Source organism: Gemmatimonadota bacterium (genome assembly GCA_041390125.1).
Classification (GTDB): domain Bacteria; phylum Gemmatimonadota; class Gemmatimonadetes; order Longimicrobiales; family Gaopeijiaceae; genus JAGQIF01.
In genome coordinates this window covers 1-57,671 of record JAWKQN010000018.1, presented here as the reverse complement: position 1 = coordinate 57,671, position 57,671 = coordinate 1, and the positions used below count along the sequence as shown (strand labels likewise).

Genomic DNA, 57,671 nt, shown 5'->3' with positions numbered 1-57,671 from the left:
CAGGGAGTCGGAGAGGGCGAGCGCTTCGCGCTCCCGCGCGATCGCCCCCTCCAGGTCTCCGTTGGCCGCCAGGATCACCCCCAGGTTGGCCGTGACGCCCGCGATGTCCTGGAGCGCCGACAGCTCGTCTCCGCGGGTCGTGGTGGACAGGTAGGCGCGCTCGGCCTCCAGCGCGCGTTCCATGTACACCGCTGCCGAATCGAGCTGGCGGGCGTTGAAGTACCAGCTGCCGATGCGCTGCAGGATGGCAGCGAGACCGTCGATCGCAGCCAGATCGTCCGGCACCTGCTCCACGCGCGCAGTGAGCAGCTCCGCCGACTCGCGGAAGTATACCAGGGCCGAATCGGCGCGGCCGGCACCCATGTGGAAGTCGCCCAGGATGCCCACCTGCTGGCCGAGCGCGGCCGGCGCGTTCTCGTGCTGCGGGTATTCCTCCGTGATGCGACGGACCAGGGCCTCCGCCTGGCGCATGCTGGCGAAGCCCTCCTCCAGACGCCCGAGGTTCTCGATGTAGGGGTACCCCTGTACCATCGCGACCTCGCGATACGCGGCCGACAACCGGTACAGGAGGTCCGCGCCGGGCTCTCCGGGCATCTGGTCCACGAGCTGTTGCAGGGAGCCGAGCGCCGCACGGACGGCGGCTTCGCGGGCCTGCGTGTCTCCCGTCGCCTGCCGCTCGGCCAGGTTGACGCTGTTGACCACCGACTCGACCAGCGCCACCAGCTCCTGGCTGCGCGCCGACGCATTTGCCCGCTCCACCCACGCCTGGCGCGCCTGCCATCCCGCAACACCGAGCGCGATGAGCACCGTTGTCGCCACGGCGAGTGCCGTCCTGCGGCGCTGCGCGAACTTGCGAGCGCGGTACACGAGGCTGGGCGGACGCGCCCGGATGGGGCGTCCCTCCAGGTAGCGTTGGACGTCGTCGTTGAGGGCGCCGGCCGTCGCGTAGCGCTCCGCAGGCTCCTTGCCGAGCGCTTTGAGCACGATCGTGTCGAGATCGCCCTTCAGCATGCGTTGGAGGCGGTCCAGGGTGGAGGCCCGATTCCGCGCGAGGATCTCCGGGCTGGTCTCCGCCAGCTCCGTTCCGGATGGGACCAGGGCGAGCGGCTTGGTCACGGCACTGCTCGGGAGCGTGGGCGCCTGCTCGCAGATGATGCGTTCCGCCGCCTGCGGCGTCGTGGTGCTCAGGTCGTAGGGCGCCCGGCCCGTCAACAACCGGTACAGCACCACCCCGAGGGAGTAGACGTCCGTGCGGGCGTCCACCGGATCTCCCCGGAACTGCTCCGGACTCGCGTACTCGGGCGTGAGCATCCGCCCGAGCGTGCGGGTCAAGGCAACCGTGGGCTCGAGGGCCTCCTGACCGCCGAGCAGCTTGGCGATCCCGAAGTCGACGAGCTTGGGCTGCCCCTCCTGCGTGACGAGGATGTTGGAGGGCTTCAGGTCGCGGTGGATGACGCCGCGCGCGTGGGCGTAGTCGACGCCGTCCAGGGCCTTCTGGAACAGACGCAGCCGGTCAGGGACCCCCAGACGTCGGTCGTCCGCCCAGGCGTCGATCCGGGGCCCGTCGACATACTCCATGATGAGATAGGAGAGCCCCTCCTCCGTCTCGCCCGCGTCGTAGATGCGCGCCACGTTCGGGTGGGACAGCTCCGCCAGGATACGCGCCTCGGCCTGGAAGCGCCGCGACAGGCCTTCGGCGATCCATGGGGTCTGCAGCACCTTGATGGCGACATCGCCGCGGTACCGGCCGTCGGCACGCTCCCCCAGGAGCACCACCGCGGTCCCGCCCCGCCCGAGCTCGCTGCGCGCGCGATAGGGGCCGAAGCGGATGCGGGACCAGTCGCGCTCCGCGCGCAGGGCGCCCGAGAGCTCGCGGGGCCCGTCCTCCATGAAGGCGGTGGGAACGTGCGCGTCCGCCTCCAGGAGCGCATGCACCTCGCGGCGCAGCGCCGGGTCCGTCGCCGTCTCCCGCAGCACGAATGCGTCGCGCTCCTCGGGCGGAAGCTCGACGGCTTGATCGAACAGCGCTCTGGCGCGGCTCCAGCGTTCGCGATCCAAGGATGCCTCGCGAGATGGGGGGAGCGGTAGGGTAGCGAGCAGGGCGGCACGCGGCCACCGCCACGGCGGGATCGGGGCCGGTGACCGGATCCAGGCTCCGCCACGGCGCGCCACCGCGCTCCCGGACCCCTGCTGCGCGCCGTCCCGGCCCGCCTCCGCCTTGACCAGGATCCGCACGCACCGCAGCGTGGAACCCAACGCGCCCCCGACGGCTTGAGGATCGGTATGAGCACCTCCTGGGACGCAGGCTTCCCGTTCCGGACCTCGCTGAGCCTCGAGGGCCCCATCCGGTTCTGGGCGGATGCGGCACGCCGCGCGGAGTCACCGTGGGCGCCGCTGGCCGCGCAGATCCTGCGGCGCCTCGACGACGCGCCCGAGCTGCGGGGACCCGCCGTGGACCCCGCGGCCGCCCTTCGTCACCCCGATCTGCTGCGCCAGCTGCTGCTCGCGGCCTTCCCGGCGCAGGAACACGGTACCCTCGGTGCCGCGGCCGAGCCGTTCCGCTTCGAGCCCATCTTCGTGACGCCCGAGGCGCAGCGGCTGGGCGTGTTCAGTCAGGACGTGCTCTTCAACCGCTCCTACTACGAGCCCGACCTCATCCGCCGCGGTCAGCTCATGACGGCCTACGAGTTCGTCCTGGGTCAGGTGTATGGCCTCGATCCCCGCTTCAAGCCGGCCCTGGTCGTAACCGTCCAGGATCCCGACACCCGGTTGGAGCGCCACTTCCAGATGGCCTGGGACAACTGCTTCCTGGAGGTGGTCCCGGACGGGCCCCCACCGCCACTCACGCCCGAGGCGCTGGAGGCGCTGCTGGGCGACCCTCTCGACCTCGACGGGTGGACCCGATGGTTGCCCCCCGAACGGTTCCAGTTCCGCGGCCTCGGCGTCAGCCAGGCGCTGGACGTGACCTGGCCGGAGGCCAGCTCGCGACTCAAGGAGGCGCTGCTGGCGCGGTACGCGCTCACGCCAGGGGCGGGTCTCGAGGAGCCGCAGACCCACATCCGGACGCTCCTGCGGGAGCCGGACCTGGAGATCGGCCTGATCGGGCTCGATCGCGGGGTGGGCATGGACCGGATGGACACGGCCATTCCGGTCGGTCGGAGCCTGCTGCTGGCGGACGGACGGGCGCCCGACTGCCCGCATCGGGACGCATCGACCTACGCGGCCACGCTGGGCTCACGCGAAGTGCGTGTCTTCCGCGATCTGGGTTCGTGCGGGCATCGCACCCGCTACGAGGCCGGGCTGCTGGAGCGCGGGATCCGGAGCCTCGCCCTGCTTCCCCTCTTCGTCGACGACCGGATGGTCGGGCTCCTGGAGCTGGGGTCCCCGCAGGCCGGGGCGGTGGATGCCTACCGGGCGTTGCAGCTCAAGTCGGTCCTGCCGGCTTTCGCCATCGCGCTCCAGCGCGCCCTCGACGAACGCGAGGATCGGCTGCAAGCCATCATCAAGCGACGCTACACCGCCATCCACCCGGCGGTGGAGTGGCGCTTCCGCAGCGCCGCGCTCAAGCTGCTGGATGCGGGCTCCGAAGAGGACCCCGAGCTCGACGCGATCGTCTTCCCCGACGTGTATCCGCTGTACGGGCTGACGGACATCCGCAACTCGTCGGATGCTCGTCAGGTGTGCGCGCGCACCGATCTGACGACGCAGATCCGACTGGCCCGCGCCGTGGTGGACGGAGCCGGCCGCGACCGACCCCTCCCCGTGCTACGGGAGCTCGCGCACCGCCTCGATCGCCTGGAGGAACGGGTCGGCGAGGGAACCCTCGTGGAGGATGAGGACGAGGTGGTCCGCTTCCTCGGAGCCGAGGTCGAGCCGCTGATGGATCGGCTGAGCGCCGCGAACGGCGCCCTGGCGTCCTCCGTGGCGGCCTATCGCGAGGCCCTCGATCCCCAACTCGGGATCGTCTACGGCGCCCGCCGCGAGTTCGAGGCGAGCGTGGCCCGTTTCAACGAGGCGATCTGCGCCGTCATCGATCGTGAGCAGCTCAGCGCCCAGGAAGCGTTCCCGCACTACTTCGAGCGGTTCAAGACGGATGGGGTGGACTACAACGTGTACGTGGGCGACTCGCTGTCGCCCGACGGCGGCTTCACGCGGCTCTACCTGCAGAACCTGCGTCTGTGGCAGCTCCAGCTCGCCTGCAGGATCGAATGGGAGCTGCAGCGCCTGCGTCCACAGCTTCCCATGGATCTTCCCGCCACCCACCTCATCCTCGCGCAGGATCAACCGCTGACCATCCGCTTCCGCGTGGATGAGAAGCGCTTCGATGTAGATGGCGCCTACAACACCCACGAGCTGGTGAAGAAGCGGATCGACAAGGTCCGCACGCGCTCGGGTGAGCGGCTGACACAGCCCGGGACGGTGGCCATCGTCTACTCCCACGCGCACGAAGGCCAGCTCTACCGGCGACACCTCGAGTACCTCACCGCCGACGGGTTCTTCCAGGGCGACGTCGAGCAGCTGGCCCTGGAGGACGTGCAGGGCGTTCCGGGCCTGAAGGGGATGCGGGTCGCCATCGCCCCCGAGCCCGCGGGTGTGCGCGTCCAGGACGCCCTCACGCCAGGCACTCCGGATCGTGGAGCGTAGCGCCGCGATCCGCCGGCTCGCGCGCGTCTAGTAGCCCCGCGGCTCGCCGTTGTGACGCGGATCGGCCACGGCCACCCAACGGTCCCCGCGGCGCACGATCATGTAGATGCGCGCGTAGCCCGGGGAAAGCGCCGTGGGCTCCCACCCCATCGCGCGTGCCTCTTCCAGGGCCGTGGCGGTGAATCCCGTCTCCATCTGCACCTCGGCAGAGCCAGGATCCGCGAACAGACGCGGCATGCGCACCGCCTCCAGCGGGTCCATGCCGTAGTCCAGCACGTAGACCATGGTCTGGGCGACGGTGGGCTGGATCAACCCGCCCCCCGGTGCGCCCACCACCATCTCCACACGCCCGTCCTTCAGCACCACGGTGGGGGAGATCGTCGTCGAGCGGGTGCGCCAGCGCGAAAGCGACGGCGCGCCCACCGTCTCCGGCGTGAACTGGAACCCGGAGTCGTTGAGGAAGAAGCCCAGCACGCTGGCGCCGGAGCCGAACACCGTGCTGTTGGTCTGGGTCAGCGCGACAGCGTTCCCGGCGTCGTCCACCACGGAGATGTGTGTGGTCTCGCCGTGCGCGGCGTCCTCGGACGCCCCCCCGGAGGACGTGACGCCGGGAATCCGCGGCGTGGGCCCGTAGGGCGCGAATGCAGCACACGCTGCGGGCGCCGCGTCCGACTCGTAGCGCAGCGCATCTCCCGCCGGCACGGGCGAGACCACGCGGCCGCTGCCCACCAACGCCGATCGCTCGCGGATGTACGCTTCGGACACGCGGCCGGCCGCTGCCATGGGTTCCCAGTTGGGGTCACCGTTTCCGCGATTGTCCGCCGTCCCCACGCGCAGCGCGGACGCCAGCACGTCGAGCGCCCGCGCCGAATGCGTCGGCAGCCCCAGGGCCGGCAGATCGTGCGGCTCGACCAGCTTGAGCACCTCGAGCACGTTGGCACCGCTCTGGGGCGGAGGCGCGGACAGGAGGACGCGGCCGCGATAGGTGGCACACACGGGGCGCTCCCATTGGACCTCGTAGCCCGCGAGGTCCGCCAGCGTGGCCGGATTGCCGTGGGCGTTGAGGACCTCGACGATCCGGCGCGCCGTCTCGCCGCGGTAGAATCCGTCCGCGCCCGACTCCGCGATGCGACGCAGGACCCCGCCGAGCTCCGGGTTGCGGAAGCGGTCCCCCGGCGCCAACGCCTCACCGCCCGGCCACAGCAGCGCCCTCGAATCGGGGAAGCGCGAGACCTTCTGCTCCGAGCCCAGGATGAACTCGGCCAGGACCTGGTTGACCGGGAAGCCCTGCTCGGCCAACCGGATCGCCGGGGCCAGCACCTGTTCGCGGGGAAGGCGGCCGAAGCGCTCGTGCGCGGCCAGGAGCCCGGCGACGCCACCGGGAATGCCCACGATCCGCAGATCGGTCGGACCGGTGCGCTCGGCGGGCACGTCTCCGGATGCGAACGCATCTGCCCAGGTGTCCGCGTTCTGGGCCGCGTAGAAGTCGAGGTATTCGGCGCGCCCCTCGCCCTGGAGCCACACGGTCATGGCGCCGCTTCCGCCGACGCCGGACATCTGCGGTTCGACCACTCCGATGGCGAAGGCCGTGGCCACCGCGGCGTCGATGGCATTGCCGCCCGCGCGCAGGATCTCCACGCCGGCCTCGCTGGCGAACGGACTCGCGGACGACACGGCACCGTGCTCGGCGACGACGCGTCGGCCCATGTCGGGCGGCGGGGTGGAGGGAAGCGAGGCCGGAGAGCCGCAACCGGACAGCAGCAACCCGCCCACGAGGATGGATCCGGCCATGCGTCCCATGCGAGTCGCTCCGCGTATCGAAGTCCGAGGGTCCGGACGCACTCCGTGGCGGAGGGACCGGCCTTCCCCCAAGGTCCGGAGCGGTAGCGCGCGCGGCAAGGGCGATCCCAGCGTGGTCGCTACCCCCCGGAGCGACCCTCACCGCTGCCGACCCTCGGAGGCGGCGCGTCCACGCGCACCTCGTCCAGGTTGTCGTCGTCCTCGTTCTCCACCCAATCGAGCACGTGGTGGGGGTCGACGCCCGCCAGGACGGGGCGGGATGCCACCGTGACCGTGAGGGTCTGCTCCCCGGACCGGATGCGGTGTCGCGCCTCGTACAGCGGACGGCTCAGCTCCCGCTCCCCCCGCTCGCGCGGGCCGTACACGCCCACCTCCACCCATTGGTCGAGCTCGATCTCGGTCTCCTCGCCCGTCGGATCCACCACGGTCTTCAGCGCCTGCACCGGGATGGTGACCCGCCACGTCCCGTCTCCGACGGGCTCGGCCGTCGGTCGCTCCGTCTTGAACTCCCAGAAGGTGTTGACCTCGAAGAGATCGTGGAGCAGGCCCCTGAGCGAGTCGGGCGTGACCGCTTCCAGTTCCCGGTACAGGTCGAGCATGGTCGCGGGTGGGGCTCCCGCCTCCCGATGCCGCTCCAGCACCCGACGCAGGGCCGTGTTGACGGCCTCTCCACCGGCGTGCTGCTCCAGCGCGTGGAGCGCGAACGGGCCACGGCGATACGCCATGTAGGGATCCACCCCGCGCAGGAGCGGTTCGCCACGCCGGATCGGCTTGTGCGGGTAGGGCAGCCGCATGAAGCGGAGCAGGCTCCGCACCTGGTCGCCGTACGCATGCTCTGCGGTGCGCAGCGCGTAGTACCAGGCGACGCCTTCGGTCAGGACCGGCACGCCCTCCACCGGGGCGACCGGCGGGTGCCACTGGTGACCCATCTCGTGCGCCACCACCGCGAACGGCAGGTCCAGCCGTTCCGGATCGTAGTCGCGGCCGAGGAGGGCTGCGCCCTCGAGATACGTGATCAGGCTCGGATCGGAGTGCATGCCCACCCCGTTGCCGGGGCGCTCCAGGAACGTGAGGTGGCCGTACGGATAGGGACCGTACTCGCCGCTCATGTAGTCGAGCGATGCACGCACACCGTGGAGGATCCGCTCCACGCCCGCCGCATGGGCCGGATGATGGTAGAGACGGATATCGACACTTCGGCCTGAGCCCGCGGGGTCCTCCCAGCGCACGTCCCGGACGTCGTACGGGGCAGAGGCGATGGCCCACTCGGTTCCGATGGGGCCGTCCGTCTCGAAGCGGGCGTAGCTGCGATCCCCTTCCGTCCAGCGTTGCTGGAGCGCACCGGGTGCCACTGCGGTCTGACCGGCCGAGGTCCCCACGACCGCCGAGAAGCGCACACCGTCGCCGGAGCCCCAGGTGGCATCGGCGTCCTCGAGCGACGGGATGAGGGGACGGGGCGGCAGCCCGTGGGCGCGACGATCGGCGGCGCTGGTGAGCTCGCGTTCCGGTCGATAGCCGATCGCGGGCAGCCAGGAGCGGATCTCGAAGAAGCTGGCGCGCTCCGTCACCGCGTCCTCGGCGCCACTCTCGCGGAACCCGTGCCGAGCGATCCGGGCCGTGAACTCCAGCCGCAGCGCCTCACCAGGCTGCAGCGGATCGGAGAGCGCGTAGAGGCGGTGCAGGAGCTCTTCGCCGCCGGACGCCACGTGTAGCGCCGCGCGGTCGAAGGACAGTCGCTGCTCCTCCTGACCGGCCACCAGCGCGACGTGGATCGTGTCGATCGGATGCCCGGTGCGATTCTCGAGGCGGTAGGCGCCCTCGATGTCCGCAGCGCCCTGCTCCGGATGGATCTCGATGCGCAGATCCGCGGCCACCAGGTCGGGATGAGGCGTGCCCGCGTAGCGGCGGTAGCGCCGTTCGTAGTCGGCGCGCAGGGACGTCAGGGCGTCCGAGCTCCGGTAGTCGTGGAGGATGTTGGTGTTGTAGAAGACGAAGCCACCCAGCCCGAGGACGACGGCCCCCGCCAGCCCCGCCACCCCGGCCGTGGAGGCCGTGACACGGTGCCGCGCAGCCCGCCACCGCTCTGCGAACCCGTCCGTGAGGCCGCGCGCCCAGAAGAGGCGGGCCACGACCAGTAGGAGCAGCGCCCAGCCCAGCCAGTACAGCTTGAAGGACAGCCACGGCAGGAGGGACGGCCCGAAGCCGCGCATGGCCGTATACGACCAGGCCGGCGACGCCCCATAGATCAGCAGACCGTGCTCCAGGCCCAGCAGGGGCGCCAGGACGATGACGGTGTAGCCGAGCACGCCCAGGAGGTGGCCTACGTACTTCTGGTTGGCCACCACGTGCGCGGTGAAGGCGAGCGGCACGAACAGCAGGTACTCGGGGAGCTGGAGTCCGTAGAGGACGCCGAACAGGAGGCCGGGGTCGAGATCGCGGTACCCCAGGAGCAGTTGGGCGACGAGACCCGCAACACCGATCGATCCCGTGAATACCACGAGCAGCAACCCCAGACCCGACACCTTGCCGAGCAGCGGGATCCACTCCGAACCCGGTAGTACGTCGGTGATCTCCCCCAACCCTGCGTCGCGCTCCCGCCAGATCAGCTCGCCCGCGAAGAACACGATGAGGAACGGCACGAAGACCCATCGACTCAGCTGGTCCGACAGGGGACCGGTCAGCTCACGCAGGATGAGCGCCGTCGTGGGCACGAGCTGCGCGTCGAAGCGGGTCATCTGATCCACGACCACGAGCACGGTCAGGAGGGGCACCACACCCAGGAAGATCCGACCGGGCCAGGTGCCGGCGAGCCAGCGGAAGGACTGCCACGCGATGGCCACCGCCTGACGTGCCTGCAGGGCGGGACCGAACGTGCGCGCAACGACCGGCACGGCCGCGGCGGGAGCTGCTGCCGCCCACCGAGGCTCCTGCTCGAGCCCGCCCGCTCCGCGCGAGCGCCGCCACCACCGGACACGCCGACCACCCGGGTGGGCGAAGTCGAAGCGCAGCCAGGTCAGGAGCAGCGTGAGCGCACCGACGCCCGTCCACACGAGGCGGTTGGCGAGCACCGTTCCCTCCAGGGCCACCACCCGCCAGCTCTTCTCGTAGGACGTCCAGTCGTGCGACATCTCGTCCAGCACGAAGCGGATGCCGACCGGGTCCAGCAGCACGCCCCACCCGCGATTGAAGAGCAGCAGTGCCGCCACGAAGAACCCCATGAAGACCAGCAGGAAGCTGCCGACGTAGGCGGAGGTGGGGCGCCGGCTGGCCACCGCCAGACCGAACTGGATCGCGGTGGCGAAGAACGCGCTCGGCAGCGACAAGAAGGCGTAGTTGGTCAGGAACGCCGCGGCGCGGAACGGCCCGAGCGCTTGCGGATCCATCCCGGGCCCGTAGAGCGCGAGCAACGCTCCCACCTGCACGGCCGCCAGCAGGAGCGCGTTGAGCAGGAAGGCCGCGAGGAAGCGTCCGCCGAGATACTCCCACTTCCGTACCGGTGTCGTGTAGACCAGGGGGTGCAGACCCGTGGCGGCGTCGCGCGCCCCCGCCTCACCCGCGACCGCGGCGGCCGCGACCAGCCAGAGCAGGCCGGCGACCACCGTGACCTTGGCGATCGCGAACGGGGAGTTGGCGAAGAAGTCCTCGCGCAGCGCCTCGGACAGCGAGGCGTCGCGCGTGAGCAGGAACGCCACGACCAGCAGCACCGTCAGGATGCCCCAGTACCAGGCGCGGCGGAGCTGATGGGACAGCTCGAACGTGAGGACGCCGGCGGTCTTCATGCGCCCCCGATGCCTCCGGCCGGGCTCCCGGTCGAGCGCCCGTCAGGGTCGGCGTGTCGAGAGGGGCTGGTCCCGCCAGGCGAACCGTCCTGGGCCCGCGCCCCGATGTACCCTGCCAGCGTGGTGAAGTAGACGTCCTCCAGGGTGGGGTCCGCGGCGTCGAAGTCCGGTGCCGGGCGGGAGTCCCCGAAGACCCGCACGATCGTCCGCCCCGCCAGCAGCTTGGTGGACACCAGCGCGTGCGCTTCGGCGATCCGCGGCAGATCCTCACGTGCGGTCACGCGCCGCCAGATGCGACCCTCCAGTCCGGTGACCGCGCGCTGCGGCACCTCCTCCAGCAGGATCCGACCCCGATCGATGATGGCCATCCTCGTGCACAGCTCACTCACGTCCTCCACGATGTGGGTGGACAGGAGCACCACGCTGTTCTCTCCCAGTTCGGACAACAGGTTGAGGAAGCGCACCCGCTCGGCAGGATCCAACCCGGCGGTCGGTTCGTCGACGATCAGGAGGCTCGGGTTCCCCAGCAGCGCCACCGCCACGCCGAAACGCTGCTTCATCCCACCGGAGAACCCGCCGAGCTTCTGCCTGCGCACGTCGTGCAGGTTGACCTGCCGCAGGAGCGCGTCCACCACGGACCGGCGCATCCGCCGGTCGCCGATGCCCTCCAACAGCGCGAAATGGTCGAGCAGATCCTCCGCGCTCACCTTCGGGTGCACGCCGAACTCCTGCGGGAGGTATCCGAGCGTCCGTCGGACCTCCTCCTTCTGCGCGAGCACGTCGAGACCGCCGAGCCGGATGGTTCCGCGGTCGGCGTCCTGCAGCGTGGCCAGGATGCGCATGAGCGTCGACTTGCCGGCGCCGTTGGGGCCGAGCAGCCCATACATCCCCGGCGGGATATGCAGTGTCACGTCGCGCAGCGCTTCGACGCCGTTCGGATAGGTCTTGGAGATCCCGCGGATATCGAGATGCATGATTGTCTCAAACCACTTTGCAGGTCAAAGTAGAGTGCCCGCGCCCGCCCCATCGGACGTCTAGAGGTCGGTGCTCAACGGATCAGGCGAAGCGGAAGAACAGGGGGAACAGGAAGGCCACGATCGCCGCCCATCCGCCGATCGCATACAGGTAGGCGGTCTGCCACTGCCACAGCCGGTCGATACGCCCCCCTCCGCGGAGGATCCGCAGATAGAGCACAGCCGAGCCCGCCAGGTTGGCGAGCAGGAGGACGTTCAGCCCCAGGGCGGCGAGTCGGTTGGGGGTGGAGCCGAAGCTGGAGATGCGGGCCCCGATCGCCCACAGCGCGAGGACGTCCACGAGCAGGGCCGTCCCCACCAGTGTGAGCTGGATCCAGTCCAGCAGGCCCGGGCGGGCCGCCGGGTCGCGCGCGGAGATGGAGTAGAGCAGCAAACCGAACACCACCACCAGCAGGAGGTCCACGGCGATCAGGATCTCGCGCTCCACGTCGATGCCCCGGCCGGTCGCCGCCATGGTGCCGACGAACGCCAGCAGGACGAGCGTGAACAGCGGCACGAAGATGCGCGCCAGCACGGGCGCCATGTTCTCGATGACGCTCTGCTTCGCCTCCACCAGCCAGCTCGCCACCACCGTCGCGCCGGCGATCCCACACGGCAGGATCCAGCCCTGCACGGCAGGCTCGACGTCGATGCCGATCGCCTCGAACAGGACGAAGGTCATCCCGATCAGCACACCCCCGCCGAGGCCGATCAAGACGAAGTAGATGAACGTCTCGCCGGTGAAGCGGATGAAGTCCATGCGGCGCTCGTTGCCGCGCCAGTGACCACCGACGTAGGCGAAGCCCACGGCCATCCAGAGCAGGATCGGCAGGTGCAACACCGTCAGGAGCAGCGTATCCGCGGGCTGCCGCGCCGCCTCGGTGACGAACGGGTAGGCGTTGACCAGCAGCGCCGCCACCAGGAACGCACCCACGAGGCCCGCGCGGGCGCGGGCGCCGAGCGGCCGCTCCCACGCGAAGTACGCGACGATGAACGGCAGGGTGAAGAAGCTGAAGTGGAGCGGGTAGAAGAGATCGGCGTCCGGATCGAGGGGGACGCCGAACAACGAAGGCAGCTTCATGGCCACCGCCGCCGCCACGGCCAGGCCCAGCGCCACCCACATGCGGCGGGGGCCCATCCGTCCCTCGGTGTCGGAGGCACCACCTTCGCCGGACAGGACGAGCTGCTTCCACAACCGATCCGAGTGCTCCTGGGCGAACTCGCGCGTCAGCGCGTCGATGGCCCCGATGCGCTTGACGGCCACGAGGAAGGCTTCGTCCTCGGCGAGACCCCGTTCGGCGAGCGAGTCGATCTGTTCGCGGAGGTGGTCCTCGAGCTCGGTCGCGTCCTGGGCGCTGATGGCACGACTGCGCCGCAGGTGGGCGCGCCAGGCCTCGATCTGGAGCTCGAGGCCGCGGTCCGCGGAGGGCGGGGACGGATCGGAGGGCATGGTCAGGCCGGGAGAAGGAGGGGAGGCGTCGATCGATCGCCGTGCGTCAGGCCGACCATCGCCGACCACACCCGCTGCAGGGCCTCGTCCACCGCACGCCACTGACGACGTTCTTCGTCGAGCTGCTCCAGGCCATCCCGCGTGACCCGGTAGTACTTCCGCTTCCGACCGGTGTCCGCCTTCTCCCACCGGGATTCGATCAACCCCGCCCGCTCCAATCGGTGGAGGACGGGATACAGCATCCCGTCCGTCCATTCCAACGCCCCACCGGACAGCTCCCGCACCCGTTGGAGGATGGCGTAGCCGTAGCTGTCCCCTTCGGCCAGGATGGCCAGCACCAGGGGGGTGGAGGAGGCCGCCACCAGGTCCTTGTTGATGCTCATGGACGGGGGGGGGCGCCCAGGATCGAGGCGTCGAGGAACCGGTCCAGGGTCCGGCCGGCACGGAAAGGGCGATGCATAGAGGTAGTATACATTGCGGTGCAATGTATGTCTACGAGCCCCGGCTACCGACCCCTCGGACGCCCCTCCGGCCCCGACCCCTCGACCAGCTCGATGGAGAGGCCATCCGGGCCGACGACCATGAGCGCCCGGGTCTCCCCGAAGGCGTAGGGCCCTTCGGTCGGGATGCCGGCACCTCGCAGGTGATCGGCGAACCCGTCCAGGTCCGCGACCTCGAACGCGACGTGATCGAGCACCTGGCCCCGCGAAGGGACCAGCGCCGCGTCCGTCCCGCAGCGCGCGCGGTCGCACTGCCGGGCGTAGAACCCGATCGATCCTCCGTCGAAGACGATCGTGGCCCGCGGGCTGCGGATGGTGCCCACGGCCTCCAGCGACGGCCACCCCGGCTCACCGCGATCGGCCGTCGCGCAGTCGGCGGCCGTCCAGTCCGTCGCCTCGGCGGAGGGAGCGCCCTCGCGCGGGGGCGGAAGCGTCATGCCCAGGTGCTCCACGTACCATTCCGCCGCACAGACGGGCTGCTCGTGGAAGAGGTGGACGTGGCTGAACGAGGCGGTGGTGGTCGGCCCTCCGGTCATCTCCACCAGGGCCCCGTCGGGCCCGACCAGGTAGCCGAAGCCTCCGGGACGGGCTTCGGACACGCCTGCCGCCGCGCCCAGGGAATCCAGCTGGGCGGCGGTCCGGGTGCCCTCGTAAGGCGTCTGACCCGATCGCAGCACGCGGGCGTCGCCGTCCGGGCCCACGAACAGGCGCAGCACGTCGACCCCTCGGCTCAGAAGATCCTCGAACAGATCCGTGGTGTTCACGAACGCGCCGATGTGCCAGAAGGCGCTCTGCGGCGCCGCGCGACGCAGGCGATCGTCCCACCCGCCGGGCGGAGGGGCATCGACCTCGGTGAAGAGCACGGGGACGTCGGTCATGAAGGCCGGATGGCCGGCCAGTTCACCCCGCCCGCCACTCGGCCACACGGTCCGGTACCAGGCGATGGCGGCGTCGGCATCGAGCGTGTTCAGGTGGGTGTGGTGCAGACGCGGAGCGGCGGGCATCCAGGAGCGCTCGCCGGCGGGGGCGGCCTCGACCGTCCCCACGGGCGCGTCCCCGTTGGCGGACGCGTCGGGCGCCCCGTTCGAGCAGCCGATCCCGGCCAGCGCCGACCACACGGCCGCGCGCGCCAGGCGCCTCGTGACCGCCGTGCGGGTTCCGCTCACCCCGGCGGCTCTCCCGACGGCGGTCAGACGCGTGCCCACGCAGCCGTCCCCAACGGTCTCGTGTCCCACGCTCCCTCTCCCGCTGCGGTCGTCTTCCGGCGCGGCCCACCCCCGGGCGTCCGGCCCGTGAGCATCGCGCCTCGGGCACCCTCGCGCCATCGCGAACCCGGACGTCGAAGCGCGCGGACGTCGAGGAGCCCGGCCGGTCGCCAGCCCGACCCGTCGCCCGCCCGAGTCGTCGCGGTTCGAGCCGACGCCGCTACAACCGCACCCCCTCCCACATCACGGCCAGCGTCTCCCGCGCGTCCCGGAGCGCCCGCCTTCCCTCCGGCAGCACGCGGAAGTACTTCCGGGCCCGGCCGCCGCGCTCGGGCGTGGGCTCGCCGAGCCGGTGCGCGACGAAGCCCTTCGATTCCAGCCGGTCCAGCGTCGTGTAGACCGCTCCGTACGAGATGTCGCGCCCGGTGCGCAGCTCGATCTGCTCGCGCACCTCCATGCCGTAGGCGTCGTTGTCCAGACGGAGCAGCGCCAACAGGACCAGCTGCTCGAACTCACCCATGCGTCGCCGTTCCTTCACGGGCCGCGCACCGCCTTCCCGATCCCACGTGCTCTCCGATCATTCGCTCCGCAACGCCTCCGTAGGCGGCACCCGCACCGCGCGCGCCGCGGGGATCGCCGACGCGGAGACCGCCACCAGGGCGAGCACCAGCCCGCCCGCGATCAGTGTGAGCGGGTCCAGCGTCCGGATCTCGTAGACCAGGCCCTCGAGCACACGCGTGCTGGCCCAGACCCCGAGCAGTCCCAAGGCCACGCCCACCGCGGCCAGCCGCACGCCCCGGCGCACCACCAGACCCACGATGCCCGTCCGTCCCGCACCCAGCGCCATGCGGATCCCGAGCTCGCGCGTCCGGCGCGCCACAAAATAGGAGATCGTGCCGTAGACGCCGGCGGCGGCGAGGAACAAGGCGGCGACCGCGAAGAGGCCGACCAGGGTCGTGTAGAAGCGCCGCTGTGCGAAGGTGCGGTCCACCCGTTCGCCCATCATGCGGACGTCCGACGGCGGCACGGACGGATCGACGGCGAGGATCGCCTGCCGGACCTGCGCGACCAGCGGTGCGGGGTCGCCCGCGGTGCGCACGGTCAGGTAGGCCGACGACGACCACCCGTGCACGTAGGGAGCGTACAGCTGCGCCTGCGGAGGCTGCTCCGGCCCCCACTGCTTCACGTCCCCCACCACGCCGACCACGCTCAGCCACTGCGGCGGATCGTCGCTGAAGCTGAAGCGCTTGCCCAACGCGTCCTCGCCCGGCCAGGCCACGTCCGCGAAGCGCTGGTTGATCACGACCCCGATGGCGCTCTCGGCCGAGTCCTGGGGCTGGAGCACTCGTCCCGCGAGCAGCGGGATGTCCATGGCGGCGAAATAGTCACCGGTGACACCCGCCACCTCGACGAGTGGGCCTTCGCCGTCGTTCTGCCGGGGCGGCGTGCCTTCCACCCAGACGTTGCCGTTGCTGCCGCCGAAGAGGGGGAGACGGGTCGTCGTCCCGACGGAGACCACGCCCGGGATCCCGGCGACCTGCTCCCGGACCCGGTCCAGGAACGCCGCACGCGTGGCGCCCTCCTCGTAGCGAGGGCCCGCCGGGCTCACCGCCATGGTGATGACGCCTTCGGTCTGGAATCCGAAGTCCTGCGTGCGCAGGGCGGCGTAGCTCTGCACCAGGAGCGCGGCACCATTGGCGAGCACGAGCCCCAGCGCGAGCTGGCCGACGATGAAGGCGTTGCGCATGCGCTCCTTGCGGGGGGCGAGCGTGGCATACCCACCTTCCTTGACCACACCCGCCAGATCTGTCCGCGAAGCCAGCAGCGCAGGCAGCATCCCGAAGACCAGCGCCGTGAGCGCCGAGACGCCGAGCGCGAATCCGAGTGCCCACCCGTCGATGGCGATCGCGTCCACGCGCGGGATCGTGGGCGGCAGCAGCGCCTTGAAGGCATCCAGCGCCAGCAGGGAGAACAGCAGCCCGAGCACCCCACCGGAGACGGCCAGCACCAGGGCCTCGGAAAAGAGCAGGCGTACCACGGCCCGGCGGGTGGCGCCCAACGCGGAGCGCACGGCCAGCTCGCCCTCACGCCCGGCCGCCCGCGCCAGGAGGAGCCCGGCGACGTTGCCGCAGGCGATGAGCAGCACGACCGCAGCCGCGCCCAGGATCATTCCGAGCTGGGTCCCGACGGCACCGTAGAGGTACTCGTGCACCGTGAAGATCTTCGTGCTGCGGTCCGCGTTCGTCTGGGGATATTCGACCGCCAGCTCGCGCATGACGCGGTCCATGTCCGCCTGCGCCGTCTCCTTCGAGACGCCCTCCGCGAGGCGACCCACCACCGGGAAGCCGTGGCTTCCCCGGTCGCCCTCCAGCCGCTCGTTCAGGAAGGGGACGTAGACCCGCAGCTGACCGAGCTGTGACCAGGGAGAGGGGATGTCGAACCCCTCCGGCATCACGCCCACGATCTCGTGCGGTCGTCCGTCCAGCTCCAGGGTGCGGCCCAACACGTCCGGCTGGCCGCCGAAGGCGTCGCGCCAGAGGGTGTGGCTCAACACGACCACACCGCCCGCGGTCTGGTCCTCGGGGAGGAGCGGCCGGCCCATGGCGGGGGCCACGCCCACGACGTCGAAGGCGCTCGCGGTCGCGTAGGTGCCGTAGACGCGTTCAGGCTCGCTCTGTCCTGTGAGCGTGAAGGGCCCCGGGTTCAGCGCCGCAAGGGATTCGAAGGTCCGGTTGCGCTGCACCCAGTCGAGGTAGTCGGGACCGGAGGCCGGCCCGCAGCAGCCGAAGCCCGCCTGCTCCATCACCACCACCAGCTCGTCCGAATCGGGGAGCGGCAGAGGCTCGAGGAAGACGGCGCGGAAGACCCCGAACAACGCGGTGGTCACACCCACACCCAGAGCCAGGGTGACCAGCACCGTGACCGCGAATCCCGGTCGCCGGCGGAGCGATCGTAAGGCCAGTTGGATGTCCTGCCCCCATGCCCGCATCCTCTCCCCCTCCCGTTCGGACTGTCCCCAGAGGGCCGCTCCTGTGCGCAGCCTGTGCGCCACGCACGGGATCACCGATCGCAGCACCTGCCTCCGGTACCAGCGGCGGGCAGCGGCCCGGCCTTCCCGCTCCTGCACCTGACGGAACTCCTCTTCCGCGTCTCCCAGCGCCGCGTCGCGCTGATCCACGGGTAGCAGCCGACCCAGCAGCCGTGCCCACCTCCGCGGCGCCCCGTCCCCGCCCCTCCCTGTTCCTGCATCCATTTATTATACACTGTGTGATAAATGGACACGACGTGCACTTCTCGTCCCCTATCGACAGGGGGAACGGGCGAAAGGTTGCGAAAGGCGGCCGCGCCGGGCGCGGGAGAGGCAGCGGACGCCCCCCTCAGAGGCTCAACTCCCAGTTCTGACCCACCAGGTCGTGGCCGAAGCTGTGATGCGGCTCCTCCTCCACGAGCGAATAGCCTTCCGAGACGTAGATGCCCGGTGGTAGGGGCACCCTCCTCCGCTCACTCCCGCCGGATCGCCTGCATCGGATCCACGCGGGCCGCGCGCAGCGCCGGGCCCGCGGTCGCCGCGAGACCCACGGCCGTCATCACCAGGAGCACGGCCGCCAGCGTGCGGGGGTCCCCCGCCTCCGTCCCGTGCAGCAGGCCCTGGAGCAGCCGGGTCACCGCGAACGATCCCAACAGACCCAGCGCGCTGCCCACCGCCAGCAGCGTCGCGCCGTCCAGGAGCACCATGCCCAGGACCTTGCGCGCGTCCGCGCCGAGGCTCATGCGGATCCCGATCTCGGCCGTGCGCTCGCTCACCAGGAACGAGAGGATCCCGGCCAGCCCCACCGCCGCGATGACGAGGGCCAACAGCCCCAGGATCCCCACCAGGAACGTGTTCAGACGCTCGGCCGCGATCCGCTCCTGCCGGATCTCCTCCAGGGACGCGATGCGCAGCACCGGTTGCTCCGGAGCCATCTCGTTGATGATGCGCTGCACCTGCGGGGCCAGGTTCGGGGCCTGCTCCGCGCGGATCACGAAGGCCCCCGGGTAGTAGGCGAGGTCGTTCTGGGTGAGCGGCTGGAAGAGGGTCGGCGGCGGCGGCTGATCCGGGCCGGCGTCGCGGGTGTTCTCCACTACGCCCACGATCGTGCGCCAATCTTCCTGCATGCCGATGGCGGAGAGCACCTGACCGGTCCACGTGACCCGGCGTCCGAGTGGATCGTCCTCGCCGAACAACCGCTCGGCGAGCGCCTGGTTGATGACGGCCACCCGTGCGCTGCCTGCCTCGTCCGTCGCGGCGAACCCGCGCCCGGACAGGATCTCCATGCCTGCCGCAGCGAAGAAGTCCGGCGTCGCGGTGCGGTACTCCGCGAGCGGGATGGGCTCGCCCGGGAGCGGCGGCCGTCCCTCCGCCTTGATCTCCAGCGTGACCAGCGTGCCTCGCAGCGGGACGCTCAGCCCCACGCCCACGTCGTCGACGCCGGGAAGCGCCGCGATCCGACGAACCATCTCCTCCTGCAGGGCCACCACCTCTCCGGGGGCCTGGCCCTCGAGGGTCGAGGGTGCCTCGAGCGTGAGGGTGTTCGCCACCTCGACCCCGGGATCGACGGCGTTGAGCACCAGGAGCGTGCGCCCCAGCAGGCCAGCCGCCGTGAGGACGGTGACGCTGGCCGCCACCTGCGCGACGACCAGCCCGCGTTGCAGGCGGCGACTCCCGCCCGTGGTGCGGGAGCCGGAGCGGGTGAGTGCGGCGCCGGCGGCGTCCCGGTCACGCAGACCCGGCGCGAACGCGAAGGCCACCGCGGCCAGGCACGCGACGAGCGTGGTGAAGGCCAGTACGGCGGGATCCATCTGGATCTCGGTGGCGCGGGTGGTGAAGCGTCCCGCGAAGCTCACCAGCAGGCCCAGCCCCAGATAGGCGAACCCGAGGCCGAGCACCGCACCGACCCCCACCAGGAGCCCGCACTCGAGCAGCAGGATCCGGCGCAGTCCGGCGCGCCCTGCACCCAGCGCCCAGCGGACCGCGAACTCGCGGTCGCGTCGCAGGTTGCGGGTCAGGACCAGGTTGGCCGCGTTGGCACAGGTGACCACCAGCAGGAGCCCGGCGGCGGCCATCAGCAGGTACAGGGTCGTGCGCGCCCGGGACACCAGGGCCTCGCGCAGCGGGGTGACGCTCACCTCGTAGCCCGCGGCTGCGTCGTAGTTCTCCGGATGGTCCTCGTACATGCGCTGCGACACGAGCGCGAGCTGGCCCCGCGCCGCATCGATGTCCGCGCCCGGCGCCAGTCGTGCGAAGACGTCGTCCATGCGGTGGGAACGGCCATGCACCATCTCCGCCGCCATGTGGTGCGGGCTGGTCACGAGGTTCACGAACACGTCGGTCTCGCCCGGGAAGGGCGGGGCCGGCTCCACCACCCCGACGATGGTCGTCGCCCGGCCGTTCATCTCCACCGTGCGACCGAGCACCGCGGCATCGCCGCCGAAGGCGCGGTGCCAGTACTCCCAGGTGAGCACCATGACCGGGTCAGCGGCCGGGCCGGCGTCCCCAGGTCCGGTGACGCGCCCCAGGACGGCACTCAAGCCCATGACCTGGAAGTAGTTGGCGCTGACGACCCCCGCGCGCACCTCGGTGGGTGTGCCCGTACCCAGCATCGTGAAGGGCATCGCCGAGAACTCCGCGACCTCGTCCAGGGCGGCGACACCCTCGCGGAAGTCGATGATCTCCGGGACCGAGAACTTCACGTCGTCCATGCCCGCCTTGGCGGCGGACTGCTGGAGGTACACGATCCGATCTCCACCCTCGTGGGGGAGCGGCCGCAGCAACACGCCACGGAAGACGCAGAAGACCGCCGTGGTCGCACCGATGCCCAGGGACAGGGTGAGGACCACCAGGAAGGAGAAGCCGGGCGACTTCAGGAGCGAGCGGAGCGCGTACCGCATGGCTGGGTTCCCCCTGGTGGAAGTCACGGGCGCGGCCGGAATCCGGCCGCACCGTCCTTCAGGGAGGGCGTCCGCCCTCCTACCCTCACGACGATCGAGCTCGACCGATCTCGACACCGGCGCTCCGCCATCCAGCCGCGGGCGGCCCGGCTGGTCGCGCGCCTATTCGAACTGTTGCCGGAACGCCTGCAGCTCCGCTCGCAGCTCGGCCACCTCCTCCCGCAAGGCCGCGACCTCCTGCTCGAGCTCCCCCATCCGATCGGCACGTGGCGGAGGCCCCGACGTCGCGCGGGGTGCGGACGGATCAAGCTGCTCCTCCGCCGGAGGTCCTGCCAGGAGGTGCGCGTAGCGGACCTCCTTCTGGCCGGGACGTCGCGGCAAGGTGGTGACGAGGGGAGGGTCCAGGGCGGCCAAGGCGTCGAGGGTGATCTCGACGTGGCTGGGATCCACGAACTCGAAGGCTCTCCCGGTCCGGGTCCGGATCTCCCCCGCCGTCTGCGGTCCCCGCAGCATCAGGACCGAGAGCGCCGCCAACTCGGGCCGGTGCAGGTGCAGGCGCTCCCCGATCTCCTGCCGATAGCGCTTGACGCGGGCGTCCCCCCGGTGGATGCCCCGCGCGAACGTGCGTTGGGCGAGCCGCTCGAGGGCGCGACGCACGGTGTCGTCGTCCAGCTCCATGACCGGATCGCGGCTCGACGTCTGATTGCAGGCCGCCGTCAGCGCCTTGAGGGTGAGGGGGTAGTTGTCCGGCGTGGTGAGCTCCTTCTCGATCAAGGAGCCCAGCACCCGCACCGCGATGTCGTCCAGAGGTTCGTGCATCGTCTTTCCCGAGTCGGGCCAAGGGCCAGCGACGGGACGGTCCCGTTGCCATGGCCGCGTGCCGTGCCTTCTCCGATGGCTGCGTCGACGCTCGCTGCGACCGCTGCGGCACCCACCCGCTCAAGGTGCCCTCGTGGACTGACCGCGGACAGGGTGCGCCTCCCCACTCCGGCCGGGTCGCCCTCCCGGCGCACGCCCGTCCGAAGAACCGTCGCCTGGTACTGATGGCGCGGCTCCAGGCGTGGGACCTTGTGCGTCTCCGCGGTGGATCACGGTCGCGATGGTTCGCGGATCCCGGCGCCCCGCCGAGACGTCACCCACGATCATCACGGCTTCGTCTGGAGGCTCTCCATGGGTTCCATTGCCGATCTCGCAAGCTCGCCGCGCTCCGCCCTCGCGGCGGCACTCCTCGTCCTCGCCGGCGCCTCGGGCGCGGATGAGGTGCCGTCCTTCCGGTCTTCCGCCACCCCCGATACTGCCACCTCGATCGAGCTGGCGTTTGCCACGCATCTGGACATGGACCTGCCCGAGCAGGACGTCTACCTGGAACGCGCCCCCGGCTCAGGCGAGGTGTTCCGCGTCACGAAGGGCGACCACGACCTCGCGGCCCCGCTGTACAAGGCCGCCCGCCCCGCGCCCCACGACCCGTTCAATCCGGACGCGGTGGGACCGCTGCCCAAGGGAGCGCCGCTCGGGCTTACGCTCGGTGAATGGCTGCGCCACCAGGGCTCGGGCCGCTACACCTGCCAGGAGGGAGAGGGGACGTTGGACCTGCGCTTCAGCGGCCTGGTCCCGAACGGCGTCTATACCCTCTGGCATGCCTTCATCGCCATCCCGCCGCCCGTGCCCTTCACCGGCACGTTGGATCTCCCGCTCGGCGCGCGCGACGGCTCGGAGAGCGCGTTCCGGGCGGACGCGGACGGGTCGGCGTCGTTCCACCACCGCTTCCGTCCCTGCCTGCAGATGTCCGACGTGTGGACCACCTCCATGATCGCGGTCAACTACCACAGCGACGGCCGCACCTGGGGCGGTCACCCCGGCCAGTTCGGGTACAATGCGCATATTCCGCTCTTCGTGATGTTGCCCAACCGCGATGGGATCGGGTGAGCCTCATGGATCGGTTCGTGATCCTACGCGGCCTGCTGCTCGCCGTGGGAACCCTCGGAGCCGCGGCGTTCGCGGCTCCGGGGGCGCCGCGGACGCCGGGTCTCCAACTCCCGTCCCCCGCCGTGGACGCCGACTACCTGCACGCGGGCGCACCGCCTCCCGACGTCGTGGAGCTCGGGCGGCTGTTGTTCTTCGACAAGCTCCTGAGCGGAAACCGCAACATCTCCTGCGCCACCTGCCATCATCCCTCGCTCGCCAGCGCCGACGGACTGGCGCTGGGGTGGGGAGAGGGTGGCGAGGGTGTCGGGCCCGCGCGCACCGTCGGCGGGGAGGGGGCGGGCTCCGTCCACGGGCGGGTGCCGCGCAACGCGCCGGCGCTGTTCAACCTCGGGGCGCTCGAGTTCGAACGGCTCTTCCACGACGGGCGCGTGGAGAGCGATCCAGAGGGACATTACGAAGGCGGATTCGTCACACCGGCCCGGTGGAAGTTGCCGCGGGGCCTGGAGAGCGTGCTCGCCGCCCAGGCCATGTTCCCCGTGGGTTCGTCCGTGGAGATGGCGGGTCAGCCCGGCGAGAACGAGATCGCCGACGCCGTCTGGGCGGGTCGGATGGGCGGACCGGACGGTGGTTGGGAGCGCCTGGCGCAGCGGCTCCGCGAGGAGCCCGACTACGTCCGCCTGTTCCGCACTGCGTTCCCGGATCGGATCCGGTCCCCCGCGGATATCCGGTTCGTGGACGCCGCCAACGCGATCGCAGCCTTCGAGACCGTGGCGTTTCGTTCGGACCGCAGCCCGTTCGATGCCTTCCTGCGGGGTGACAGCACGGCGCTCGACACGACGCAGCGTAGGGGTATGGATCTGTTCTACGGCAAGGCAGGATGCGCAGGCTGTCACCGCGGCACGTTCCAGACGGATCATGGCTTCCACGCGATCGCCATGCCGCAGATCGGCCCGGGAAAGGGAGACGGCCACGACGGTCGCTATTGGGGAAGGAGCGGCGAGAAGGCCTTCCTGGAGGACTTCGGTCGCGGGCGGGTGACGGGCCGTCCGGCGGACGATTTCCGGTTCCTGACTCCTTCGCTGCGCAACGTGGCGTTGACGGGGCCTTGGGGACACGCCGGCACGTTCACGACTCTCGAAGCCACCGTGCGCCATCACCTCGATGCGGTGGCGAGCGTGGAAGCCTACCGTCTCCCGGAGAGCCTGCTGCCTTCCCTGACGGAGGTGTGGGAGCTGACAGGCAGCGGCTCACGACTGGACCAGCGTCCGCTCTCCTCCGGACGTACGCTCCGGTTCCTCGAGCGGGACGGGTGGGTGCAGCAGGACGATTCGCTCCGGGCCCGAATGGCGCGGGCATCCGAGCTACGGCCGGTCCGGCTGTCGGATGTCGAGGTGGACGCGCTGCTCTCATTCCTGCATGCGCTGACGGACCCGAGCGCCGACGCGCTCGAGCACTGGATCCCCGAAGCGGTTCCCAGCGGACTGCCCGTGGACCGTCTGGAGCGGCACCAGGCGAGGTGAGGTGCGCCTGCGGCGCGGGGCCCGATCCACCGATCCCCCTCGGAGGAGCGGGCCCGCGCCGCACACGGGTACCCTTGTCCGCGCGCCGCCGAACGCCCGCCTACGACCCGCGCCACCCGCGGAGGCTACGCGCGCACCGTTCTTCCCCGATCTGGCGACACGTAGCGCCGAACGCCTATGTTGGCGCGCGAGCCGCGCACGGGCGGCCGACGGTCCGCGTGAAGGGTCGAACCCACCCGTCCTGCTGTACCGGCCCGTCGTCACCCTGACTTCCAGCCCGAGATCGCGGACCCGGGCACAGCGGAAGGAGGGGTATCCCATGGCTGCGCGCGAGCTTCCTGCACGACCGTCCCACGAACACCTGAAGAAGCTGGCCAAGGATCGCCTGCGCGAGCTGCGCCGGACGCACCTGCATGCCACCCACTACGGCACGCGCGAGTTCGCGATCCGGGACCCGCACCGAATCGACCTCACCTTCGCGCAACCGATGGGCTGAGACGCGTCCGCAAGGAGGGTCGGCGCATGGGCAGGATCACATCGCTCTTTTCACGGAAGGTCGCTGGGCAGGTCGGTCCACCGGACGTCGCGCACGAGCTCCTGCGCCTCGTCGGCCTCGATGCGGCCGGGGAGCCCGACCCTTCCCTCATGATCCGCGATGACGACTACTACCGGCTGTTCGAGGAAGCCGCCGCTGTGGATGCCGATCCCACCACCCTCCCGCTCCGCGTGGGCGCCTCGATGCGGGCGGACGACTACGGGCCGTTCGGATTCGCCTGGAAGTCGGCTCCGACCCTGCGGGGTTCCTTCGCGCGGGCGGAACGCTACGCACTCGTGTTGACGAGCGTGTCCTTCTATTCGGTGGAGGAATGCTTCGGAGGCGCGTACATGCATCTGCATCGGCAGGGCGACCGACGCCTCGGGATGCGGCTCTCCAACGAAGCCACGCTCGCGAGCATCCTGGCCATCAGTCGGGAAGTCGCGTCCGAACCCTTCCATCCCGAGGCAGTCTTCCTCAAGCATCGGGCGCCGCGCGACGCGGCCGGTCACGAGGCCCATTTCGGATGTCCGGTGCATTTCGGGTCGGACCGCGATGCGCTTCGGGTGTCGACCCGGGCGCTCGACGCCCCGAATCGCGTGGGGGATGCCAGCATCGCGGGGTTCTTCGACACGCTCCTCGACGCCGAGGTCGGCTCGCTCGACGATACGATTCCGCTGGAGCGGCGCGTGCTCGACCGGGTGGCCACGTCCCTCAGCGGCGGTGTACCGACCCTTTCGGACGTCGCTCGCGAGCTGGGGATGAGCGGACGTACGCTCCAGCGTCGCCTCGGGGCCGAGGAGACCTCCTTCCAGACGCTCGTGGACGAGGCGCGCCGGCGCCTGGCGCTCCGACTGCTCCAGGATCCGGACGCGGCGACGCTGTCGGAGGCCACGTATATGACCGGCTTCTCCGATCAAAGCGCCTTCACGCGAGCCTTCAAGCGCTGGACCGGTCTGACCCCGGGCGCGTATCGCGACGGCGCGGGGCCGGACGCGCCGTCCTCCCCACCGTGACAGGGCCGCCGGATCGTGGCGCGCCGGGTCAAGACATCTGTCGCCTGAGGTCGAGAGCGGGGCGGGGATTCCCGTACAGCTTGGGTCTGTACTCCTCACCCGAACAGGAGCAGATCATGCACACCTCTCCGTCGACGACCCCCACGCCCTCCGGTCCGATCCTCGTGCTCGGAGGCACCGGCAAGACCGGCCGCAGGATCGCCGCGGGCCTGGCCGCCATCGGCCTTCCCGTCCGCATCGGCTCGCGCAGCGCCACTCCGCCGTTCGATTGGGACGACGAGCAGAGCTGGGACGCCTGCCTGCGGGGCGCCGAGGCCGTCTACATCAGCTACGCGCCGGATCTGGCGATGCCGGGCGCGACCGACGCCATCCAGGCGCTCGTGGATCGGGCCCGGTCCCACGAGGTGAAGCGCCTCGTCCTCCTCTCCGGGCGGGGCGAGCCGGAAGCGCAGGCGTGTGAGCGGATCGTCCAGGCGAGCGGCCTGGAGTGGACCGTCGTTCGTGCCAGCTGGTTTCTCCAGAACTTCTCGGAGGGCGCCTTCGCCGGAATGGTGCTCGATGGCCGGATCACGCTTCCGGGAGGGGATGTGCCCGAGCCGTTCGTGGACGCCGACGACATCGCCGAGGTGGCGATCGCCGCCTTGACCCGGCCCGGGCACGCGGGCGAGATCTACGAGGTGACCGGTCCACGGGCATTGACGTTCGCGCAGCTCGCCAGGGAGCTCTCGGAGGCGCTCGAACGGGACATCGCGTACGTCGAAGTGCCTCACGACGCGTTCCTGGCGGAGGTTCGCCGGTCCGGCGCGCCGAAGGAGGTTACGTGGATGCTCGACTATCTCTTCTCCACCGTGCTCGACGGACGCAACGCGCACGTGGTGGACGGCGTTGAGCGTGCCCTGGGGCGTCCCGCCCGCGGCGTAGACGAGTGGGCGCGGGCCGCGGCGGCGTCAGGGGCCTGGAGGACGGCGGCGTGAACGGACTCGCGGACGCGCTGACCGTCGCCGCCGTCGTCGGCAGCGGCGTGGTGACCGGCATCCTGTGGATCTTCTCCAATACGGTGATGCCGTCCCTGGCGCAGCACGGGGAGGGAGCGGCCACCATGGTGACGATCAACGAACGCATCCTGAACCCGCTCTTCCTCCTGCTCTTCATGGGCACCACCGTGGTGTGCGTCGCGGTCGCGGCGCTCACGCTGCTGGGTCACGGACGGGGAGGGTTGCCGGCGGTGATCGGGGCCGGCGTCTACGTCGTCGGCGTGTTCGGCGTGACCGCGGCCCTCAACGTTCCCATGAACAACGCGCTGGCGGCCTCCCCGCCTGGGACCGCCGAAGCCGCCGAGTACTGGAGGATCTATCTGGTTCGTTGGACCCGCTGGAACACCGTCCGGTCCGTCCTGGGGATGGTGGCCACGACGCTCCTCGCGGCGGCGCTGCTCAGGGGGTAGGCGTCGGCGAGGAGTGGCTGGCGGACGCTAGACCACGCTCCACCACGGCGCGGAAAGGATGCGGGGTCCCAGCCACTCGGTGTGCGTCCCTGCGTGGAGCAGGACGCACCCCCGCACGGCATCGCCATATTCCTCGCGGAACGTCTGCAGGTGCCTGGCATCGGAGGGACGGGGCCGCGTTGTGGCCTTTACCTCGATGCCCAGCAGGGTGCCGCGTCGCTCGACCACGAAGTCCACTTCTTCCCCCGTGGCGGTCCTCCAGTAGAAGAGTCCCGGCCGATCCACCGTGGCCGCATCGCGCCAGACGAGCAGGTCCGAGAGGATGAGGTTCTCCAGGTGCGCTCCGGTGGGGGCATCGAGGCCCGCCAGGCGCAACGCAAGGCCCGTATCGGACCAGAAGGTCTTGGGCGTCTTGATCAGCCGCTTCGTACGATTGACGGCAAACGCGGGAACCGGCACGAGCTGATAGGAGGCCTCGAGAAGGTTGAGCCATCGGCGTACCGTCGGCTGTGGGAGCTGAACGTCCCTGCCGAGCTCCGATTGGTTCACGAGTTGCCCCAGCCGGAGGCACGCCGCGCCCATGAGCCGGCGGAAATCGACCAGGTTGTCGATGGAAGAGAGGTCCTGCAGGTCACGCTCGAGGTAGGTGCGGATGTAGCCGTCGAACCAGATCGCACGATCCTCCGGATCCGCGTGCTTCAGAGCCGGAACGGGATACCCGCCCTCCGCCGCGAGCGCCCTCCAGTCTGCGGCCGTGGGGTCCGCTCCCGCCAATACGTCGGGCCAGTCCTCGCTGGGATGCTCCAGGAGCTCCGACCAGAGGCCGGCCCGGCCGAGGCCCAGTCGCTCGCGGCGCGTCATCGGCCACAGGCTCAGGTACGCCGCGCGTCCGGCCAGGGACTCCGAGACGGACTTCATGAGCAGCAGGTTGGCCGATCCCGTGAGGACGAAGCGGCCCGGCTGCCGGTCCCGGTCCACGGCTCGCTTCACGGCGAGCAGGAGGTCCGGGACCCTCTGCACCTCGTCCAGGACCATGGCCCCGGGTCGTCCCACGAGCTCGTCCGGCCTGCGCTCGGCCAGTGCCCGCACCTCGAGGTCGTCCAAGGAGTCGTAGGTCCGACGGCCGGGGAGCAAGTCGGCTACCAGCGTGCTCTTCCCGGTCTGGCGGGCGCCGGTGACGACCACGACGGGCATCGTACGGGCGACCCGCTGGACGGCGGCGGTCAGGACCCGTGGGGTGAGTTGGGGCACCATGATGTGTATGATAATCATTCATGAAACGAATGAACAGGCAGTTGTGCCGCCCTGCGCCGCTGGTGAGCGCCGCCCAGCAGCTCGCCGATCCGGAGCACCCAGGCCGCGGCATCGTTCGCGAGCTAGGGCCTGGCTAGTGGCCTTCGTCGACGGCGACCACGATCCGTCGGCGCATCCCGACCCCACCACGGACGTCCGGAGTCCGAGGTGTCCGCCAGCTGCACACCGCGTCGCGCTGTCGGTCGTTGTGAGGACGTGACCGCGGCACTACAACGCACCCAGCCCGCTTCCCGGACTCACGGCGGCAGCCGCCACCCAGGCACTCACGATCAGGAGCCAGATCTGCACGAGGGAAGCGCCGATCACGCGCCGATCGCGGGTGGTGCGCCACCGCTCGACCGCGAGTGGCAGCGCGATCACACCTATGAGCCCTGGCCATCGCCACCCATCCCACGGCGCATCGGGTGGCTGCACGAAGGCGGCGGCCCAGGCCAACGTCGCGATGACGAGGCCAGAGGGACTCCAGACGGCTGCGGGAAGCGGAGGTCGCTCGCGCGGGTGGCGTCGCAACAGCAGCCGCAGTCCACCCCGGTGACGGGTATGGTGACCGGAAACAGGAGCGCCTAGTGCATGAGCGTCATCCAGAGGAGGCTCGTCCGCGCGTGCAGGTAGGTCACGGAGGGCAGACAGGCAGCGAGGCGGCGCTCAGCGCCGGTCGTAGCCGTTCACAGGCTTCGTGCTCTCCAGGAACATCTCCGGGACGTACCACCAGGCGTCGCCGAAGCGGCGCGGACGCGGCCAGATCTCGTCGAGTGAACCGGCATCGTACAGCGTCCCCCCCTTCATCACGTAGCGCAAGTTGGCCGTGTGGCGGATGTTCTCCAGCGGGTTGGCGTTGAGCACCATCAGGTCGGCGAGCTTGCCCACGGCAATCGATCCGAGATCCTCCTCCATGCCGAGGAAGCGTGCCCCGTGCATCGACGCCACGTCGAGCGCGGTCATCGCCCCAGTCACCTTGGCCAGCATCCAGACGTCCCAGTGCGATCCGAGGCCGGGCTGCTGCCCGTGCGACCCGACGGCCGAGTAGCCACCAGCCGCAATGATGTCGGCAACCTGCTGAGCAACGATGTCCTTGGAGTAATCGGTCTCGGGACGCTGGATGAAGCGCCGTGTGTGCGGGATGAGCTGACGCCACGGAATCCACTGCCCCTGCTTGGTGTCCTTCCACACCGGGCTCTCCTGCCAGAACCACTCTTCGTTCCACGCGCCATAGCCGCTGACCAGCGGCGTATGCGAATAGAAGTAGCGCGCCTGCCCGATGAAGGTCGTCACGTCGGCGTAGAGCGGCGACTGCACGGTCAGGTGCTCGCCCCCGGTATGGCCGTCCATGATCATCCCGAGTTTGTAGTTGAGGTCTTGGCTGCCCTCGGCGGTGACGCGCAGCCCCACCTCGCGCGCCGCGTCCAGCACCCACTGTCGCTGTTCGCGTGTGGGCAGCAGGTACTGCTTCAGCATCACCGCCCCCCAGGCCTGGCGGCGCCGCACGTCATGCACGGCCAGCGCGCGTGACGAGATGTCATTGGTGAGCCCGGCGTCTCCGGCACGCATTGCCTCGGCGGTGCTGAACACGCGCGGCCCCACCATCTCCCCCGCTTCGATCAGTTCGGCGGTCGGGAAGGCGGCACTGGAGGTCGGCGCCGGATCGTGCGTCGTGGTGACGCCGTAGGCGAGGTAGATCGCCGACTCGAAGTTCTGGCGCGGCATCATCCCCACGTGCTCGCGGTGATGGTGGGCGTGCATGTCGACCCAACCGGGGATGATCGTCGTGCCTGCGACGTCCACCACGCGATCGGCGCCGGCCGTGGCGCAGCTTCCCACGCAGGCGATGCGCCCGTTTCGCACGACGATCGTTCCGCTGGGGATCACCCCGTCCTCGTCGAGCGTCACGATGCGCGCGCCGGTGAGGGCGATCGTCCCGGTGGGGAGCGCGCGCGGCGCGGTGAGCGTGATGGTCGTGGTGTCCGTGCGCGTGCTGGATGCGTCGTACGTGTACACCCGGTTACTGCTGGTGATGTCAAGCACCGTTGCCGAACGCCAGCGCGGGTAGAGCCCCCCCTCGGTGGTGAGCGCGGCGGCCGCGAATGCGCCGCCGGACTTGGCGAGTACCGGGGGGCTGGCGCCCGTCACGCCCGCGGGGAGCGGCGAGAGGTACGTGTTCCCCCCCTGCATGAACGCGACATGGCGACCGTCGGGCGCCACGGCGGCATCGTCGGCGTGGCGCACGACGGCGTGCACCCGCTGGTCGCTTCCGTCCAGGCGTACCGAGGTCACCTCCACTCCGCGCACGTCGCCGCTTGCCGCATTGGCCCAGTACAGCCGACCATCCATGCCGACCGACGGGCGCAACTCCACACCGCGCGTTCCGCGGCGCGCCGTCTGCACGATCTCGGTCTCGTCTCCCCCCACTGCCGGGATGCGCACCAGGTCGAACCAGGTCGACCGGTTGAGAGACGACGCACGCGCCGAGGCGCCGGAACCGCGGGCGACCACGATCTCGTCACCGTCGGGCGTCCAGGCGGGGTTCATGTACTCCCCGACCTCGCGCGTGAGGCGCACAGGGGCACCACCGCCAGCCGCCACCGTCCAGAGCGCCCCCCGATTCTGCGCATCGACCGTGGTGAAGGCGATACGGCGGCCGTCGGGCGACCAGGCAGGCTGGAACTCGAACGGCTCGAAGCCCACGGGGGTGAGGCGGCGTGGTGTGCCGGTGGGGAGGGGCTGGAGCCAGAGCCTACCGAGCGCCTGAAAGACGACGGCCTGCCCGTCAGGCGACGTCGCCCCCCACCGGACGAAGCGCACGTCGAATGGGGCGTCGCTCACGCGCCGCTTCGCCAGCGCGGCCTCGGACATGGTGCGCTGCACGCGCGCCGAGAAAGGAATCGTCGAGACGGCGCCGCTCACGATATCCACGCGCCGGATTCTGCCGCCTTGATGGATCACGAGGCTCTGGCCGTCGTGCGCCCAGCGATACATCGGGTAGCTCCCGTTGACCGGGATGCTCTCCTCCGACAGATCCATCTCGACCGGGTCCATCAGCAGGCGCTCGGTCCCCAGACGCAGGTCGCGCAGCCACAGCGCACTGCGCGGGCCGAAGCGCTGTCCCTTGTACTCGAGCGTCCCTCCCGGAACCTTGCGCATGAAGGCGAGCCAGCGACCATCAGGGCTTGGCTCCGCCGCGTAGGCGCCGCCGCTCGAGTTGCGATCCTGCTGCGCGAGCTCTCCCCCGGTGATCGGGCGCACCACGCCGGTCTGCCGGTCGTAGCGGTGCAGCTGCACCGCCCCCTTCAGCACGTCGTCCTGCCCCCAGAAGCCGGTGGGGCGTGCCGTGTAGACGTCGTAGTAGAGGTAGCGTCCGTCGCTCGAAATGGCGGGGCGGAAGGGATTCCTCCCCACCTCTCCCTTCACCAGCGTCACGCCCGTCCCGCCGTCGCGGTGGTACATCACGAGCGAGCGCAGTCCATCATCGCCGTCGACGACCACGATCAGGTACGCGCTGTCGGGGGTCCACTGCGGGAAGAGCATGCGGCGCTTGGGGTCGAGCGCGACCGCGCGCGGGTTGCTGCCGTCGGCGTCCATGATCCACAGGTTGAACTCCCCGCCAGCGCGATCCGAGATGAAGGCAATCGACTTGCCGTCGGGGGAGATGCGCGGGTGGAAGTTCGAGGCAATGCCGCTCCCCTGCGTGAGGCTCACGGCGGTCCCTCCTGACGCGGGGAGGCGATAGACGTGACTCAGCAGGTCGAAGACGATCCAGCCTCCGTCCGGCGAGAGGTCCACCGAGGTCCACGTTCCTTCGGACACGGTGAAGTCGATGGCGCGCGTGGTGCCGCGCGGACGCGTGGCGTCCCAGGCGGCGTCGCGGGCCGCCTGCGCGTGCAGCGCGCCGGCGGCGAGCGGCGCCAGCAGGACGACGGCCGGGGCAATGGCGAGGAGCGAGTGGCGGCGACGAGGCATGGCGTACGGTGTGGGGGGGGAAGACACGCGTTCCTTCGGCGTCAGGCAGTCTGGTGGCTGACTTCGAGCTGTTCAGCGCTGACGCCACCAGAGACACTGTGCCGGCGAGCGCGATTGTCGAGAGTATCGATGCCGTCGGCGAAAACCGCCAGCGCGATGTGACGGCGTGGATCGTTCCGCCGCTTGCAGCGTTCCGTTTTCACGCGCTCGACGGATTGCTCCGCCACCGCAAAGACGTTCCTCTGTCAAGGAATAGGAACTTCAAAGGCCCTCTGAGGTGCGGAGAGACGATGGGGTGCGGCATCTGGCCGTGCAAGGTGCCGAAGAGTCGGGGATGGAGGGGCCGGTCGTGAGCGCGGGATGCGTGGGAGAGCGGCCGGAGCGGAGGTGGACGAGGCGCCATGGGAACCGGGGCCCGAAGGATGCTGGGAGGGCGGGGGGAGACGGCCACCGGGGGCGCGCGGAAGGGGCCGGGTCCTGCCTCTCAGAACTCCCAGTCAGGGGGAGTAGACTGATCGAACTCGAACTCCGGGATGGGCTCAGGAGCCGCGAGATCGAAGGCCGGGGGCTGATCGAGGTCGAACTGGGCCTGAAGAGGGCCGCGAGCAGGGGACACGCGGGGAGGCCGATGCGGCAGGTTCTCTGCCGGTTTGATGTTCATGCTCGCGAAGAGCGCGTCCGCAACGACCGCCGCCCTGAGCCTCGCGGGATACCTGCTCGATCCGCTCGGGGTGGACGGAGGAGGCTGGCACGGGGTGGTGGCCGTGTCCGGGACGATCGCGATCACGGGCTCTGTGGCCGGCGGGATCCGCCGGTCGAACCGGAGCAATGCCCTGGTGGTCGGCACGGCGCTCCTCGGGTTGGTCCTTCTCGTTGCGACTGCGCTTCCCGTCCCCCCCTCGGACGGGCTCTCGCGCTTCACTCCCTTGCTCCCGGAACGAGGCGGCGTCGGGGGCGTGGGTGCGCTCCTCCACGGGAGTACCCTGACGTTCGTCGCGTACACCGGGTACGGCCGGATCGCCACGCTGGGCAAAGTGGTCCGGGATCCGGGGCAGGTGATTCCACGTGCGATCCTCCTGACGGTGGGCGTGGTCACCGTGCTGTACCTGGGCGTGGCCGCCTCGGGCGTCGGGGGCCTGGGTGCCGACGGGTTCGGTGAGGCGGCGGAGCGGACCGCGGCCCCGCTCGAGCGCGTGGCCGAGGCACACGAGCGGCCGTGGCTCGCCTGGACGCTGGGGGCGGCCGCCGTGGCCGCGATGGCCGGCGTGCTGTTGAACCTCGTGCTCGGCCTCTCCCGCGTGCTCCTCGCGATGGCCCGTCGCGGCGACGCTCCCGACCTCCTGGCGCGCATCGATGGGGAGCGGGCGAGCCCGGTCGCTTCGGTATGGGCCTGAGGCCTGCTCATCGCCGGGATCGCCGCGCTCGGCGACGTACGCACAACATGGTCGTTCAGTGCGTTCACCGTGCTGGTCTACTACGCGATCACGAACCTGGCCCGCTGCGGCTGCCCGCGGACCAGCGACGGTATCCACGCTGGGGGCCTGCGGTGGGGCTGGTCGGTTGTCTCGGGCTGGCATTCTGGGTGGAGCAGGAGATCTGGCTGATCGGGCTCGGCAGGCTAGCGGCGGGGATCGCCGGACACCTCACCCACCGGCGGGTGGCGAGCCATAGGGCACCCACCTCCGTCCTCGCGCCACCGGAGCAGGACAGCGAGTGAGCGGGGCCTCGGCCCCAAAACCCACCCGGCGCCCTCGCACTCTCCATCACGGCTCCTGCGGGGGAGGGTGGGCGCGCCTCGCACCAGGAATATCAGGTTGCCTCTTCCTTGTGTATGGAATCTGGATGTGCTCACGGAGCTCGCGATATGCGCTGCATGGATCCAATCCAAGCGCGCTCCATGGACTCTCTTGAGGAAAGCCACCACCGAACCCTTGGACGGAGTCCCGCCGTCGGTAGCCGCGGATGCGTCCTCTGGTTCAGTTGTCTTCTGCTCCTCCGAGCGCCCACGCCGCGTGCTCCCGCACCACTGGCTCCTCGTCCTCGAGCGCGTCCTGCAACACAGCCACCGCCTCACTCGGGGGCTCGTCTGCGGACGCCAGCCAGTTCCCCATCGCCACCGCCACATTCCGCCTGAAACCCGCGAATCCCACCCGCCGGATCGCACTCCCCCGCGTGAACGCGTCCCACTCGTCCCGCGTCATCCGCATCAGCTCCACCAGCAACGGGGCGTCCGTGCCCGGATGGGCATGCACCCGCCCGGGCGTTTCCGCAGGAACGTCGGGGCGCCCCCGCAACGACGGCGTCGCTTCACCGGGCAGCGCCTCCACGCCCACCGGCCGCTCCCCCGGCCCGCGCGCCGCATACGCGGGTTCGGTGGGAGCTTCCGCGAAGCGCTGCGTGAAGGGACACACCTCCTGGCAGATGTCGCAGCCGTAGATGCGATTCCCGATCAGGGGCCGCAGCTCCACCGGAATGGGGCCCCGGTGCTCGATGGTCAGGTAGGAGATGCAGCGGCGCGCATCCATCACGGGCGCGCCCTCCGCGTCGCGGCCGAGGAGCGCACCCGTGGGACACCCGTCCAGGCAGGCCCGGCACGTTCCGCAGTGGTCGCGCACGGCCGTTCCGGTGGGCTCGAGGTCGAGCCCGAGCAGGAGCACGCCCAGGAAGAAGTACGAGCCCCGGCGCGGATGGATCAGCATGGTGTTGCGGCCGACCCAGCCCAGCCCCGCCCGCAGGGCCAGCTCGCGCTCGAGCAGGGGTCCCGTGTCCACGTAGACCCGGCCGGGCACGGCGTGACCGACGCGCGCTTCGATCCAGCGGTGCAGCCGCTTCAGCCGGGGCGGCACCACCTTGTGGTAGTCCCGTCCGCGCGCGTAGCGCGCGATCACCCCCCGGTCGGGACCGGCGGGCTCCGCCTCCCGGTCGGGATCGCCGTAGTCGTGCGCCACCACGACCGCCGCGCGCACGCCCTCCAGCGTCCGGGTCAGATCATAGCGGCGTGCGCGCGCGTCCGCGCGCGCCAGGTACCCCATATCCCCATGGTGGCCGGCCGCGATCCAGCGTTCGTACGCGTCCCGGTGGTCGCTCGGACGCACGTCCGCGATGCCCGCCGCCGCGAACCCCAGCGCGCGGGCCTCCGCGATGATCGCATCCTCGATCCGTGGGTCCATGCCTCCTCGATCCATTGCGCATCCGCCCGTTTCGCATCCGCGGTACGGATCTGCACCACGGCGTGGATCCCGGCAGGCCCACGCCCCGCGCCTCGGCCGCCCGCCCTCGCGCCGGGATCGTCCGCCCGGTACCGTGAGGTCGGTACGTCCGTCCCGTCGTCCGCCGTCCGGAGCGCCCGATGCATCCTCACCGCGCCATGGTACCCGCGCTGCTCGTTGCGGTCCTTCCCCTGCTCGCCGCACCTCTGACGGCCCAGCAGCCCATCCAGGAGTCGGATCCAGCCATCGAAGGGCTCGTCGCCCGACTGGACCTGGAGCACTACAAGACCACGCTGAAAGGTCTCACGCAGTTCGGGGACCGGCGCCAGGGCACGCAGCGCAACCGGGACGCGGTGGACTGGATCGAGCAGCAGCTCCAGGCCTTCGGGTGCACCAACACCGAGCGCATCACGTACGAGTACACGTCGCCCCCGCCGCGCGGCGGGGGAGGCGGAGGTCCGCGCGCCGGAGGGCCGCCCGCGCCCGAGGACCTGACCACCGCCACCGGGGGCCGCGTCGGACGCCGAGGGCCCGGCCCCGGCGGCAGCATGATCTTCGGGCACCGGGGTCCCACCGGCGTGAACCGTGATCCCATGGCGCAGCCGGACGAGCGTATCCGCGCGCTCAACGCGGAGGAGCCGGTGGACGGCGAGCGCCAGCAGGTCTACTGCACCAAGGTCGGCACCACGCGTCCCGACGAGATGTACATCATCGGCGCGCACATGGACGGGCACGGCGTCAACGAAGCGGTCAACGACGACGGCTCGGGCACGGCGCTCGTCATGGAGCTGGCGCGTATCTTCAGCGCGCCGGACGTGCAGACCGAGCGCTCGATCCGCTTCGTGCTCTGGAACAACGAGGAGACCGGCCTCAACGGCGCGCGTGCGTACGTGGAGCAGCGCCAGGCGCTGCAAGGGGTGGAGCAGCCACGCGGCTCGGGCCAGTATCCGGAGCCTCGGTGGCTGGGCATGATCCAGCACGACATGATGCTGTGGGATCATGGCGCACCGCGGCCGGACGGAACGGTGAGCCGGGATCAGCGGCCGGAGGCGGACGTCAACATCGAGTTCCAGTCCAGCTCCGAGCGCGCGCCCGAGTCCATGGCGCTCGCCTTCTTCTTCAAGTCCGCCAACGAGCGCTACGCGACGGACTATCCCGCCACGGTGGGTCCGCACATGACCAACACGGACTCCACACCGTTCATGGACATCGTGCCGGCCATCAGCCTGCGCGAGAACGAGCGGGGCGCGCAGGTGGGCGCCGGGTGGGACCCGAACTGGCATCAGCCCACCGACGTCTGGATCACCTATACCGACGACGACTTCCGGCTGGGCCTCAACGCGGCCCAGACCACGCTGGCGGCCGTGGCCCAGCTGGCAGGGGCGAGTCTGAACCGCTGAGCGAGCGCGGTCGGGCGCGGACTCGCGCGCTGACGCGGTACCGGGGCGTCGCATGGGACGCCGCGGGCCCCGTGCGCGGCGACGCGGGGCGGCTATCCGCTCCCCTCGTACGTCCGCCCCTTCCACTCGATGCGTGAGCCGCGCCAGGCGCTGCGGATCAGGATCCACACGGTGACCGCCGCCCCGAGCGGGGCGGCGAAGCCGTAGAACCAGCGCGTCCCGAAGCGGGCCCCCGCCACCGCCCAGAACAGGAAGACGATCCCGGTCGTGATGGCGGCCCACACCAGGAAGGACGTCCCGCCCACGCCCGCGAGGGCGGCGAGCAGCGCGAGCGGCGGCACCACCCACAGGGTCAGCAGCGCCAGCACCCCCGCCGGGAGGAGCACCCGGCCCAGCGGGCCCGACACCGACTGCCGGCTGCCGGTCCAGACGTTCTTGCTCCACCCACCCACCAGGTCGCCGAGCGAGCGGTACATGCGCGTGGCGAACCGCCCGCGCGCCTCGCGCAGCAGGAAGGCGTGCCCGCCGCGGACCAGCTCCTGCGCGAGCCGCAGGTCCTCGACCACCTCGTGGCGCACCGTCTCGTGGCCGCCCACGGCGTCGTAGACGGAACGCCGCACGAGGATGTACTGCCCGTTGGCGATCGCCTCCGGCCAGCGCGCCGGATCCTGGAGCGGCGTACGGTACAGCTTCCGCAGATCCGGGTAGCGCGCCGCGATGAGGAAGAACATCTGCGGCTGCACCACGCGCTCCCAGAAGGAGCCCATCCGCTGGTCCCCGAGCAGCGTGAGCGCATCCGCCCCACTCACGTCCAGCTCGCGCACGGCATGCTCCAGCAGCTCCGGGCCGTGCCAGGTGTCCGCGTCGGTGAAGAGCAGCACGTCGCCCGTGGCCTCGCGCGCACCCTGCCAGCACGCCCACGGTTTGCCGAACCACCCCGGCGGGAGATCCTCCCCTTCCAGCACGGCCAGACGGGGATCGGCGAACGCGCGGACGCGCGCGGCGGTGTCGTCGGTGGAGCGGTCGTCCACCACGATCACCTCGAAGCGGGGATACGTGGAGGCGAGCAGGCTGCCCACGCACTCCTCGATGGAGAGCGCCTCGTTGCGGGCCGGGACGATGACGCTGACGAGGGGCGCGGGCGACGCACCGGAGGCCGACGCGCCGGCGACCTCAGGGTCGGCCGTGCCCGATCCCCCGCTCGAGAGCCGGATCGGATCCTTGAGCCGCAGCACCGCCACGAACCCGAAGACGATCCAGGGCAGCAGCCCCAGCGCCACGCTCATCGGTGACCGGCGCGGGGGGTCAGGGTCCTGTCGCGCGCCGCACGAGGCGCGCAGGCCGCGAACCTCCTTCGCTCACATGCCGACCGCACCGCGGCTCCGCTCACCCACCGTCCGCGGCGTCGCCGTCCCCCGGCTCGCGCTTGCGCGTCCAGCGGTCGCTGTCGCGCACGCGGTACTTCTCCAGCACCTGCTCCAGCGCGGCGCTCAGATCGATCCCCTGCGAGTTGGCGAGCGTGATCAGCACGAACAGCACGTCGGCCAGCTCCAGCGCCAGGTCCTGCTCGGGCTCGTCCGCGCGTTTGGGCTTGTGGCCGAAGCGGTGGTTGAGCTCCCGGCCCAGCTCGCCCACCTCCTCGATCAGGCGGGCCAGGTTGGCCAGCGGTGGCCAGTAGCCCTCCTCGAACTGCGAGATCCAGGCGTCGACGCGCTCCTGCGCTTCCTTCAGGTCCACGTCATCCCTCTCCGGGCAGAAGCACCAGCTTGCCGAACACCCCGCCGGCCTCCAGCCGTTCGTGGGCGGCGCGCGCCTCGGAGAGCGGCAGCACGTCCTCGATCTGCGGGGTCAGCACACCGCGGAAGACGAGGTCCATCACGGTGCGGAACTCCGCCGGCGAGCCCATGGTGCTCCCCAGGACGGTGAGCTGCTTCCAGAACACCAACGGGATGGACGTCAGCCCGTTCGCGCCGGTGGTGCCGCCGTAGGTGACCAGGCGGCCGTAGGGCGCGAGCGCGCGCAGCAGCTGCGGCCACAGCGCCTCGCCCACCGAATCCAGCACCACGTCCACGCCGCGCTTTCCCGTCTCCGCCCACAGCGCCTTGCCCCACCCGTCCTCCAGGCGATCGTAGACCACGTCCGCCCCGAGCGCCCGCACGCGCTCCACGTTGGCGGGCCCGGACGTCACGGCATACACGCGCGCGCCGGTCAGGCGCGCGATCTGGACCGCCGCGGTGGAGACGCCACCCGACGCTCCCGTGATCAGCACGCGCTCCCCCGCGCGCAGCGCCGCCCGACCGAGCAACGCGTGCCAGGCGGTCACGAACGCCAACCCGGCCGCCGCCGCCGTCTCCCATCCCACGTCCTCCGGCAGCGCCACCAGGTTCCGGGCCGGCACCACGGCGTACTCCGCGAAGCCGCCCCACACGTGCTCGCCCAGCACCCGGAAGCGGCCGGAAGGCAGCCCGCCCCCCGCGGGCGGGGTATCGTACCAGTCGTAGTCGAGGGACGGATCGACGACCACGCGCGTGCCCACGGCCACGCCCTCGACGCCCGGCCCGAGCGCCTCCACCTCGCCTGCCAGGTCGGAGCCCCCCACGTGCGGCAGCGGAGGGGCGTCCGGCAGTCCGCGGCGCACCCACAGATCCAGGTGGTTGAGCGAGCTGGCACGCACGCGCACGCGCACCTGACCGGGGCCCGGCTCGGGCGTGGGAAGGGAGCCCACCTCGACGACGTCGGGGCCCCCGTGGCGGCGGAAGAAGGCGGCGTTCACGGCAGGACTCTACCCGCAGGGGCCGGCCGCGTCCACCGCTGCGGGGGGTCGACGGAGCCCCGCAGAACGACCCCGGCCACGCGAGAGAACGACCCCTGGCCACGCGAGCGGCCCGAACCTGCTAGCTTGAAGGATGGCGAACGAGGACCACACCAACGGAAAGGGCGAGCTCCCGGACGGCACGCTGGGTGGATACCTGTCCATCCACGAGCGACCGCCGTCGTTCGAAGGCCCGGACGGGCACCCCTACACCGTGTCCATCGAGATCGAGAGCCAGGGGGACCTGCGGGCCCCGTACGTGGGCTATCTGGTCTTCCCGCGGTGGGCCCAGACGGGGCTCGGCGTGGTGGGCCACGTCCAGACGCCCACCCTCGTGGAAGGCCGCCACCGCATCCACGTGGAGGAGGCGCTCGGCCGCCTGCAGCTCGTGCACGTCAAGGAGCTGCTCAACGACGCCATCCGGCAACAGACCGCGGATCTCTCGGACGACTGACCTGCCGTGCTGCGCCAAGGCCTGTTGTTCCTGAGCGAATCCTCCGCCGCGCGGCGTCTGATCACCGGCACGCCGCTGACGCGCGGCCTCAGTCGCCGCTTCGTTGCCGGCGAGACCGTGGACGAGCTGGTGGACGCCGTGCGCGCCGCCAACGCCGAAGGGCTCACCGCCACCGCCAACTACCTCGGCGAATCCGTGAAGAGCGAGGAAGCCGCACGCGCCGCGGCGGATCGCTACGTGGAGGTGCTGGAGCGGATCCGCCGGGACGGGCTGGACGCCAACGTCTCGCTCAAGTTCACCCAGATGGGCCAGAACATCTCCGACACCTTCCTGCGCGCCAACCTGGGACGGGTGCTGGAGCAGGCGCAGGCGGGCGGGATCTTCGTGCGCTTCGACATGGAGTCCTCCGACTACACGGACCGCACGCTCTCCGCGTTCCGCACGCTCTGGTCGGAGGGTGTGCGCGACATCGGCGTGGTGCTGCAGTCCTATCTGCGCCGCACGCAGGCCGACGTGGAGCGCATGGTGGACCTGGGCGCGCGGGTCCGGCTCTGCAAGGGCGCGTACGCCGAGCCGGAACGCCTCGCCTACCAGGACCGTGAGGAGGTGCGCGCGAGCTTCGTGCGGGCCATGGAGGTGCTGCTCTCGCGCGGCCACTACCCCGGCATCGCCACCCACGACGACGCCATGATCCGCGCCACGTTGGAGTACGCGAACCGCGAGGGGATCGGCGCGGACCGCTTCGAGTTCCAGATGCTGCACGGCGTGCGCCGCGACCTGCAGCAGCAGCTCGTGGCGCAGGGGTGGCGCGTGCGCGTGTACATCCCGTTCGGGGAGGCCTGGTACCCCTACCTCATGCGCCGCCTGGCCGAACGCCCCGCCAACGTGGTGTTCCTGGCGGGCAGCGTGCTGAAGGAATCGCCGCTCGGCTCCCTGTTCGGGAACCACGGCCGGGACGGCCGGTGAGCGGCTCGGTCCCGTCTCCGGTCTCGGCCCCGCCTTTCCTTCGCATCACCGAGATCTTCCACTCCCTCCAGGGGGAGTCCACCTGGGCGGGGCTGCCCTGCGTCTTCGTGCGGCTGACCGGCTGCCCGCTGCGCTGCGTGTGGTGCGACACGGAGTACGCCTTCCACGGCGGCACCCGGATGACATTCGCCGAGATCGAGGCCGCCGTGGCCGCGTTCGGCACCCGCCTGGTGGAGGTCACGGGAGGGGAGCCGCTGGCCCATCCCGGCGCCTACGACCTGGTGCGTCGGCTGCTGGACGCCGGGTACACCGTGCTGGTGGAGACGTCCGGCGCCTTCGACGTCGCCCCCCTGGACCCGCGGGCCGTGAAGGTGATGGACCTGAAGTGCCCGGGCTCGGGCGAGAGCGCGCGTACCCTGTGGGGCAACCTGGACCATCTGACCCGGCACGACGAGCTCAAGTTCGTGGTCGCGGACCTGGAGGATCTGGACTGGGCCGAGGCCCGGGTGCGCGAGCACGGCCTGGACACGCGCGTACGGGAGGGCCGGCTGGCCGCGCTCCTGGTCTCGCCCGTCTGGGACCGCGTGGGTCACGATCCGGAGGGAAGTCCCTTCCTGCGCGCCCTGTCCGAGCGCATCCTCGCGTCCGGGCTGCCCTTCCGGTTGCAGCTCCAGCTGCACAAGGCGGTGTGGGGTCCGTCCGCGAAGGGCGTATGAGCAGAGGCCGCGGCGCTCCGATCGTCGAGGACGGCACGCCCGTGGGCCCCGATCGCAGCACGGGGGCCCGCGATTTGCAGGGCCGGCGCCACACCTCGTCCCTCGCGCCCACGCACGACGCGCCCATGTACCTGCAACCGCTCGACCTGCGCTTCGACCGGATCCGGGCCGGCCTGGACCCCGCCAGCCTTAATGCGGACGGGCGACCCTTCGACGCCCGCCCCGGCCGGGAGGCGGCGGTGGCCATCGTCCTGCGGCCGGCCGCGGAAGACCTGGAGTTCCTGCTGGTCAAGCGCGCCGAGAGCCCCCGCGACCCCTGGTCCGGCCACATGGCGCTGCCGGGCGGCCGCCGGGATCCCGGCGATCCCAACCTGGTGGCCACCGCCATCCGCGAGACCGCCGAGGAGACGCGCGTGCTGCTCGATTCGAGCTGGACGCTCGGGCGCCTGGACTCCATCAGCCCGCAGTCGCGGCGCCTGCCCACGCTGGACGTGCACCCGTTCGTCTTCGCCGCGCCCTCGCGGACGGAGGCGTTCCCGGAGGCCGGCGAGATCGCCTCCGTCCACTGGGTGCCGCTCGCGCACCTGCTCGATCCGTCCCGGCAGCGCACGGTGGACATCCCCCTGATCGGGACCATCCGGGAGTTTCCCGCCTACGAGCTGGACGGCCGCATCGTCTGGGGACTGACCTACCGGATCCTCAAGACGTTCATCGAGTCCTGGCGGACGCCCCGCTCGGCGTAAGGCACGCGAACGACACGGGCCCCCGGAGCGACCGGCTCCGGGGGCCCGTTCCCTTCGACGCGGCGATCGCCCCGTCAGCGCGCGCTCACGGCACCCACTCGGCGATGAAGATGTTGGTCTCGCCTTCCAGGTCGTTGGCGCGGTTGGAGCCCCACACCAGGTAGCGACCGTCCGGGCTGAAGACGGGGAAGCCGTCGAACTCCGGCGTGTAGGTGATCCGCTCCAGACCGCTGCCGTCCACGTTGACCATGTACAGGTCGAACTCACGGCCCTGCGGGTCGTCGTGGTTCGAGCTGAAGATGATCTTCTCGCCGTCGGGGTGCCAATACGGTCCGAAGTTCGCGCCCCCGACGTCGGTGATCTGCCGCTTGTCCGTACCGTCGGCGTTCATCACCCAGATCTCCAGCTCGGAGGGCCGGATCAGCCCGTCGGCCAGCAGCGCGCGATACTCCGCGAGCGCCTCTTCGCTCTGGGGATAGTCGGCCCGCCACACGATCTTGGACCCGTCCGCCGAATAGAATGCGCCGCCATCGTAGCCGGGACGGTCCGTGAGCCGCACCACGTCCGAACCGTCCAGGTTCATCGAGTACAGGTCGAGGTCCCCGTCGCGCACGCTCGTGAAGATGATGCGGTCGCCCGTAGGCGAGATGGTGGCTTCCGCGTCGTAGCCCGGCGTATCCGTCAGCTGCGAGAGCGCATCCGTCTCGAGGTCGCGCACGTAGATGTCGTAGCTCGGGTAGAGCGCCCACACGTACCCCCGCGAGAAGTCGGGCGGAGCCGGGCACGCGTCCGCGGTCTCGTGCGTGGACGCGAACAGGATCCGATCGCCGGCGGGATAGAAGTAGGAGCAGGTGGTGCGTCCCGTCCCGGTGCTGATCAGCTCGCGGTTCTGACCCTGCAGATCCATGGTGTAGATCTGGTCGCAGACCGCGTCTGCCGGGCCGTCGGTGCGGGGCGTGGTCTGGTAGGTGAGCCGGGTCCCGTCGAAGGAGAAGTACGCCTCGGCGTTCTGGCCTTCGAAGGTGAGCTGGCGCACGTTCCGGAGGTGGATCTCCCGGGCGTCGTGTAGGGCACCCTCCTCCATCGCGCCCCCCCCGGCCGCGGAGGGATCGTCCGCGCCCGCCGGGGGTTGAGATTCCGACGGTTGGCAGGCCGCCAGGGCGGCCAGGGCCAGCACTCCTGCAGACAGAAGCGTTCGATTCATGACCAGGTTCCGTTCGAGGATCGTTCTGCCGCGTATCGCCTTGGTCGCGGCCACCGCGGTTCCCCACGTGCTGCCCGCCCAGACGGCGGCGTCGTGTCCCGCTGCCGGTCCCATCGTGGCCGGCGTGCAGGGCGCGCTGCGCCACGTGCGCTACCTCGCGGACGACGCGCTGGAGGGCCGTGAGGTCGCGAGCGCGGCCGAGCGCTGCGCCGCCGCCTACATCGAGGCGGAATTCGCGGCCCTCGGTCTGGCCCCCGGTCTCGAGGGTGCGTGGGAGCAGACGTTCCGCGTGCGCGTGGGCGCGGAGCGCGGCACCCACAACCTCCTGTCCGTGGCGGGGACCCCCTACCCCATCGATGAGGCCTGGGTCCCGCTCGGCTTCTCGGGCACGGACATGGCGGAAGGAGCGCTGATCGCGCGGGATCGGGGCACCATCGAAGACCCGCACGCGCCCGCCGGAGCGGCCCCGCTGACCGGCCGGATCGTCGTGATCCCGATCGAGCGCGCGGATGTGGACGTGCACTACACAGCCGCGATGGCGGCGCGTCAGGGCGCAGCCGGTGTGATCTTCCGGATGCCGGCCGGCCTGCCCGACGTGGCGTCCGAGCGCCGCCCCGCCCTGCCCCTCCCGGTCGCGGCCGTGACGGGATCCGCTTCCGCCGCGCTGGCCGAGGCCGCCACGGCGGAGCGCCCGGCCGAGCTCATGACCCAGGTGGACGCCCGCTTCGGCGACGCCCGCAACGTCGTGGGCGTGCTTCCCGGCACCGGCGGACCCACCGCCCCCTGGGTGGTCGTGGGTGCGCACTACGACCACCTCGGTCGTGGAGGACAGGGATCGCTGGCCCCCGACGCGTGGGGGCAGATCCACAACGGCGCGGACGACAATGCATCGGGGACCGCGGTGCTGATCGAGGTCGCCCGCCGCATGGCGGCCGATCCGGCACGGCCCACGTACAACGTCCTCTTCCTGGCGTTCAGCGGTGAGGAACGGGGCCTGTGGGGCTCGGGCCACTGGGTCAAGGAGCCCACCGTCCCGCTGGAGGACGTGGTGGCCATGATCAACATGGACATGGTCGGGCGGCTGGAGACGGGCTCGCTCACGATCTTCGGTGCGGGCACGGCCCCACAATGGCGCGAGATCCTGGAGCGCTCCAACGCCCGCATCGAGCACCCCATCGGCTTCCTGCCCGCACCCGACGGGTACGGCCCCTCCGACCACAGCTCGTTCTACGGGGAGGACATCCCGGTCCTGCACTTCTTCACCAACACGCACGAGGACTACCATCGTCCCTCGGACGACTGGGAGCGGATCGACGGGCCGGGCCTCGAGCGCATCGCCGACCTGGTGGCGGGCGTGGCCGGTGAGCTGGCCGGGGTACGCGGTGCGCCGGCCGAGCTCACGCTCGTGAGTGGCGTGGGCAAGCCCACCGCGGTGGCCTCCAACCCGGAGGCGTCGGAGGAGCCGCAGGCCTCCCGCGGGTACGGTCCCTACCTGGGGTCGATCCCGGACATGACGCCATTCGAAGGCACCGGAGTGCGGTTGACGGGCGTCCGGGAAGGCAGCCCGGCCGAGAAGGCGGGCATCCAGAAGGGAGACGTGATCGTGGAGTTCGGGGGCAGGGAGGTCACGGACCTCTACACCTACACGTACGCGCTGCAGGACTTCCAGCCCGGCGACGCGGTGGACATCGTGGTGCTGCGCGACGGTCAGCGCGTCACGGTGAAGGCGGTGCTGGAGCGTCGGTGAGCGGCGATCCCGGCGAGCCGTCCGAGCGGCCGGCGTCCCGCCCGCTGGTGGGCCGGTCGCACCCGAACGAGGACACAGGTGTGAGCAGCGAGTGGGACCTCGAGCGCGAGCGCGACCGCTTCCGCAAGCGCGCCCTGCTGCTGCTCGTCGCGTTCGTGACGGTCATGTTCCTGGCCGTCATCCGACCGTTCCTCGTCTCGGTCCTGCTGGCCGCCATCTTCGCCGGCATGTTCCACGCGATCTACGAGTGGATCGGGAAGCGTGTGGACGGCCGCATGCGACTGGCTTCCGCGCTGACCGTGCTGTTCGTCCTGCTGCTGATCGTGCTGCCCACCGCCGGCTTCCTCACCCTCGTGGCCTCGCAGGCGCTCGGCGTGGCGGAATCGGCCCGGCCCTGGATCGAAGAGCAGCTGGCGCGGCCCGGCGGCCTCGACGCCCTGCTGGACCGCATCCCGTTCATCGACCGCATCCCGATGCTGCGCGACGCCATCCCCGAACAGCAGGAGATCCTCGCGCGCCTCGGCGACGTGGCCAGCACGGCCGGCACCTTCGTCGTCGCCGGGCTGGCGGCCGTCACCCGCGGCACCCTGAGCGTAGTGCTCCAGCTCTTCATCGTGCTCTACGCGATGTACTTCTTCCTGCTGGACGGGCAGCGCACGCTGGACCGGATGCTCTATCTGCTGCCGCTGTCACCGGAGGACGAGAACCGTCTGGTCGAACGCTTCGTCTCCGTGACCCGGGCCACGCTCAAGGGGTCGATGGTGATCGGCATCCTCCAGGGCGCGCTCGCCGGTGTGGCCTTCTGGTTGGCGGGCGTGCAGGGCGCTGCGTTCTGGGGAACCGTCATGGTCGTGCTCTCCGTGATCCCCGGCGTGGGCGCCGCGCTGGTGTGGATCCCGGCGGTCCTGTACCTGCTGGCCGTCGGGAGCGTGGGTGCCGGGATCGGCCTGGGCATCTGGTGCGCCGTGGTGGTGGGGACCATCGACAACTTCCTGCGGCCCAAGCTGGTCGGGCGGGACACCAAGATGTCCGACCTGTTGATCCTGCTCAGCACGCTCGGGGGGATCGTCTTCTTCGGTGCGGTCGGGTTCATCCTGGGCCCGATCGTCGCCGCCGTGTTCGTGACGGTGTGGGACGTGTACGGCAAGACGTTCAGGGACATCCTGCCGCCGGCCCCCACCCGCTGACGACCGCGCGGGACGGTCCGCGCGGTCTGCCGTCGTCGTAGAAGGAGGACCACCATGTCCGATGCGCCCGGATTCGAGATCGAGCTCGCGCTGGAGGGAGAGGCGGCCGTGCACCGCGTCACCGATGCCTTGAAGGAAGAGGGCTTCGGTGTGCTGACACGGATCGACCTGGACCAGGCCTTCTCCGAGAAGCTGGGGATCGACTTCCGACCCTACGCCATCCTCGGCGCCTGCAATCCCACGCTGGCCCATCGCGCCCTGACGGCGCGCCCGGAGGTGGGGCTGCTCCTGCCCTGCAACGTGACGGTGGAGTCCACCGCGGAGGGCGGCTCCCTGGTCCGGATCATCGACCCCGACGCCATGCTGGGCGTGGGTGCGCTCGCCTCCGATCCGGACATCCAGGCGGTGGCCCGCGAGGCGCGCGCCCGGCTGGAGCGGGTGGCGGAGACCCTGTCGGCCTGAGGGGCCGCGGGCGCCGGCGCGCCCCCAGCGCGGCCGGTCCTGAGGTCGGGGCCGGGCCGCGGTCGACCCGCCGGTCCGTGCTCGCATGGGGGTCCCCCGCCATTTCCCACCGCCCGACAGCCGCCGCGGTGCTCCCGAGTTGCCCTCTCTCCCGGGCCCCCGCACGTTCCAACGAGCGGGGGGGTCGGGGCGGAAGGGTTCCTCATCGACCGGAGGTCGCCATGCGCCGCGCACGATCGGCGTCGTTCCTGTTGCTCGTTGCCGCCTGCGGGGGTGAGCAGGCCGCCCTGGAGATGGCCGACTCCACCGTGGCCGATCCGGACCGGGCCTATCTGCTGGCTCGCGCGGACTCGCTCGAGCTGCCCACGACGTGGGAGGCGCCCCCCGGCAACGCCGCCGACCACCACACGGCCGGGTTCGCCAAGATCCTCTGCTCCAACATCTTCCTGACCGGGCTCGACCTGGCCGATGCGGCGGAGAACACCGGGTACTTCACGGCACCCTACGAGGAGCGCGCACTGGTCGTCGACACGGCCGTGGACATGCAGACCGGAACGGTGCGCCTGACCCTCCCGTCCGGGGTGGTGCGCCAGGCCAAGCGGTATGGCAGTCAGGGCTGCGTGGCCAGCCCGCTCGGTGAGGACAGCGTGCATTTCACGCCGTCCGTGGTGCAGCCCGACCTCCCCGACCCCGCCACCACCCCCTGGCCCATGGGGGACGTCCTCCCGGACGCGCCGTTCCCCGCCGGTGTGGACGAAGCCAAGGTCCAGCAGGCCGTCGAGGCCGCCTTCGCGGAAGGCGGGATGACCAATGCGTTCGTGGTCACCTACCAGGGGCGGATCATCGCCGAGCGCTACGGGCCCGGCATCGATCTCCACACGCCGCTCGAGAGCTGGTCGATGGGCAAGAGCCTCACGGGCTCGCTGATCGGTGTGCTCATCCAGCGCGGCGTATACGACCTGTGGCAGCCGGCTCCCATCCCGGAGTGGCAGGAGCGCGCCGACGATCCGCGGCAACAGATCCGGATCGGCGACATCATGCGCATGTCGAGCGGCCTCCGGATCCGCGCCCCGCAGGATCCGGATTTCGATCCCACCCTCGGCTATCCCGATCACCTGTACCTGTACACGGGCACGGTGGACTCCTACCACTGGGCCGCCACCCGGCCGCAGCAGTGGCCGCCCAACACGGTCGGCCGCTACCGCAACACGGATCCGGTGCTCGGCAACTACCTGGTGCGCCTCGGGGTGGAGTCGCTGGGGGAGGACTACCATGCATTCCCGCAGCGGGCCCTGTTCGACAAGATCGGGATCCGCGACATGATCATGGAGACCGACCCCTACGGGAACTTCCTCACGCAGGGCTACGAGTTCGGGGCCGCGCGCGACTGGGCCCGGTTGGGCAACCTGTATCTCCAGGACGGCGTCTGGAACGGCGAGCGGATCCTGCCGGAGGGCTACGCGGAGTATGCGGGTACGCTGGCGCCGGCCTGGGTCGCCGACCGGCGCCTCCAGTACGGCGGCGCCTTCTTCTGGGTGAACGGCAACGGCAGCTTCCCGGTTCCGGAGACCGCGTACTACATGGCGGGCGCCGGGGGCCAGAACACGATCATCATCCCCACCCACGACCTGGTGGTGGTGCGGCTGGGCAAGTACAAGGGCGCCCGGGTCGGCGGCGACGCGCTGGATCGGGCGCTCGAGCTGTTGATGGAGGCGGTGCCTCCGAGCGCCTGACCGACGCGCCCGCTCGCCTGCGGCGGGGAGGCCCGGTCGGTCGGACGACCTTCCCGCCGCCGGTCGACCCGGCGCTCAGGCGAGCGGTTCCTCGTCCGGTGCGGGCCAGCGGTGGGGCGAGACCGTGGGGAGGAACTCCACCTCCCCACGGTCTTCGTCGTAGAGCGCGGCAGCCAACCGCAACCGCCCGCCGAGCTCCAACGCCGCCACGATCGAGCTGAGGTCGCGCAAGGACTGCAGGGCGCGCTCGACATTGCGTTCGATCAGGGCGTCGAGCACGCTCCGCGGCATCCGGCCACCCTCCAGGGGCAGTCCCGACGCCAACCCACCCATCGCCCGCGCCAGGCGCGTGTGGACGCCGCGTCGTGCCTGGAAGACTCCCTGCCGCACGGCCTCGCAGCCCGTGTGTCCCAGCACCACGAGCGCGGCGGCACCCTCGACCCGGCAGGCGTGCTCGATCCGGGAGGTCTGGAGATCGTCGACCACCCCGCCCGCCGCCGCTACGATGCGGATCCCGGGATCGTCTCCGAACAGCCGCCAGGCCGGGATGGGCTGATCCGTGCAGGAGACGACGACGGCGAAGGGGCGTTGGCCGAGCAGGGCGTTGCGCTCGGTCGGGGATTTCGGCACCGTTCCCCCGCTCCGGACGCCGTGGCAGGCTCGTCGCAACCGATCGAGGGCCTGGTCCGGGTCGAGCCGTCCCTGTCGCTCCGCGCTCCAGCGGGTCTGTCGACGGGGTTCGCGTTCGATCTCGGTCATGGAGTCCCAGGGCACGGGGTCCAGTGGACGCCGGGTCCACCGCGCTGCGGCACGCCGCTTCGCCCGGAGTGGAGGATGCGCCGCGGAGCGTCCGGGGTCGCTGCCTCACACCAATGGGGAGGGGTCGTGCAGGAAGGATCGACGTGGCATTTCCTGACCAATCATGCCCACGTCCTGCTCTGCATCTCGAGCGATCCGGATCTGACGGTCCGGGAGCTGGCGCAGTGGATCGGGATCACCGAGCGCGCCGTCATCCGCATCATCGGCGAGCTCGACGAGGACGGATTCCTGGTGCGCACCCGTGAGGGACGCCGCAACCACTACGACATCAACCTGGACCAGCCGCTCCGGCACCCGGTCGAAGCCCACTGCACGGTAGGCGACCTGATCCGGATGTACCGCGACGGCACCGGTCCCAGGGTCGCGCCGCCGCGCGAGTGACCCGACCACGTCTGGGCTCGCCGACCGTGGCCGCCCCGGGCCCGCCGGTCGGGCGCCGGACCGGCTCGAGCGTGCGATGAGGCGCGGGGGCCGCATGGCCCCCGCGCCGTTCCCACGTCAGGCGTCGAGGAAACGCACCTCTCCGGTCGCCACGTCGTACATGGCACCGACGAGGGCGATCTCTCCATCCCGCTCCATCTGCGCCAGCACCGCGCTACGCTCACGGATCTGGCGCAGCACGCCCCCGATGTTGATCTCGACCACCCGATCCACGAAGCCTTCCCCCTCGGCCGGGTCTTCCGCGCGCGCGGTGTTCACGGCCGGCGCGATCTTGCTCACCAGCTCCGTGAGGTTGCCCATCTGCGCGTTGGCAATCGCACCCTTGACGGCGCCGCAGGCCGTGTGACCCATGATCACGATGGCCTTCGCTCCCGCGAGCTTGCAGGCGAACTCCATGCTTCCGAGGATGTCCGCGTTGATGACATTGCCTGCCACACGCGCCGTGAAGACGTCCCCGATGCCCTGATCGAACACCGCCTCGACCGGGACCCGCGAATCGATGCAGCCGAGCACGACGGCGAACGGATACTGCCCCTCGGCGGTGGTACGGATCTGCTCGAGCCAGGGCCGCTCGATGGTGTTGCCGTTGAGGAATCGCTCATTGCCCTCGCGCAGGAAGCGCAGCGCATCCTCGGGCGTCACGGCGGCCTGCGTGTCCTTCGTGTGCGTGGTGGCCATCATCGTGGTCATCGTTCAGTCTCCAGACAGGAAGGTCGATCCAGACGTCGTTTGCTTCGTGTTGGCGTTGCGTGCTGCACTCAAACCCCGACCGGCTCCAACTCGGGCCGCGGCGTCACCGAGGGCTCCACGGTCGGATCCTCCAGGTACCGCTCCAGCCAGAGCGCGCACTCCCGGAACGTGGCGAAGCAGTACCGCTCGGGGACCAGGTCGGGGATCAGGCGGATCTTCTCCGCCAGATCACGCGGCTGCCCGTGGATGTCGGTGAGGACCACCTTGATGTCCTGCTTGCGCAGCTCCAGGATGGCCTCCTCCAGCGCATAGAGACCGGACTGGTCCATGTACGGGACCTTCTCCATCCGGATCACCACCACCTCCAGCGCGGGGAGGCGGCGCACCAGCTCCTGGAAGCGGCTGGCGAAGCCGAAGAACAGCGGCCCGTCCAGGTGCTTGATGTAGACCTTGTCGCCACGGCGGGCGATCAGGTCGCCTTCGTCCGACCACGGCAGCTCTCGCGAGAACTCCTTCAACGGAGCGCTCTGGGTGCGGTGCTCCACCACGTCCGCGATGCCCTTCATGAACAGCAGGGCCGCCATCACCATACCGGCAGCCACGGCCACCAGCAGGTCCACGAACACGGTGAGCGCCAGGACGGCGATCATGACGGCCGCATCGGCGCGCGGGACGGTGCGCAGGTGGCGCATGCCCTTGTAGTCGATGATGCCGATCCCGACCGTGATCAGGATGCCGGCCAGCACCCCGTTGGGGACGTGCCCGACCAGCGAGCCCAGTCCCAGCAGGATGGCCAGCAGCAGTGTACCGGCCACGACACCGGACAGCTTGTCGGTTCCGCCCGACTTGATGTTGATCACGGTGCGCATCGTGGCGCCCGCACCCGGCAGACCGCCGATCAGAGCGCCCGCCATGTTGCCCAGACCCTGACCCACGAGCTCCTTGTTACTGTCGTGGCGGGTCTTGGTCATGTTGTCCGCCACCAGCGACGTGAGCAGCGAGTCGATGGAGCCGAGGGCGGCCAGCGTGAAGCCGTACTCGAGCATGAACATGACCAACTCGAAGCTGCCGAAGACGCCCCAGAAGCCGAGCTGGAGCTCCGGCAGGCCGGTCGGGATGGGGCCCCGCGAGTTGATGCGCAGGATCGAATCCGGATCCAGCAGGAAGAACGCGCCCACCGACACCGCGATCAGGGCCACCAGGGAGGACGGCACGACCTTGGTGATGCGCGGGAACAGGTAGATGATGGCGATCGTGGCCAGCGCCACCCCCACCGAGGCCAGATTCACGATCTCGGGGATGGTGTGCAGGCTGCGGATCGTGCCCATGGGGCCGCCCGCGGGCGCGCCCACGCCGAGGAACGGGAAGATCTGGGTGATCACGATGATCACGCCGATCCCGCTCATGAACCCGGACACCACCGGATAGGGCATGTAGCGCACGAGCTTGCCGATCCCGAGCAGGCCCATCCCCAACTGGAGAGCGCCCGCCAGGAAGAACGTGGCGATGATCAGCGGGAAGCCCGCCTCCAGCCCGCCGGCGAAGCGGATGGCCTCGGCGATCACCACCGCCGAGACGACGGTCATCGGCGCGGTGGGGCCGCTGATCTGGGTGCGCGTGCCGCCGAAGATCGCGGCCACGATTCCGAGGGCGATGGCGCCGTACAGCCCGGCGATGGCGCCCAGCTCCGTCTGCTCGCCGAAGGCCAGGGCTAGCGGCAAGGCGACGATGCCCGCGGTGAGGCCCCCGAAGAGGTTCCCGCGGACGTTCGAGAAGAAGGAGGTCTTGGACATAGGGCGGAGGCTATGGGTTTCGGGATAACGAGAGCTAGAATATATTTGCCTGAAATCTCTGTCAACTGTGGGGGGAGGGGAGCCGTGCCTGACGGACCGCCGACCTGGCATTTCCTGAGCAATCACGCCCACGTCCTGATCTCGATCGCCGTGGACCCGGACCTGACCGTCCGGGAGCTGGCCCAGCACATCGGGATCACCGAGCGGGCCGTGATCCGGATCATTGGCGAGCTGGACGAGGGGGGGTTCCTGGAGCGCACCCGGGAGGGGCGCCGGAACCACTACGAGGTCCACCTGGACCGGCCTCTCCGGCACCCGGTGGAAGCCCACTGCACGGTGGGGGACCTGGTGCAGATGCACCTCAAAGAGGAGATGGCGGGGCAGGAGGGGTAGCGAGGCGGCGGGGCCCAGAGGGCGGTGGGCCGGCGCCTGGAGGCGCGCGGGCTGCTCCCGCGGGCAGCGCCGTCCCCGGACGTGCGGGAACGGCGCGCCGACCGCGTGGAGGCCGCCCGGGGCTAGGAGGTCGGTGGCCCCTCGTTGACGGCGATCCGCACCACCTCCACCACCGTCTCGAACGCGCCGTCCTCGGACATGGCGGCCAGTTGGGCCCGGGCCCTCTCGAGCTGGCCCTCCATCATGCGGCGCGCCATCTCGGGCATGTCCGCCATCTGCGCCTCCGCCTTCTCCAGGTCCGAACGGGCCTTCTCCAGGTCGCGCCGCTCCTGGTCGCTCATGGCACCCATGAGCCCCGTGATCCGCACGACCTGGCGGCGGGATTCGTAGAGCCAGGCGTCCGGGCCCGATCCGGTCGCTTCGTGGCCTTCAGCTCGCCGGACGGCCCGCGACCTCCATCACCGCCCACCAGATGTACTCCACGAACGTCCCCATGCCCTCCACGGAGACACGCTCGTCGTTGCCGTGGGCGCGGGAGTCTTCGTCGCGCGCCATCGCTCCGATCCCGTAGGTGGGGATGCCGGCCGCGCGCAGCTGCGCGGAGTCCGTCGCGCCGGTGGACATGGTCGGCAGCGTGATGGCGCCCGGGAACATGCGCGCCTGTGCCGCCTCGAGCGCCAGGAACAGGTCGGACGACAGCGGAGACGGCGGAGCCGACGGCCGCCACGACACGGGAGGCGTCACCTCCACCAGCGGATCGTCGATGATGCGGCGGAGCTCGTCCAGGAACGCGTCCATGTCCTCGTCCGGCAGGGCGCGCACGTCCAACGTGGCCTCGGCCTCGCTCGGGATCACGTTGTAGCGGAACCCGCCCTGGATGATGTTGGGCGAGATGGATGTTCGCAGCGTGGAGTTGGCGGCGATGTCGTTGCGCCGGAACTCCTCCTCGATCTGCGGCCCACGCGTCGGATCCTCGATGTTGCGATACAGATCGGCCTGCTCGGGCGGGCTGATTTCGGCCAACCGCTTGAAGTACTCGCGCGTCACCTCGTTCAGGCGAGCCGGCATCTGGTGCGCGCCCACCTTGGCCACCGCGGCCGCCAGGCGCACCACCGGGTTGTCCAGGCGGGGCTGGGATCCGTGCCCGGCTGTTCCTCTCGCCACCAACTTGATCTGACGCCACGGCACCTTCTCGGTGGCGCCCACCACGACGTAGTCGACGGAGCCGTCCTCGGTCTGGTGGATGGTCCCGCCTTCGTTGAGCGCGAACTCCGCCCGGATCTTGTCGAGGTGGTTCTCCACCATGTAGTCGATGCCGAACTCGGTGGCGCCTTCCTCACCGGCCTCGATGAGCAGGATGATGTCGCGATCGAGCACACGTCCCGACCGCTTGACCATGAGCATCACCTGGAGCGCCGCGGCGATCATGTCCTTGTCGTCGCTCGCACCGCGGCCGTAGACGTAGCCGTCCTCGATGGTGCCGGCGAACGGATCGCCCGTCCACGATTCCAGCTCCGCACCCACCACGTCGGAGTGCGCCAGGATCAGCAGCGGCTCCTTGGTGCCGTTGCCCGGCAGACGGGCCACCAGGTTTCCGCGCGTCGGGTCCTTGGCGTAGATCTGCCCCTCGATCCCTTCCTCGGCGAGCACCCGCTTCACGTACTCGGCCACCTCGGTCTCATTGCCCGGCGGGCTGGTCGTGTTGATCCGGATCAGGTCCACGAGCGTCGCCACCGCTTCGTCGCGGGCGGCGTCGAAGTCGGGCACGGTCTGGGCGGCTGCGGGCCGCGGCCAGGCCAGGACGGCCAGGAGCGTCGCGCAGAGGGACAGACGGCGGAGTCGCGGCATGGCTCGGATCGGACGTGAGGGGTCGGCCCCGACGAAGCGGGCTGGTGGGCCAGGATAGGCGGGGGGTGAGAGGACGAGCAAGCTCGGTCCTGCGGGTCGCCCCCCCGACACCGGAACGTTGACTCCCCCGTCGTACCGCGGGGGCCGTGGCGCCTCTTCGACGGAACGGACCGAGAGCCAGGAGAGGACCATGAGGGCGGGGCGGATCGGATCGGGAATGCGGCCTCCGGCCTGAACGGACCGTCCACCCTCCGCCTCGCGCTCACCCCTTCCGGAACGCGTACTCCGCGTAGGCCAGCTCCGTGGTCGCGAACCAGGAGAACGACGCGTCCCGGAACTGCTTCCAGCTCTCGTAGATCTCTCGGTAGCCCGCGTCGGCCGCCGCGCTCTCCTCCAGCATCTCCTCGGTGGCGCGGCGGGCGACGTCCATGATCTCGGTGGAGAAGGGGCGGAGCTGCACGCCTCCTTCCACCAGGCGCGCGAGCGCGGGCGGATTGCGCGCGTCGTAGGCGGCCTGCAGCTCCTGTCGGGTGGCGGACGCGGCCACCCGCAGCGCGACCTGATACTCGGAGGGCAGCTGGTCCCAGGCCTGCTGGTTGACGATGCACGCCACCTCGGGGCCCGGCTCCCACCATCCCGGGTAGTAGTAGTAGGCTGCCGCGTCCTGGAGCCCCAGACGTTCGTCGTCGGCCGGACCCACCCACTCGGCCGCGTCGATCGCACCGCGCTCGAGGGCCGGGAAGAGCTCACCTGCAGCGATGTTCTGCACGGACACCCCGATCCGGTCCATCACCAGCCCGCCCATCCCCGGGATGCGCATCTTGATGCCGCGCAGATCCGACGCCGAGTTCACCTCGCGCCGGAACCAGCCGCCCATCTGCGCGCCGGTGTTGCCCATGGGGAAGTGGAGGATGTTGAAGTCGGCGTAGACGCGCCGCATGTGCTCCAGGCCGCCCCCTTCCTGCAGCCACGCGGCTTGCTGGCGCGCATTGAAGCCGAAGGGCACGCAGGTGTCGAAGGCGAGCGCGGGGTTCTTGCCGGTGTAGTAGTAGCTGGGGGTTTGCCCGCACTGGACGGCCCCCTGCTGGACCGCGTCCAGCACCTCGAGTCCGGGCACCAGCTCCCCCGACGGATAGGGCCGCAGCTCGAAGCGGCCGCCGGTCAGCTCCGAGAGGTGCCGGGAGAACGCCTCCGCGGATCCCCACAGCGTGTCCAGATTGCGGGGATAGCTGGAGGCCATGCGCCATCGCACCGTGCGGTTGGTCTGCACGGCGGGAGCGCCGTCGAGCTCGCCGTCCCCGCCCCCGCAGGCCACGGCCGTGGTGGCGGCGAGTCCGGCGGCGGCCCTCCCGACGAAGGCACGCCGACCGAGGGGCACGGCCGCCGGTTCGTTCCCGGCTCCGTGCGTGGGTGTGGCTGCGCCGTCCCGACCTCCGCTCATCTGGTTCCCCCTTCCGTGGCGTCCCGCCGGGCGAGCCCCGGTGGGAGACAGCCATTGTGCGGGGGAGGGAGGGGGAGGGAAAGGGCGGGGGCACGCGACAGGTCCGTCGGACCGGGACTCCGTCAACGTTGATCCAGCCAGGCCTCCGCCTCGGCGAGGGTGGCAAAGAAGCGAACCCGTCCACCGCGATTGGCCTCGCGCATGAAGTCCTGGAACGCGTGCGAGTGCGCTCCGGTGTGCGAGACCCGCGCGCGCTCAGCCCGCGGGCGAAGCCGGAGACAGGGTGATCCGCGTACCCTGGTGCGATCCGGTCACACCCGCGCAGAGGCGGTCCCCGCCGTCGGGCCGCAGATGATAGGCGATGGAGCGTCCCGGCAGCTCGATCCCCCGCTCCGCGGCCGCGCAACTGAGCCATGGAGTGATGAACAAGACATCGAGATCCGGGCTGCCCTCGAGCGCGGAGGGGTCTTCCGTGTCTCCCGTGGCGTGCACGACGCGGCCACGCCAACGGAGCCGATAGGATTGGTGGTCGGGCGTGTGCGGCGTGCGCAGCGCGACCACATCGAAGGAGCCGATGCGGACACTGTCCCCGCGCAGCACCCGGTCCGGGGGAAGACCCGCCACGACGCTCGGCGGACCCATCACCCGCCAGGGTTCGCGTGATCGCCAGAGTCCGGCGTCGAAGTGATCCGTATGCGCGTGGGTGATGACGGAGACCACCTGCCCTCTGGGCTGGAGCGAACCCACGGAATACTCCTGGTAGCCGAAGGCACCCGACTCGTAGGGGAGATCCACCAGCAACGAGACCTCCCCATCGCTGAGCACCACGCCCGCATTGCCCACGAGCTCCAGGTACAGCGTGTCCGTAGGCGTCAGTAGCGTGGCGACGCTCAACACGACCGCGATCACTCCCATCGTCCCCTCCCCGACCGGTCTGTCGCGGAAGGCTACGCCCGTCGCGCTCGTCGATTGCAGAAGGAGGGTCGTACCAGGGGTCCCGCAGGCCCTACCTGCACCTCAGCCCCTCCCCCGCCGGCAGCCCCTCCGTGACCGGACCCATCAACGCGTTGAACAGCAGCTTGAACGTGTTGCGCGGCTGACCGCGGAAGTGTGGCGTGAACCCGAACAGCACCACCTGTCCGTCACCGACGGGCACCTGGGCGGCGGCCGTGCGACCCGCCAGGTACGCATCTCCGCCCAGGGTCCAGCCGCTGACGAGGTAGTCGGTGTCGGCGTAGCACACCGGCGTCCGGGAGGCTCCGTCGCTGCCGGAATGCTCCAGCACCTGGCTGCCCGCGAACAGGGTGACCGCATCCTCCGCCACGCCCCAGGTCAGCGGGTGCGATGGATCCACGCGCAGCTGGATGATCGACCCGGGAATGAAGAAGTCCTGCGAGTCCACGCCGCGCACGACGTTGCGGAAGGGCAGATCGAAGGTGGCGATCGCATAGTCCACGGACGCATCGAACGCGACCAGCCACCCGCCTTCGCGCACGAACCGCCCGATGGCCTCCGTCCCGGCCTCGCCCAGTCCACCCACGTACCGGTCGGGCATGCTGCCGGGCTCGTGACCCTCGCGGATGCC

Annotated in this window: 48 protein-coding genes (1 of these 48 running past the window's edge); 19 read left to right on the top strand and 29 right to left on the bottom strand. The window is 70.6% G+C overall.

The annotated features are described in order from the left end of the window. A protein-coding gene (locus R3E98_18075) for a serine/threonine-protein kinase (GenBank protein MEZ4425312.1) crosses the window boundary here: on the bottom strand, positions 1–2,058 show its 5' portion. It extends 663 nt beyond the left edge of the window; 2,058 of the gene's 2,721 nt are visible here — the first part of the coding sequence; it begins with the start codon at positions 2,056–2,058; its stop codon lies off the left edge, out of view. Between the two features lie 225 nt (positions 2,059–2,283). Here R3E98_18075 and R3E98_18070 point away from each other — a divergent pair, with 225 nt between their 5' ends. Then, positions 2,284–4,644, top strand: coding sequence for a GAF domain-containing protein (locus R3E98_18070; protein MEZ4425311.1), 2,361 nt, complete (start codon positions 2,284–2,286; stop codon positions 4,642–4,644). A gap of 27 nt (positions 4,645–4,671) precedes the next feature. On the opposite strand, the gene R3E98_18065 is transcribed toward R3E98_18070, so the two are convergent. From R3E98_18065 to R3E98_18020, 10 genes are all read right to left on the bottom strand, one after another. Further along, positions 4,672–6,444: a gamma-glutamyltransferase family protein gene (locus tag R3E98_18065; protein ID MEZ4425310.1), complete on the bottom strand. Its 1,773-nt coding sequence runs from the start codon at positions 6,442–6,444 to the stop codon at positions 4,672–4,674. Between the two features lie 119 nt (positions 6,445–6,563). After that, positions 6,564–10,223, bottom strand: a complete 3,660-nt coding sequence (locus tag R3E98_18060) for a hypothetical protein (protein MEZ4425309.1) — start codon at positions 10,221–10,223, stop codon at positions 6,564–6,566. After that, the gene (locus R3E98_18055) at positions 10,220–11,197 is read right to left on the bottom strand and encodes an ABC transporter ATP-binding protein (GenBank protein MEZ4425308.1); all 978 of its coding nucleotides are present in this window, start codon (positions 11,195–11,197) and stop codon (positions 10,220–10,222) included. Before R3E98_18055 ends, R3E98_18060 begins: the two co-directional genes overlap by 4 nt. Before the next feature lie 82 nt (positions 11,198–11,279). Next, positions 11,280–12,686, bottom strand: a complete 1,407-nt coding sequence (locus R3E98_18050) for a permease prefix domain 1-containing protein (GenBank protein MEZ4425307.1) — start codon at positions 12,684–12,686, stop codon at positions 11,280–11,282. 2 nt (positions 12,687–12,688) lie between these two features. Further along, positions 12,689–13,069, bottom strand: coding sequence for a helix-turn-helix transcriptional regulator (locus tag R3E98_18045; GenBank protein ID MEZ4425306.1), 381 nt, complete (start codon positions 13,067–13,069; stop codon positions 12,689–12,691). Between the two features lie 122 nt (positions 13,070–13,191). Continuing rightward, positions 13,192–14,352 carry a hypothetical protein gene (locus R3E98_18040; protein ID MEZ4425305.1) on the bottom strand — a complete coding sequence of 387 codons (1,161 nt, stop codon included), beginning with the start codon at positions 14,350–14,352 and terminating at the stop codon, positions 13,192–13,194. A gap of 259 nt (positions 14,353–14,611) precedes the next feature. Then, a complete protein-coding gene (locus tag R3E98_18035; GenBank protein MEZ4425304.1) occupies positions 14,612–14,911 on the bottom strand; it encodes a helix-turn-helix transcriptional regulator in 300 nt (99 codons plus the stop codon). Between the two features lie 57 nt (positions 14,912–14,968). Next, on the bottom strand, positions 14,969–17,569 hold the full coding sequence (locus R3E98_18030; protein ID MEZ4425303.1) for an ABC transporter permease: 2,601 nt from the start codon (positions 17,567–17,569) through the stop codon (positions 14,969–14,971). 323 nt (positions 17,570–17,892) lie between these two features. Further along, positions 17,893–20,319, bottom strand: a complete 2,427-nt coding sequence (locus R3E98_18025; protein MEZ4425302.1) for an ABC transporter permease — start codon at positions 20,317–20,319, stop codon at positions 17,893–17,895. 162 nt (positions 20,320–20,481) lie between these two features. After that, positions 20,482–21,138: a DUF480 domain-containing protein gene (locus R3E98_18020; protein MEZ4425301.1), complete on the bottom strand. Its 657-nt coding sequence runs from the start codon at positions 21,136–21,138 to the stop codon at positions 20,482–20,484. A gap of 351 nt (positions 21,139–21,489) precedes the next feature. On the opposite strand from R3E98_18020, the gene R3E98_18015 reads away from it, so the two are divergent. The 6 genes from R3E98_18015 to R3E98_17990 all read left to right on the top strand — a co-directional run bounded on the left by R3E98_18015 (position 21,490) and on the right by R3E98_17990 (position 26,760). Beyond that, positions 21,490–22,245 (top strand): hypothetical protein, encoded by a 756-nt coding sequence (locus R3E98_18015; GenBank protein MEZ4425300.1) that lies wholly within the window; start codon positions 21,490–21,492, stop codon positions 22,243–22,245. 17 nt (positions 22,246–22,262) lie between these two features. After that, the gene (locus tag R3E98_18010; protein MEZ4425299.1) at positions 22,263–23,765 is read left to right on the top strand and encodes a cytochrome c peroxidase; all 1,503 of its coding nucleotides are present in this window, start codon (positions 22,263–22,265) and stop codon (positions 23,763–23,765) included. A 319-nt stretch (positions 23,766–24,084) separates the two neighbouring features. Continuing rightward, positions 24,085–24,261 carry a hypothetical protein gene (locus R3E98_18005; protein MEZ4425298.1) on the top strand — a complete coding sequence of 59 codons (177 nt, stop codon included), beginning with the start codon at positions 24,085–24,087 and terminating at the stop codon, positions 24,259–24,261. 26 nt (positions 24,262–24,287) lie between these two features. Continuing rightward, positions 24,288–25,316 (top strand): AraC family transcriptional regulator, encoded by a 1,029-nt coding sequence (locus R3E98_18000; protein MEZ4425297.1) that lies wholly within the window; start codon positions 24,288–24,290, stop codon positions 25,314–25,316. 116 nt (positions 25,317–25,432) lie between these two features. Further along, positions 25,433–26,290 (top strand): NAD(P)H-binding protein, encoded by an 858-nt coding sequence (locus R3E98_17995; GenBank protein ID MEZ4425296.1) that lies wholly within the window; start codon positions 25,433–25,435, stop codon positions 26,288–26,290. Beyond that, the gene (locus tag R3E98_17990; GenBank protein ID MEZ4425295.1) at positions 26,287–26,760 is read left to right on the top strand and encodes an anthrone oxygenase family protein; all 474 of its coding nucleotides are present in this window, start codon (positions 26,287–26,289) and stop codon (positions 26,758–26,760) included. Before R3E98_17995 ends, R3E98_17990 begins: the two co-directional genes overlap by 4 nt. Before the next feature lie 27 nt (positions 26,761–26,787). On the opposite strand, the gene R3E98_17985 is transcribed toward R3E98_17990, so the two are convergent. The 5 genes from R3E98_17985 to R3E98_17965 form a co-directional block, all read right to left on the bottom strand. Further along, positions 26,788–28,032: an ATP-binding protein gene (locus R3E98_17985; GenBank protein MEZ4425294.1), complete on the bottom strand. Its 1,245-nt coding sequence runs from the start codon at positions 28,030–28,032 to the stop codon at positions 26,788–26,790. A 249-nt stretch (positions 28,033–28,281) separates the two neighbouring features. Continuing rightward, on the bottom strand, positions 28,282–28,434 hold the full coding sequence (locus tag R3E98_17980) for a hypothetical protein (GenBank protein MEZ4425293.1): 153 nt from the start codon (positions 28,432–28,434) through the stop codon (positions 28,282–28,284). A gap of 285 nt (positions 28,435–28,719) precedes the next feature. Beyond that, entirely contained in the window at positions 28,720–31,767 is a 3,048-nt protein-coding gene (locus tag R3E98_17975) for an amidohydrolase family protein (GenBank protein MEZ4425292.1), read from the bottom strand. A gap of 302 nt (positions 31,768–32,069) precedes the next feature. Beyond that, positions 32,070–32,255 (bottom strand): hypothetical protein, encoded by a 186-nt coding sequence (locus tag R3E98_17970; protein ID MEZ4425291.1) that lies wholly within the window; start codon positions 32,253–32,255, stop codon positions 32,070–32,072. 257 nt (positions 32,256–32,512) lie between these two features. After that, positions 32,513–32,689, bottom strand: a complete 177-nt coding sequence (locus tag R3E98_17965) for a hypothetical protein (protein ID MEZ4425290.1) — start codon at positions 32,687–32,689, stop codon at positions 32,513–32,515. Between R3E98_17965 and R3E98_17960 the strand changes: the two genes are divergently transcribed. Next, the gene (locus R3E98_17960) at positions 32,688–33,422 is read left to right on the top strand and encodes an APC family permease (GenBank protein MEZ4425289.1); all 735 of its coding nucleotides are present in this window, start codon (positions 32,688–32,690) and stop codon (positions 33,420–33,422) included. The genes R3E98_17965 and R3E98_17960 overlap by 2 nt on opposite strands. A 582-nt stretch (positions 33,423–34,004) precedes the next feature. Here the strand turns inward: R3E98_17960 and queG are convergent. Next, the gene (queG, locus tag R3E98_17955) at positions 34,005–35,198 is read right to left on the bottom strand and encodes a tRNA epoxyqueuosine(34) reductase QueG (protein ID MEZ4425288.1); all 1,194 of its coding nucleotides are present in this window, start codon (positions 35,196–35,198) and stop codon (positions 34,005–34,007) included. Between the two features lie 179 nt (positions 35,199–35,377). Here queG and R3E98_17950 point away from each other — a divergent pair, with 179 nt between their 5' ends. Continuing rightward, entirely contained in the window at positions 35,378–36,637 is a 1,260-nt protein-coding gene (locus tag R3E98_17950) for a M28 family peptidase (GenBank protein ID MEZ4425287.1), read from the top strand. A gap of 92 nt (positions 36,638–36,729) precedes the next feature. Here R3E98_17950 and R3E98_17945 read toward each other — a convergent pair whose 3' ends face one another. From R3E98_17945 to R3E98_17935, 3 genes are all read right to left on the bottom strand, one after another. Then, the gene (locus R3E98_17945; protein MEZ4425286.1) at positions 36,730–37,923 is read right to left on the bottom strand and encodes a glycosyltransferase; all 1,194 of its coding nucleotides are present in this window, start codon (positions 37,921–37,923) and stop codon (positions 36,730–36,732) included. A 100-nt stretch (positions 37,924–38,023) separates the two neighbouring features. Next, positions 38,024–38,374 (bottom strand): nucleotide pyrophosphohydrolase, encoded by a 351-nt coding sequence (locus R3E98_17940; GenBank protein ID MEZ4425285.1) that lies wholly within the window; start codon positions 38,372–38,374, stop codon positions 38,024–38,026. Position 38,375: 1 nt separating this feature from the next. Then, a complete protein-coding gene (locus R3E98_17935; protein ID MEZ4425284.1) occupies positions 38,376–39,410 on the bottom strand; it encodes a zinc-binding dehydrogenase in 1,035 nt (344 codons plus the stop codon). 133 nt (positions 39,411–39,543) lie between these two features. Here R3E98_17935 and R3E98_17930 point away from each other — a divergent pair, with 133 nt between their 5' ends. The 4 genes from R3E98_17930 to R3E98_17915 are packed head-to-tail and all read left to right on the top strand — an operon-like array spanning position 39,544 to position 42,328. Then, entirely contained in the window at positions 39,544–39,903 is a 360-nt protein-coding gene (locus R3E98_17930; GenBank protein ID MEZ4425283.1) for a hypothetical protein, read from the top strand. Positions 39,904–39,909: 6 nt separating this feature from the next. Continuing rightward, entirely contained in the window at positions 39,910–40,869 is a 960-nt protein-coding gene (locus tag R3E98_17925; GenBank protein ID MEZ4425282.1) for a proline dehydrogenase family protein, read from the top strand. After that, positions 40,866–41,585 carry a radical SAM protein gene (locus R3E98_17920; protein MEZ4425281.1) on the top strand — a complete coding sequence of 240 codons (720 nt, stop codon included), beginning with the start codon at positions 40,866–40,868 and terminating at the stop codon, positions 41,583–41,585. Before R3E98_17925 ends, R3E98_17920 begins: the two co-directional genes overlap by 4 nt. Further along, positions 41,582–42,328 (top strand): CoA pyrophosphatase, encoded by a 747-nt coding sequence (locus R3E98_17915; GenBank protein MEZ4425280.1) that lies wholly within the window; start codon positions 41,582–41,584, stop codon positions 42,326–42,328. The genes R3E98_17920 and R3E98_17915 overlap by 4 nt, the downstream gene beginning before the upstream one ends. 85 nt (positions 42,329–42,413) lie before the next feature. Here R3E98_17915 and R3E98_17910 read toward each other — a convergent pair whose 3' ends face one another. Continuing rightward, positions 42,414–43,532: a hypothetical protein gene (locus R3E98_17910; GenBank protein ID MEZ4425279.1), complete on the bottom strand. Its 1,119-nt coding sequence runs from the start codon at positions 43,530–43,532 to the stop codon at positions 42,414–42,416. On the opposite strand from R3E98_17910, the gene R3E98_17905 reads away from it, so the two are divergent. The 4 genes from R3E98_17905 (at position 43,531) to R3E98_17890 (ending at position 48,661) form a co-directional block, all read left to right on the top strand. Further along, a complete protein-coding gene (locus R3E98_17905; protein MEZ4425278.1) occupies positions 43,531–45,279 on the top strand; it encodes a M28 family peptidase in 1,749 nt (582 codons plus the stop codon). The two genes, R3E98_17910 and R3E98_17905, sit on opposite strands and share 2 nt — an antisense overlap. Next, complete coding sequence (locus R3E98_17900) at positions 45,276–46,466, top strand: AI-2E family transporter (protein MEZ4425277.1); 1,191 nt, start codon at positions 45,276–45,278, stop codon at positions 46,464–46,466. The genes R3E98_17905 and R3E98_17900 overlap by 4 nt, the downstream gene beginning before the upstream one ends. A gap of 54 nt (positions 46,467–46,520) precedes the next feature. Continuing rightward, positions 46,521–46,928 carry a DUF302 domain-containing protein gene (locus R3E98_17895; protein MEZ4425276.1) on the top strand — a complete coding sequence of 136 codons (408 nt, stop codon included), beginning with the start codon at positions 46,521–46,523 and terminating at the stop codon, positions 46,926–46,928. A 221-nt stretch (positions 46,929–47,149) separates the two neighbouring features. After that, the gene (locus R3E98_17890; GenBank protein MEZ4425275.1) at positions 47,150–48,661 is read left to right on the top strand and encodes a serine hydrolase; all 1,512 of its coding nucleotides are present in this window, start codon (positions 47,150–47,152) and stop codon (positions 48,659–48,661) included. Between the two features lie 75 nt (positions 48,662–48,736). Here the strand turns inward: R3E98_17890 and R3E98_17885 are convergent, their stop codons facing one another. Further along, on the bottom strand, positions 48,737–49,291 hold the full coding sequence (locus R3E98_17885; GenBank protein ID MEZ4425274.1) for a carbonic anhydrase: 555 nt from the start codon (positions 49,289–49,291) through the stop codon (positions 48,737–48,739). 255 nt (positions 49,292–49,546) lie between these two features. On the opposite strand from R3E98_17885, the gene R3E98_17880 reads away from it, so the two are divergent. After that, positions 49,547–49,861, top strand: a complete 315-nt coding sequence (locus tag R3E98_17880; protein MEZ4425273.1) for a winged helix-turn-helix transcriptional regulator — start codon at positions 49,547–49,549, stop codon at positions 49,859–49,861. 117 nt (positions 49,862–49,978) lie between these two features. Here the strand turns inward: R3E98_17880 and R3E98_17875 are convergent, their stop codons facing one another. Continuing rightward, complete coding sequence (locus R3E98_17875; GenBank protein MEZ4425272.1) at positions 49,979–50,611, bottom strand: carbonic anhydrase family protein; 633 nt, start codon at positions 50,609–50,611, stop codon at positions 49,979–49,981. A 68-nt stretch (positions 50,612–50,679) separates the two neighbouring features. Next, a complete protein-coding gene (locus R3E98_17870) occupies positions 50,680–52,404 on the bottom strand; it encodes a SulP family inorganic anion transporter (GenBank protein MEZ4425271.1) in 1,725 nt (574 codons plus the stop codon). Positions 52,405–52,488: 84 nt separating this feature from the next. On the opposite strand from R3E98_17870, the gene R3E98_17865 reads away from it, so the two are divergent. Continuing rightward, on the top strand, positions 52,489–52,797 hold the full coding sequence (locus R3E98_17865; GenBank protein ID MEZ4425270.1) for a winged helix-turn-helix domain-containing protein: 309 nt from the start codon (positions 52,489–52,491) through the stop codon (positions 52,795–52,797). A gap of 122 nt (positions 52,798–52,919) precedes the next feature. Here R3E98_17865 and R3E98_17860 read toward each other — a convergent pair whose 3' ends face one another. From R3E98_17860 to R3E98_17840, 5 genes are all read right to left on the bottom strand, one after another. Further along, on the bottom strand, positions 52,920–53,147 hold the full coding sequence (locus R3E98_17860) for a hypothetical protein (GenBank protein ID MEZ4425269.1): 228 nt from the start codon (positions 53,145–53,147) through the stop codon (positions 52,920–52,922). A 79-nt stretch (positions 53,148–53,226) separates the two neighbouring features. After that, a complete protein-coding gene (locus R3E98_17855; protein MEZ4425268.1) occupies positions 53,227–54,645 on the bottom strand; it encodes a M20/M25/M40 family metallo-hydrolase in 1,419 nt (472 codons plus the stop codon). A gap of 262 nt (positions 54,646–54,907) precedes the next feature. Beyond that, the gene (dctP, locus tag R3E98_17850) at positions 54,908–56,086 is read right to left on the bottom strand and encodes a TRAP transporter substrate-binding protein DctP (GenBank protein ID MEZ4425267.1); all 1,179 of its coding nucleotides are present in this window, start codon (positions 56,084–56,086) and stop codon (positions 54,908–54,910) included. A 255-nt stretch (positions 56,087–56,341) separates the two neighbouring features. After that, entirely contained in the window at positions 56,342–57,001 is a 660-nt protein-coding gene (locus R3E98_17845; protein ID MEZ4425266.1) for an MBL fold metallo-hydrolase, read from the bottom strand. Positions 57,002–57,092: 91 nt separating this feature from the next. Further along, the coding region (locus R3E98_17840; protein MEZ4425265.1) for a peptidase M14 at positions 57,093–57,671 on the bottom strand (579 nt) is incomplete at its 5' end.

Coding starts and splice junctions, on each gene's coding strand:
- R3E98_18000 (MEZ4425297.1), top strand. CDS start 24,288: ATGGGCAGGATCACATCGCTCTTTTCACGGAAGGTCGCTGGGCAGGTC.
- R3E98_18035 (MEZ4425304.1), bottom strand. CDS start 14,911: ATGGGTGAGTTCGAGCAGCTGGTCCTGTTGGCGCTGCTCCGTCTGGAC.
- R3E98_17845 (MEZ4425266.1), bottom strand. CDS start 57,001: ATGGGAGTGATCGCGGTCGTGTTGAGCGTCGCCACGCTACTGACGCCT.
- R3E98_17960 (MEZ4425289.1), top strand. CDS start 32,688: ATGCTCGCGAAGAGCGCGTCCGCAACGACCGCCGCCCTGAGCCTCGCG.
- R3E98_17890 (MEZ4425275.1), top strand. CDS start 47,150: ATGCGCCGCGCACGATCGGCGTCGTTCCTGTTGCTCGTTGCCGCCTGC.
- R3E98_18025 (MEZ4425302.1), bottom strand. CDS start 20,319: ATGCGGTACGCGCTCCGCTCGCTCCTGAAGTCGCCCGGCTTCTCCTTC.
- R3E98_18065 (MEZ4425310.1), bottom strand. CDS start 6,444: ATGGGACGCATGGCCGGATCCATCCTCGTGGGCGGGTTGCTGCTGTCC.
- queG (MEZ4425288.1), bottom strand. CDS start 35,198: ATGGACCCACGGATCGAGGATGCGATCATCGCGGAGGCCCGCGCGCTG.
- dctP (MEZ4425267.1), bottom strand. CDS start 56,086: ATGAGCGGAGGTCGGGACGGCGCAGCCACACCCACGCACGGAGCCGGG.
- R3E98_17905 (MEZ4425278.1), top strand. CDS start 43,531: ATGACCAGGTTCCGTTCGAGGATCGTTCTGCCGCGTATCGCCTTGGTC.
- R3E98_17945 (MEZ4425286.1), bottom strand. CDS start 37,923: ATGAGCGTGGCGCTGGGGCTGCTGCCCTGGATCGTCTTCGGGTTCGTG.
- R3E98_17875 (MEZ4425272.1), bottom strand. CDS start 50,611: ATGACCACGATGATGGCCACCACGCACACGAAGGACACGCAGGCCGCC.
- R3E98_17855 (MEZ4425268.1), bottom strand. CDS start 54,645: ATGCCGCGACTCCGCCGTCTGTCCCTCTGCGCGACGCTCCTGGCCGTC.
- R3E98_18050 (MEZ4425307.1), bottom strand. CDS start 12,686: ATGCCCTCCGATCCGTCCCCGCCCTCCGCGGACCGCGGCCTCGAGCTC.
- R3E98_18005 (MEZ4425298.1), top strand. CDS start 24,085: ATGGCTGCGCGCGAGCTTCCTGCACGACCGTCCCACGAACACCTGAAG.
- R3E98_17985 (MEZ4425294.1), bottom strand. CDS start 28,032: ATGATTATCATACACATCATGGTGCCCCAACTCACCCCACGGGTCCTG.
- R3E98_17915 (MEZ4425280.1), top strand. CDS start 41,582: ATGAGCAGAGGCCGCGGCGCTCCGATCGTCGAGGACGGCACGCCCGTG.
- R3E98_17995 (MEZ4425296.1), top strand. CDS start 25,433: ATGCACACCTCTCCGTCGACGACCCCCACGCCCTCCGGTCCGATCCTC.
- R3E98_17950 (MEZ4425287.1), top strand. CDS start 35,378: ATGCATCCTCACCGCGCCATGGTACCCGCGCTGCTCGTTGCGGTCCTT.
- R3E98_17870 (MEZ4425271.1), bottom strand. CDS start 52,404: ATGTCCAAGACCTCCTTCTTCTCGAACGTCCGCGGGAACCTCTTCGGG.
- R3E98_18060 (MEZ4425309.1), bottom strand. CDS start 10,223: ATGAAGACCGCCGGCGTCCTCACGTTCGAGCTGTCCCATCAGCTCCGC.
- R3E98_18045 (MEZ4425306.1), bottom strand. CDS start 13,069: ATGAGCATCAACAAGGACCTGGTGGCGGCCTCCTCCACCCCCCTGGTG.
- R3E98_17910 (MEZ4425279.1), bottom strand. CDS start 43,532: ATGAATCGAACGCTTCTGTCTGCAGGAGTGCTGGCCCTGGCCGCCCTG.
- R3E98_17965 (MEZ4425290.1), bottom strand. CDS start 32,689: ATGAACATCAAACCGGCAGAGAACCTGCCGCATCGGCCTCCCCGCGTG.
- R3E98_18015 (MEZ4425300.1), top strand. CDS start 21,490: ATGGGTTCCATTGCCGATCTCGCAAGCTCGCCGCGCTCCGCCCTCGCG.
- R3E98_17930 (MEZ4425283.1), top strand. CDS start 39,544: ATGGCGAACGAGGACCACACCAACGGAAAGGGCGAGCTCCCGGACGGC.
- R3E98_17860 (MEZ4425269.1), bottom strand. CDS start 53,147: ATGGGTGCCATGAGCGACCAGGAGCGGCGCGACCTGGAGAAGGCCCGT.
- R3E98_18055 (MEZ4425308.1), bottom strand. CDS start 11,197: ATGCATCTCGATATCCGCGGGATCTCCAAGACCTATCCGAACGGCGTC.
- R3E98_18020 (MEZ4425301.1), bottom strand. CDS start 21,138: ATGCACGAACCTCTGGACGACATCGCGGTGCGGGTGCTGGGCTCCTTG.
- R3E98_18070 (MEZ4425311.1), top strand. CDS start 2,284: ATGAGCACCTCCTGGGACGCAGGCTTCCCGTTCCGGACCTCGCTGAGC.
- R3E98_17895 (MEZ4425276.1), top strand. CDS start 46,521: ATGTCCGATGCGCCCGGATTCGAGATCGAGCTCGCGCTGGAGGGAGAG.